The organism is Aquimarina discodermiae, assembly GCF_040786235.1.
Taxonomy (GTDB): domain Bacteria; phylum Bacteroidota; class Bacteroidia; order Flavobacteriales; family Flavobacteriaceae; genus Aquimarina.
Map to the genome: position 1 here is coordinate 8,347 of NZ_JBFMKP010000016.1, position 57,671 is coordinate 66,017.

The 57,671-nt window shown below is 33.9% G+C and carries 49 protein-coding genes (1 of these 49 running past the window's edge); 14 read left to right on the top strand and 35 right to left on the bottom strand.

Going from position 1 to position 57,671, the window contains the following annotated elements:
• A partial coding sequence (locus ABW636_RS11520) for an MTBMA_p00010-related P-loop-containing protein (protein WP_367590151.1) occupies nucleotides 1-1,515 on the bottom strand: 1,515 nt, incomplete at its 3' end.
• Nucleotides 1,516-1,668: 153 nt separating this feature from the next.
• Here ABW636_RS11520 and ABW636_RS11525 point away from each other — a divergent pair.
• Complete coding sequence (locus tag ABW636_RS11525; RefSeq protein ID WP_367590140.1) at nucleotides 1,669-2,001, top strand: helix-turn-helix domain-containing protein; 333 nt, start codon at nucleotides 1,669-1,671, stop codon at nucleotides 1,999-2,001.
• A 158-nt stretch (nucleotides 2,002-2,159) separates the two neighbouring features.
• Complete coding sequence (locus ABW636_RS11530) at nucleotides 2,160-2,498, top strand: thermonuclease family protein (RefSeq protein WP_367590152.1); 339 nt, start codon at nucleotides 2,160-2,162, stop codon at nucleotides 2,496-2,498.
• Between the two features lie 100 nt (nucleotides 2,499-2,598).
• Here ABW636_RS11530 and ABW636_RS11535 read toward each other — a convergent pair whose 3' ends face one another.
• The 7 genes from ABW636_RS11535 to ABW636_RS11565 form a co-directional block, all read right to left on the bottom strand.
• On the bottom strand, nucleotides 2,599-3,081 hold the full coding sequence (locus ABW636_RS11535; RefSeq protein ID WP_367590153.1) for a hypothetical protein: 483 nt from the start codon (nucleotides 3,079-3,081) through the stop codon (nucleotides 2,599-2,601).
• Entirely contained in the window at nucleotides 3,047-4,681 is a 1,635-nt protein-coding gene (locus tag ABW636_RS11540; RefSeq protein WP_367590154.1) for an RHS repeat domain-containing protein, read from the bottom strand. Before ABW636_RS11540 ends, ABW636_RS11535 begins: the two co-directional genes overlap by 35 nt.
• Nucleotides 4,682-5,614: 933 nt before the next feature.
• Nucleotides 5,615-6,145, bottom strand: a complete 531-nt coding sequence (locus tag ABW636_RS11545; RefSeq protein ID WP_367590155.1) for an ORF6N domain-containing protein — start codon at nucleotides 6,143-6,145, stop codon at nucleotides 5,615-5,617.
• Nucleotides 6,146-6,246: 101 nt separating this feature from the next.
• The gene (locus ABW636_RS11550) at nucleotides 6,247-6,435 is read right to left on the bottom strand and encodes a hypothetical protein (RefSeq protein ID WP_367590156.1); all 189 of its coding nucleotides are present in this window, start codon (nucleotides 6,433-6,435) and stop codon (nucleotides 6,247-6,249) included.
• A gap of 6 nt (nucleotides 6,436-6,441) precedes the next feature.
• Complete coding sequence (locus ABW636_RS11555; RefSeq protein ID WP_367590157.1) at nucleotides 6,442-7,341, bottom strand: tyrosine-type recombinase/integrase; 900 nt, start codon at nucleotides 7,339-7,341, stop codon at nucleotides 6,442-6,444.
• A complete protein-coding gene (locus ABW636_RS11560) occupies nucleotides 7,338-8,267 on the bottom strand; it encodes a tyrosine-type recombinase/integrase (protein ID WP_367590158.1) in 930 nt (309 codons plus the stop codon). The genes ABW636_RS11555 and ABW636_RS11560 overlap by 4 nt, the downstream gene beginning before the upstream one ends.
• A 107-nt stretch (nucleotides 8,268-8,374) precedes the next feature.
• The gene (locus ABW636_RS11565) at nucleotides 8,375-9,904 is read right to left on the bottom strand and encodes an MTBMA_p00010-related P-loop-containing protein (RefSeq protein ID WP_367590159.1); all 1,530 of its coding nucleotides are present in this window, start codon (nucleotides 9,902-9,904) and stop codon (nucleotides 8,375-8,377) included.
• Nucleotides 9,905-10,047: 143 nt separating this feature from the next.
• Here ABW636_RS11565 and ABW636_RS11570 point away from each other — a divergent pair, with 143 nt between their 5' ends.
• On the top strand, nucleotides 10,048-10,383 hold the full coding sequence (locus ABW636_RS11570; protein WP_367590161.1) for a helix-turn-helix domain-containing protein: 336 nt from the start codon (nucleotides 10,048-10,050) through the stop codon (nucleotides 10,381-10,383).
• A gap of 118 nt (nucleotides 10,384-10,501) precedes the next feature.
• Here ABW636_RS11570 and ABW636_RS11575 read toward each other — a convergent pair whose 3' ends face one another.
• From ABW636_RS11575 to ABW636_RS11605, 7 genes are all read right to left on the bottom strand, one after another.
• Nucleotides 10,502-11,245, bottom strand: coding sequence for a DUF3592 domain-containing protein (locus ABW636_RS11575; RefSeq protein ID WP_367590162.1), 744 nt, complete (start codon nucleotides 11,243-11,245; stop codon nucleotides 10,502-10,504).
• Between the two features lie 99 nt (nucleotides 11,246-11,344).
• Nucleotides 11,345-11,848 (bottom strand): PsbP-related protein, encoded by a 504-nt coding sequence (locus ABW636_RS11580; protein ID WP_367590163.1) that lies wholly within the window; start codon nucleotides 11,846-11,848, stop codon nucleotides 11,345-11,347.
• 431 nt (nucleotides 11,849-12,279) lie between these two features.
• A complete protein-coding gene (locus tag ABW636_RS11585) occupies nucleotides 12,280-17,049 on the bottom strand; it encodes a DUF6443 domain-containing protein (protein ID WP_367590164.1) in 4,770 nt (1,589 codons plus the stop codon).
• 17 nt (nucleotides 17,050-17,066) lie between these two features.
• Nucleotides 17,067-17,510, bottom strand: coding sequence for a hypothetical protein (locus ABW636_RS11590; protein WP_367590165.1), 444 nt, complete (start codon nucleotides 17,508-17,510; stop codon nucleotides 17,067-17,069).
• Between the two features lie 7 nt (nucleotides 17,511-17,517).
• Nucleotides 17,518-21,189, bottom strand: coding sequence for an RHS repeat protein (locus ABW636_RS11595; protein WP_367590166.1), 3,672 nt, complete (start codon nucleotides 21,187-21,189; stop codon nucleotides 17,518-17,520).
• A 1,062-nt stretch (nucleotides 21,190-22,251) separates the two neighbouring features.
• On the bottom strand, nucleotides 22,252-23,718 hold the full coding sequence (locus ABW636_RS11600; RefSeq protein ID WP_367590167.1) for a hypothetical protein: 1,467 nt from the start codon (nucleotides 23,716-23,718) through the stop codon (nucleotides 22,252-22,254).
• A 487-nt stretch (nucleotides 23,719-24,205) separates the two neighbouring features.
• Nucleotides 24,206-24,550, bottom strand: coding sequence for a hypothetical protein (locus tag ABW636_RS11605; protein ID WP_367590168.1), 345 nt, complete (start codon nucleotides 24,548-24,550; stop codon nucleotides 24,206-24,208).
• 99 nt (nucleotides 24,551-24,649) lie between these two features.
• Between ABW636_RS11605 and ABW636_RS11610 the strand changes: the two genes are divergently transcribed.
• The 4 genes from ABW636_RS11610 (at nucleotide 24,650) to ABW636_RS11625 (ending at nucleotide 28,353) form a co-directional block, all read left to right on the top strand.
• Nucleotides 24,650-26,023 (top strand): MATE family efflux transporter, encoded by a 1,374-nt coding sequence (locus tag ABW636_RS11610; protein WP_367590169.1) that lies wholly within the window; start codon nucleotides 24,650-24,652, stop codon nucleotides 26,021-26,023.
• A 229-nt stretch (nucleotides 26,024-26,252) separates the two neighbouring features.
• Nucleotides 26,253-27,341 (top strand): OmpA family protein, encoded by a 1,089-nt coding sequence (locus tag ABW636_RS11615; RefSeq protein WP_367590171.1) that lies wholly within the window; start codon nucleotides 26,253-26,255, stop codon nucleotides 27,339-27,341.
• 151 nt (nucleotides 27,342-27,492) lie between these two features.
• Nucleotides 27,493-27,723 (top strand): DUF8828 family protein, encoded by a 231-nt coding sequence (locus ABW636_RS11620; RefSeq protein ID WP_367590172.1) that lies wholly within the window; start codon nucleotides 27,493-27,495, stop codon nucleotides 27,721-27,723.
• A gap of 51 nt (nucleotides 27,724-27,774) precedes the next feature.
• The gene (locus ABW636_RS11625; RefSeq protein WP_367590173.1) at nucleotides 27,775-28,353 is read left to right on the top strand and encodes a phosphatase PAP2 family protein; all 579 of its coding nucleotides are present in this window, start codon (nucleotides 27,775-27,777) and stop codon (nucleotides 28,351-28,353) included.
• 10 nt (nucleotides 28,354-28,363) lie between these two features.
• On the opposite strand, the gene ABW636_RS11630 is transcribed toward ABW636_RS11625, so the two are convergent.
• Both ABW636_RS11630 and ABW636_RS11635 read right to left on the bottom strand, forming a co-directional pair.
• Nucleotides 28,364-30,613 (bottom strand): transglycosylase domain-containing protein, encoded by a 2,250-nt coding sequence (locus tag ABW636_RS11630; RefSeq protein WP_367590174.1) that lies wholly within the window; start codon nucleotides 30,611-30,613, stop codon nucleotides 28,364-28,366.
• A 63-nt stretch (nucleotides 30,614-30,676) separates the two neighbouring features.
• A complete protein-coding gene (locus ABW636_RS11635) occupies nucleotides 30,677-32,176 on the bottom strand; it encodes a BCCT family transporter (protein WP_367590175.1) in 1,500 nt (499 codons plus the stop codon).
• Between the two features lie 429 nt (nucleotides 32,177-32,605).
• On the opposite strand from ABW636_RS11635, the gene ABW636_RS11640 reads away from it, so the two are divergent.
• From ABW636_RS11640 to ABW636_RS11655, 4 genes are all read left to right on the top strand, one after another.
• On the top strand, nucleotides 32,606-32,899 hold the full coding sequence (locus tag ABW636_RS11640; protein WP_367590176.1) for a hypothetical protein: 294 nt from the start codon (nucleotides 32,606-32,608) through the stop codon (nucleotides 32,897-32,899).
• 210 nt (nucleotides 32,900-33,109) lie between these two features.
• On the top strand, nucleotides 33,110-33,772 hold the full coding sequence (locus ABW636_RS11645; RefSeq protein ID WP_367590177.1) for a hypothetical protein: 663 nt from the start codon (nucleotides 33,110-33,112) through the stop codon (nucleotides 33,770-33,772).
• Between the two features lie 56 nt (nucleotides 33,773-33,828).
• Nucleotides 33,829-34,311, top strand: coding sequence for a MarR family winged helix-turn-helix transcriptional regulator (locus ABW636_RS11650; protein WP_367590179.1), 483 nt, complete (start codon nucleotides 33,829-33,831; stop codon nucleotides 34,309-34,311).
• Between the two features lie 5 nt (nucleotides 34,312-34,316).
• Nucleotides 34,317-34,793 carry an OsmC family protein gene (locus ABW636_RS11655; RefSeq protein WP_367590180.1) on the top strand — a complete coding sequence of 159 codons (477 nt, stop codon included), beginning with the start codon at nucleotides 34,317-34,319 and terminating at the stop codon, nucleotides 34,791-34,793.
• A gap of 117 nt (nucleotides 34,794-34,910) precedes the next feature.
• On the opposite strand, the gene ABW636_RS11660 is transcribed toward ABW636_RS11655, so the two are convergent.
• Nucleotides 34,911-35,714 carry a hypothetical protein gene (locus tag ABW636_RS11660; RefSeq protein ID WP_367590181.1) on the bottom strand — a complete coding sequence of 268 codons (804 nt, stop codon included), beginning with the start codon at nucleotides 35,712-35,714 and terminating at the stop codon, nucleotides 34,911-34,913.
• A gap of 516 nt (nucleotides 35,715-36,230) precedes the next feature.
• On the opposite strand from ABW636_RS11660, the gene ABW636_RS11665 reads away from it, so the two are divergent.
• Entirely contained in the window at nucleotides 36,231-36,740 is a 510-nt protein-coding gene (locus ABW636_RS11665) for a DinB family protein (RefSeq protein WP_367590182.1), read from the top strand.
• A 31-nt stretch (nucleotides 36,741-36,771) separates the two neighbouring features.
• On the opposite strand, the gene ABW636_RS11670 is transcribed toward ABW636_RS11665, so the two are convergent.
• The 17 genes from ABW636_RS11670 to ABW636_RS11750 form a co-directional block, all read right to left on the bottom strand.
• Nucleotides 36,772-37,020 carry a DUF6095 family protein gene (locus ABW636_RS11670; protein ID WP_367590183.1) on the bottom strand — a complete coding sequence of 83 codons (249 nt, stop codon included), beginning with the start codon at nucleotides 37,018-37,020 and terminating at the stop codon, nucleotides 36,772-36,774.
• Entirely contained in the window at nucleotides 37,010-37,822 is an 813-nt protein-coding gene (gene murQ / locus ABW636_RS11675; RefSeq protein ID WP_367590184.1) for an N-acetylmuramic acid 6-phosphate etherase, read from the bottom strand. Before murQ ends, ABW636_RS11670 begins: the two co-directional genes overlap by 11 nt.
• Nucleotides 37,823-37,885: 63 nt before the next feature.
• Complete coding sequence (locus ABW636_RS11680; RefSeq protein WP_367590185.1) at nucleotides 37,886-38,704, bottom strand: DUF4249 family protein; 819 nt, start codon at nucleotides 38,702-38,704, stop codon at nucleotides 37,886-37,888.
• 3 nt (nucleotides 38,705-38,707) lie between these two features.
• Nucleotides 38,708-41,095, bottom strand: coding sequence for a TonB-dependent receptor (locus ABW636_RS11685; protein WP_445012687.1), 2,388 nt, complete (start codon nucleotides 41,093-41,095; stop codon nucleotides 38,708-38,710).
• 321 nt (nucleotides 41,096-41,416) lie between these two features.
• The gene (locus ABW636_RS11690) at nucleotides 41,417-42,247 is read right to left on the bottom strand and encodes a DUF4249 domain-containing protein (protein WP_367590186.1); all 831 of its coding nucleotides are present in this window, start codon (nucleotides 42,245-42,247) and stop codon (nucleotides 41,417-41,419) included.
• 94 nt (nucleotides 42,248-42,341) lie between these two features.
• Nucleotides 42,342-44,711, bottom strand: coding sequence for a TonB-dependent receptor (locus ABW636_RS11695; RefSeq protein ID WP_367590187.1), 2,370 nt, complete (start codon nucleotides 44,709-44,711; stop codon nucleotides 42,342-42,344).
• Between the two features lie 170 nt (nucleotides 44,712-44,881).
• The gene (locus ABW636_RS11700) at nucleotides 44,882-45,073 is read right to left on the bottom strand and encodes a hypothetical protein (RefSeq protein WP_367590188.1); all 192 of its coding nucleotides are present in this window, start codon (nucleotides 45,071-45,073) and stop codon (nucleotides 44,882-44,884) included.
• On the bottom strand, nucleotides 45,066-45,758 hold the full coding sequence (locus ABW636_RS11705) for a hypothetical protein (protein WP_367590189.1): 693 nt from the start codon (nucleotides 45,756-45,758) through the stop codon (nucleotides 45,066-45,068). Before ABW636_RS11705 ends, ABW636_RS11700 begins: the two co-directional genes overlap by 8 nt.
• A 126-nt stretch (nucleotides 45,759-45,884) precedes the next feature.
• Entirely contained in the window at nucleotides 45,885-46,976 is a 1,092-nt protein-coding gene (locus ABW636_RS11710) for a hypothetical protein (protein WP_367590190.1), read from the bottom strand.
• Complete coding sequence (locus ABW636_RS11715) at nucleotides 46,957-47,496, bottom strand: hypothetical protein (protein WP_367590191.1); 540 nt, start codon at nucleotides 47,494-47,496, stop codon at nucleotides 46,957-46,959. The genes ABW636_RS11710 and ABW636_RS11715 overlap by 20 nt, the downstream gene beginning before the upstream one ends.
• Before the next feature lie 4 nt (nucleotides 47,497-47,500).
• Nucleotides 47,501-48,040 carry an RNA polymerase sigma factor gene (locus ABW636_RS11720; protein ID WP_367590192.1) on the bottom strand — a complete coding sequence of 180 codons (540 nt, stop codon included), beginning with the start codon at nucleotides 48,038-48,040 and terminating at the stop codon, nucleotides 47,501-47,503.
• Between the two features lie 195 nt (nucleotides 48,041-48,235).
• The gene (locus ABW636_RS11725) at nucleotides 48,236-50,461 is read right to left on the bottom strand and encodes an NADP-dependent isocitrate dehydrogenase (RefSeq protein ID WP_367590193.1); all 2,226 of its coding nucleotides are present in this window, start codon (nucleotides 50,459-50,461) and stop codon (nucleotides 48,236-48,238) included.
• A 950-nt stretch (nucleotides 50,462-51,411) separates the two neighbouring features.
• A complete protein-coding gene (gene rplS, locus ABW636_RS11730; RefSeq protein ID WP_367590194.1) occupies nucleotides 51,412-51,762 on the bottom strand; it encodes a 50S ribosomal protein L19 in 351 nt (116 codons plus the stop codon).
• Nucleotides 51,763-51,932: 170 nt separating this feature from the next.
• The gene (gene trmD, locus ABW636_RS11735) at nucleotides 51,933-52,610 is read right to left on the bottom strand and encodes a tRNA (guanosine(37)-N1)-methyltransferase TrmD (protein ID WP_367590195.1); all 678 of its coding nucleotides are present in this window, start codon (nucleotides 52,608-52,610) and stop codon (nucleotides 51,933-51,935) included.
• Nucleotides 52,611-52,679: 69 nt separating this feature from the next.
• The gene (locus tag ABW636_RS11740) at nucleotides 52,680-53,297 is read right to left on the bottom strand and encodes a tRNA (guanine-N1)-methyltransferase (protein WP_367590196.1); all 618 of its coding nucleotides are present in this window, start codon (nucleotides 53,295-53,297) and stop codon (nucleotides 52,680-52,682) included.
• A gap of 395 nt (nucleotides 53,298-53,692) precedes the next feature.
• On the bottom strand, nucleotides 53,693-55,141 hold the full coding sequence (locus tag ABW636_RS11745; RefSeq protein ID WP_367590197.1) for a glyceraldehyde-3-phosphate dehydrogenase: 1,449 nt from the start codon (nucleotides 55,139-55,141) through the stop codon (nucleotides 53,693-53,695).
• A 142-nt stretch (nucleotides 55,142-55,283) separates the two neighbouring features.
• The gene (locus tag ABW636_RS11750; protein ID WP_367590198.1) at nucleotides 55,284-56,711 is read right to left on the bottom strand and encodes a trypsin-like peptidase domain-containing protein; all 1,428 of its coding nucleotides are present in this window, start codon (nucleotides 56,709-56,711) and stop codon (nucleotides 55,284-55,286) included.
• Between the two features lie 168 nt (nucleotides 56,712-56,879).
• Here ABW636_RS11750 and dapF point away from each other — a divergent pair, with 168 nt between their 5' ends.
• Complete coding sequence (gene dapF / locus ABW636_RS11755; RefSeq protein WP_367590199.1) at nucleotides 56,880-57,665, top strand: diaminopimelate epimerase; 786 nt, start codon at nucleotides 56,880-56,882, stop codon at nucleotides 57,663-57,665.
• Nucleotides 57,659-57,671: the beginning of a GNAT family N-acetyltransferase gene (locus tag ABW636_RS11760; protein ID WP_367590200.1), read on the top strand. 515 nt of this gene lie beyond the right edge of the window; 13 of the gene's 528 nt are visible here — the first part of the coding sequence; it begins with the start codon at nucleotides 57,659-57,661; its stop codon lies beyond the right edge, outside the window. Before dapF ends, ABW636_RS11760 begins: the two co-directional genes overlap by 7 nt.

The window sequence follows — 57,671 nt, forward strand, 5'->3', positions numbered from 1 at the left end:
CTTTCTCATACTAACCGAGTTTCGATCATAACTGTTATTGTCAATACTAGCTTTGAGCCAATCATACTCTTTCATGTCGGTAATTTCAAAACAGTAACTCTTGGTTTTTTTACGTTTTACTCTTTTTATATATCCTTCTTCTTGTAACTGTTTGTGATAACCACGTAAGGTGCTTTCTTTGATGTTTAGGTTCTTACGGATTTCTGCATTACTAAAAGTACTCTGTACATGCTCTTTTAAATAAGTTTTCAGTCTTTCTAGGTGATTTCTGGCTGCTCCGGTAATACGATCACTTTTACGCAGTAATACTTCTTTTATAATTTCATTAGCTTCTTTGATATCTTCTAAGGTAGTTTCTATATACATTTCACCAGTTTCTTTATCGGTATGTTTTTTACGTTGCCATTGTTTGTAAAAGGTGATCGCTTCTATAAACTGCAAGTAATGTGCATTGGTTCTTCGTGGTTTAAAAACTGATACGGGTAAGGTAAGATGTTCTGCATAAGGATTCCTTACCGATATCGTATTTAAAGAACGTTGTACAGATCGTAAGAACCGTGCCGATTCAAACTCCTCTTTTACATTTCGTTTGCCTGCCGATAGTAAACGTTGGTATTCCATGATCTTTTGATCTTGTTCTTCGCTTTCATCAATATATAGTAAAAAGCTACGGTTACTATTATCTTCGTATACACTTTCTTGCGTAGTACAACCTGCTACACTTACAGGCCCTTCTACAGTAAGGTGTATCGTTTTGGTTGTTCCTTTACGATCTTTATGAACTACGGTTTTAGTGATTCTCTTTTTAGATTGCAGTTCACGTAATGGATAGAGAACACTTTCTGCACCGTCCAGATCTTCTATAAGTATCAGTTTGTTACGTAATTCTGTTCTATTGAAGTAGTAAAAAGCGTTTGCAGATAGTACCGTGATCTCGATTTTATCTTCATCGGGGATGAGTTCTGCTACTTTGCTCTGTAAATGTGTTTTACCAACTCCCGAACTTCCTAAACTGATACAATGTAAAGGATTGTTTGTCTTTCTACTGGTAAAGATCAGATACATTAACAGTCTGTTTACTTCTTCACCTATCACACCCGATTTACCGATCAGTTCATTAGTTTTACTTAATAGGTCTTTAGACTTTAAAAACTTGATAGCGGTTTGTTCTTCATCTGCAGAGATTTCTTCGATTGGGATTTGATTAGCTTCCTTTTCTCTTTCTAGTTCTTCGATACGATACTTTTCTAAAGCGGTAGTTAGCTCTTGCAGGGTTTTTCTAGTAATACTTGTGCCGATCTCGATACGTTCTGCGATCTTTCTAACAAATTTCTCGACCATATTGTCATTATACAGATCGATACTGTGACGTAGTACATAGATACTTTTAGGTTTCTGAACACTCATCGTTACTCGCATACGTTCTAGATTGTTGAGCTTAATACCTCCTAAAATGTGGATTTCTAAGTATGCATTCACGTAACTATAGTTGTGTGGGTTGTGGGTTTTTAGCATTGTTGATAATTTTTAAAGATGTAACTATTAGATACAAATATATCTTTTATTTACATTTGTAACAAAACTATCAGATACTTATTTCTCTTTTAATTACGTATTTTTGATGTAAAACGTTACTATTGTTGCTTTTTGTAACATTTAAATAGATGTATGGATACAGGTAAAATCATAGAAGAACTTCGTAAAGAACATAATTTATCGCAAACAGACTTAGCCAATAAAACTAATGTGTCTCGTGTGATGATTGGTAAATACGAGCGTAACGAAGCAATACCTTCTATTGAAGCTGCTAAGAGTATTGCAGATGCTTTTGGTGTATCTCTGGATTATTTAGTAGGTGAGGGAGTAAATGCTTCTTTTGATAAAAAAACGGTTCAACGTTTACAAGATATACAAGACTTAGATGATGATACACAAAGTATGTTATTTAGATTAATCGATACTATCATTAGAGATACTAAAGCTAAAAAAGCATATTCATAAAGTATAACATTTCCACTACATTTTTATACACAAAAATGTAGTTTTATTTTTTAATAATCTCATTATCATTTTGTTGCATGAGTTTTTTGATGCTTTTTTGAACCCTTTTTTTGATCAAATTACATTTTTATATGTAAAAATGTAGTACTTTTAAAGCTATGTATACATATAAAGCAACGATAGTAAGGTGGATCGACGGTGACACACTACAAGTAGAGATCGATTTAGGGTTTTATGTACAGACCCTACAAAAGATACGACTGGCTCGTATTGATGCCCCAGAGATGAATAATAGTGTAGCTTATAGAGAACGACAAGCAAAGCATGCCAGAGCAGTAGCAAAAAAGTTCTGCCCAGAAGGAGCTACCGTAACTATTACTACTACCAAACAAAACAAAGACCAGTATGCACGCTATATAGCAGAAGTAACTTATAACGATACTAATATGTCTAATTATCTAATCGATAAGGGGGTAGCTAAACTATGGAAAGGATAATAGTATAAAACAACAAACCCACAACAGTACTGCTGCGGGCTTATCTTTTATGGCTTACTCATACCGCTACGAAGTTGTAAACTTCGCAGAGTAGGAAAAATTATTGTGCTTTTACAATACCATCAATTATTGATTTTTTTGTTTTTCCATATTTACTTTCTAAAACGACTCTTACCTTTATCCTATTTCGTTCTTTATTAAGTTTCTTACTTAATTTGAACAACCCCCTAGAATGTTTTAATTCTACAGGGTTATATAATTTTAATGGATTATAGCTAATACTATCTATTTCTGTAAATTGTAGATTATTTATGCCATAACCAACAACAAAAAGATTAGATTCATACACACTACCAATTTTATTAGACTCATTATGAATTGGTAATTCATGTATTGCAATACTATCAAAAATATACTTGTTTTTAAACTCGCCTATAATTGTAGATAAAGAATCATTCTTAGCATTAAGCATAGTAATTTTATTTTCTAAGGAACGTAACTTTGACTTATCTGTACAGCTAATTATAAACAATGTTAATATAGATACTTTAATTATTGTCTTGTAATCGCTCAATTTCTTCATTTTGATTTTGGATTGATTTTGCTGCATTATTATTAAATGATTGTACTTGACTTTTGTTTATTGTTACCGTAGAATCTTTTTCACTAGATATAACAAATGTGCCATCTTCACGATTAATTACTGTATCAATTCCTCCTGCAAATGTAGCTGTTACAGTAGTGTCAGGCTCTGTGTTGTTTGAGTTAATGGAAGCTCTTGCTTCTTTAGTGATTTTATGAACCTGTTCCGTTCGTTTAACAATTTTCTTTCCGTCTTTTATTCCTCTTTTAGTCTCTGAGGCTAAATTTGGTTTTGCTTTTTTAGTTGCTTTTGTCCTACCATCACCCTTAGGCTTGTTTTTAGCACCAGGAGCTTTTGCAAATTTTGTCATATTATTTAAAATCGGATCTGCATCAATCATTTCAACATCTTTTGCTTGTTCTCGTGTAGCTTTTCTTATCATATTTTGATCGCCTGAAGAACTATTACTACCATCAGAAATCATAAGTCCACCTCCTTCAAAATCATCTTCAACGGTAAAAAAATCACTTACTGCTTCTGCTGCATCATTTATGGCTGTAGCTACTGCGCTTGCTATTCCTTCCCCAATTCCAGAAATTGGGTTCCAACCTCCAAAAGGTTTCATACCATCGGGATCAATAAAATATATTGGGTTGTCAAACGCATAATTATAAGGAGAGTGCCTACGCATTTGTTCTGCCAGTGGGTCAAGGTTCATCCAACGACCTAATGCAGGATCGTAGTTTCTGGCTGTGATATCTATCCAACCAAGACCCAACTCGTTTTGTTCTTCTTTTCCTCCAAACCCTCTTAACTGTGCTGTAGAGTTACCTAATGAAGAGACATTACCATTATACCCCTTATGAGTCAACCCAAAGGGATAATAATTTTTCTCGCTAATTATTTCAGTATTCGGGTCTATTGTCCCGTTGTTATCGGCATCTGTATAGGATAGCCTTACATTTTGAAGATGGTCTTTAAATTGGTATACGTATTGGTACCCGCCATTTTCCGGTGTTACATACCCCTCAGACGTACCAAAATACTCTAGATTTCCATTCTTATAAATATACCCACCCGCATACTCTGTGGTAGTTGCATTTCCGCTCTCAGTAGCTACTTTCTTAAGCTTAGCCCCTGTAGCATCGTACACATAATTTATCGTTCCATTATTAGCACCTGCAACGCTTACTGTTGTTGGCAGGTTCATATGGTTGTATAAAATACTGGTTATGCCTTTATTACGGTCGATGGTTAAGTTTCCATTGGCATCATACTCAAAATCATCGTTGGTATTTGTCCCGTCTTTAAACCCATAGGTTTTGTTTCCGATATCTGCAACTTTTAGTAGTTTGTTCCCAGTATCATAGGTATAGGACAGGATATCCATATTTCCAAACGAGCTAGCAGCATCGTTAAGGTGTCCTTGTCTATCTAATGACAGGATATTTCCTGCTTTATCATAAGTAATTCCCGATACATTGTACTTATCGTCATTACTAGTAGCACTTAAAATCCGGTTAAGGGCATCATAGGTATAGTTAACGCATTTTTTTTCTTTGTGAACCCTTTTTCTGGTAGTACCCTTGCTAAAAAGCAAAAAATAAGAACGTTCTAACTGTCATCTATCCATCTGCTAGGCTAAAATAGTAATTTACTTCTAAAGCCAGCCGCATCACCAAAGCTATATTTACATAACTGGTAGTTATACCCGCTCTTCCTTACGTCAGGGGCTATAACGCAATTATATAAAATAGCCACACACGGGCTGCTACCATTGAAGATTTGACTTCTAACAGGCTATTTTTAAGGGCAATATTATAATATCATAGCAGTAGTATCGTGTCGTAGACGTGATCCTAATCGTTGTGGGATCATTCAATCGCCATTAAGGCTAGTATTTTAATAAAAAACGGAAGTTCAGCCGCATTAGCAGGCGCATTCCGTCTTTTATTAAAATAGTTTATCGTTTCGAGTAAGCGATTATGATTAAAGCTGAAGAGCGCAACGGCTGTTGCAGCTGATCTTCAGCTTTAATCATAATCATAGCCATCTGGCGATTGAAGATAAGCTGCATGCGTGCAAAACTAAAGGCGTAGCCGAAGCGTAGAGGAGCAGCCGACACACAAAAGGGAACGTAGTGGTTTTGTGTGCCAGACGATTTTTATGTGTTCCGATTTATTAAAATAGATACTTCCACATAAATAATCGGCTAGGCTGCGACCAAGCGGCGGAGCCCATGAAGCAGCGGTTTTGCTTAATTAAACTCACGCCGTAGGCAACCTTATTGTTGTTAAGCAAAAAGAGAGCTGCGGGTGATAGAGGAACAGAGCAAGGCTATTTGTTTGTAGTGGAGACTACCGACCGAAGGTGAGGAAGTTGTAACGGTATGGAACAAGTGCTTTTTCTGCATTTGTGGAATAACAAAAAATAGCTTGTGGCGTGACGAAGGAACACCTTTGTACAGTTTATAACAAAAGCCCTTTTCGGGCTGGTGTTATAATAGTAAATCGGAGCATAGCGACTCACTTGGCTATTTCTTGTAACCTATTTTCTTTCTATCATTCTGCTCAGGAGTATCTAACTTTTTATTGAGTTCATCGAGATAATCAAAGACTAATTCTATGTTCTTACTGTGATTGGTAAGCTTCTTTTTAATTTCTTCGATTTCTAATTTTACACTTAGATTATCGGTTAGCATTTCTCGCATTTTTACATAAGTTTCTATAATTTGTATACTTACATCGATTGCTTTATCACTATTTATCACATTTGCCAACATCATTGTTCCGTGTTCTGTAAATGCATATGGTAAAGATGGCGAGAACTTTAGTTTTTGGAGGTGGTCGCAATTTGCGACTACCTGATCTTTTTCAGCTTTAGTCAACTGGAACATAAAGTTTAAAGGAAAACGTTTTATGTTTCTTTTTACTTGCTCATTAAGCCTTTTAGTTTCAACCCCATAAAGCTCTGCTAAATCTCTATCTATGATTACTTTTTGATCTCTTATTATAAGTATTTTACTCATAATAACTTCTTTAGGAACTATTGCTTTTTCACTCATTTTATGCACTTATTTCGTTAGTAAAATTACTGTTTTTAAGCTTGATATTCCAAATTGGAACATCAAGTTCAACTCCTTAATTTTATAATTTCTTTCAGTTCTCATTCTTGATGTATAGACTGTAGTATTTTAGATATCCAGTACACACTATCTTTTACACTTCTATTAGTGGTACAATCATCGTCTAACTGACTTAGTAAGTTTAAGTTTTCTAATAATGTATGTTGCATATAGCGTAATTCTGCTATATCAGTAATGGTCATTTTTATATAGATTTCTTGTGGCTTCATAGTTGATTAGTTTATAGGATGGAACTTAGCAATCGTGTTTTGTAATTCTTCAAGGTCTTGTTGCTGATATCGCTCGGTGGTACTTATGCGCTTATGACCTGCCATATACTGTACTTCTCGAAGATTATATCTTGATAACCATACTACAATCACACTCGATCGTATACTATGGGCATTACTTACCTTTTGATTGATTGTGCGTAGCTTTTTGATAATAGTTTCTACAATACCTACCAGTTTACCCGTCTTGGCAAAGACAAGTGCTTCGGTATGGGTTTTCATTCTGCGTAGCAGTTCTGGGCGTACCTCATTGATGTACTCCATCATTGGTATGATTTGCCAGGGCTTTAATTCTAGTGTACGATTATTACCCAACTTGCCATGAGGTATGTATACTTTGCCTTTTTGTAAGTCTAAGTGTTCTAGTGTTATACGTTGCAAGTCTGTTGTAGATAACCCTTGATAGACCAGTAAACCTATAATCACTTTATTGCGTTTGGCAACCAAAGTAACTTTGCTATTACTATGCTGTGGTGTTTCATAACTATAATACAGATCTTCCAGTTCGTCCTCAGATAATAGATTACTTAGTACACGTACTTTAGGGATTCCTTTAACCACTACATCATTAAAAGGGTTTTGTGTATGTGCACCGATATGGATTAAGTAATTAAAGTACTTGCGTACCCCGTTAAGTAACGTATTGATATTTTTAGGTTTTGTTTGCTTCCTTTTTAAATAGGCTACATAACCTAAAGCTGCTTTATAATCAAAAGTAGGAAGGTGATAGTGCCCTTTACTTGCCCAGCGTAAAAAACGATCGGTACTATACCCATAACTCTTGATACTGGATTCGGTGTATCCTTCTTTTTCTAAATATTCGATGTAACTAATTGATGTTTTCATTCGGTAATATATTTTAAAAGATGTGTATAGATTTGTGTGGTTTCCAGACTGCTATGTCCTAAAAATTGTCGGATCTGGTCGATCTCTGCGCCTTGTTGTAATAAATGGGTAGCAATACTATGGCGTAGTGTATGGGGGGTAATCCTTTTTTCTATTAAATCTTCATTACTTGTGGCTTTGATTAATTTGCGTATTCGGATTCTAAAGGTTTGACCTTGTAATCGCATTCCTGATTTGCCTGTAAACAAAGCCTCGTGGGTATTTGCGTTGTAAAAACATGGTCGCCATTCATAAATGTAATCTTCCAGTATATTCAGGTTGTATGAGTTAATAGGGATATATCGCTCTTTGTAATTCTTACCCTTGCGTACATAGACCAACTTTTTATCAAAAAGGATATCTTTTATATCCAGGTGTACAGCCTCATTAATACGCAACCCACAACTATACAAAACCACAAGCATTGCTTTATCACGGTGCCGTATTCTATCTAATGCATTACTATATGCTGTTACATCAAAGAGCTGTTTAATCTCTGCTAGTGTTAAGATGTCTTTACCTACATCATAATGATGGGTAGCTTCTGATTTTAGATATATAGGTTGTGGGGTAGCATTATGTTTTTTTAAGTAAGTATTGAACTTACGTAAGGCTTGTTGGTGTTGGTTAAGACTGGATTTGCTTAACGCTCCTATATTTTTCTTGTTAGGGCGTTCGCTTAATTGATCGTAATATTGTTTTATAAGTTGTGGAGTAACAATATCTAACCTTTTAATGTCTTTCGATTCTAAGTAACACAAGTACTCTAAAACATATTGAGGATAGTTGTTTACAGCACTCTTACTATACCCTAATATATCTAACCATTCCTTAAAATTGGTCAATAGGGTTCTATAGCTAGCATTTTGTAGCTTACTTTTTTTCATACGGTATGTGTTTTTTAGGATTCTTAAGCGAAGTACAGATAAGTAACTGTATTTCTTCGGATTATCCTCGCAAGTAGAGCAGTTGCGAGTTGATTGCGGTTCGCGGGTTATTTTGCCACTAACCCTAGTTCTATTTGTTGCAAGCAACCTTTTAAGGCATTGTCGATACTGGCTTTGAGCCAATCATATTCTTTCATATCGGTAATTTCAAAACAATAACTCTTGGTTTTCTTTTTCTTCACTCTTTTGATATACCCTTCTTCCTGTAATTGTTTGTGATAACCACGTAAGGTGCTTTCTTTGATATTTAGGTTTTTACGTATCTCTGCATTACTAAAAGTAGTTTGTTCACTATCTTTTAAATACGCCTTGAGGCGTTCCAGATGATTTCTAGCTGCACCGGTAATACGATCACTTTTACGGAGTAGTACTTCTTTTATAATTTCATTAGCTTCTTTGATATCTTCTAAGGTAGTTTCTATATACATTTCACCAGTTTCCTTATCGATATGTTTTTTACGTTGCCATTGTTTGTAAAAAGTAATCGCTTCTATAAACTGCAAGTAATGTGCATTGGTTCTTCTAGGTTTAAAAACTGACACGGGTAAAGTAAGATGTTCTGCATACGGATTACGAACAGATATTGTATTTAAAGAACGTTGTACAGAACGTAAGAATCGTGCCGATTCAAACTCTTCTTTTACATTTCGCTTGCCTGCCGATAGTAAACGTTGATATTCCATAATCTTTTTGTCTTGTTCTTCGCTTTCATCGATGTACAGTAAAAAGCTACGATTGCTATTATCTTCGTATACACTTTCCTGAGTAGTACAACCTGCTACAGATACAGGGCCTTCTACGGTTAGGTGTATAGTTTTGGTTGTTCCTCTACGATCTTTATGAACTACTGTTTTAGTAATCCTCTTTTTAGATTGTAGTTCACGTAATGGATAGAGTACAGATTCTGCACCGTCTAGATCCTCGATTAAGATCAGTTTGTTACGCAGTTCTGTACGATTGAAGTAGTAAAAAGCATTAGCAGATAATACGGTGATTTCTATTTTATCTTCATCGGGGATGAGTTCTGCTACTTTACTTTGTAAATGGGTCTTACCAACTCCTGAACTACCCAGACTGATACAATGCAAAGGATTGTTAGTTTTTCTACTGGTAAAGATCAGATACATTAACAGTCTGTTTACTTCTTCACCTATCACACCAGATTTACCGATCAGCTCATTGGTTTTACTTAATAGGTTCTTAGATTTTAAAAACTTAATCGCCGTTTGTTCTTCATCTGCAGAGATTTCTTCGATAGGGATTTGATTGGCTTCCTTTTCTCGTTCCAGTTCTTCGATACGGTACTTTTCTAAAGCTGTAGTTAGCTCTTGCAAGGTTTTACGGGTAATACTCGTGCCGATCTCGATACGTTCTGCAATCTTTCTAACAAATTTCTCGACCATATTATCATTGTATAAATCGATACTATGGCGTAATACATTAACACTTTTAGGTTTCTGTATGCTCATCGTTACTCGCATACGTTCTAGATTGTTGAGCTTAATACCTCCTAAAATGTGGATTTCTAAGTATGCATTTACATAACTATAGTTGTGTGGGTTGTGGGTTTTTAGCATTGTTTAAAAATATTTAATTGTCAAATGTTCTTGACAAATGTACAATATTCTTTTCAATTAGATGTCAATCAAACATTTCTTATGTCAAAATATTTTGACTAAATTTGCTATTAATCATTATAAACACTTGATTTTAGGCAACTATGTTGGACATTGGAAGTAAGATTATTAGTTTAAGAAAGAAGCAAAACCTATCACAAAGTGACTTGGCTAAAAGGGTAGATGTTTCCAGAACTATTATTGGTAATTATGAACGTAATGAAAATGCTCCTTCTGTAGATATTCTATTAAAGATTGCTAAGGTATTCGATGTATCTGTCGATTATCTTGTAGGAGAAGGGCAGCTTTCTACTTATGATAAAGATGTTTTAAAACGTATTGAAGATATTGAGCAACTTGATGAAGATACGAAAAGTAAACTCTTCTTTCTGATTGATAATGTAATCCAAAACTTTAAAACCAAAAAAGCTTTTTCTTAAGCCAATAAAAAAACCACCTCATTACAAGGTGGCTCTTATCTTTATTTTACCACTGCAAAGTCAAAAGACATACGCAGAGCATTCTAAATTTTATTTAATCACTCTTCGATGAACGGATTTACAAGTCGGCATTATCGGGATTTTTCCATTTCATTTTTTTTGCAATATGTTCAGGCCATATAGTTGACTCCGAAGGTGCTTTAGGAGAAACTAGTATGTTAATTTTATCGCCTTTTGCTATTTTATTTATTTCAGATAAATCTGTACTTCTGGATTTTCCATAATATGAACTACCATAGGTATCTTTATACTTATAAGTCACAGTCACAGAATGTCCAAATTTAGTAGACATTAATCCTATATTATCAGATATTGACAAAACTACCCCAGAAGTTAATATCCCTTTTTTATATAAAAATAATTCTTTAGTTGTTTTTATTATTAATATGATTAAAAAAGGTAAACCAATTAAAGGGAAAATAATAAATACTAAACCAATTAAATAAGTCGGGAATGTATATGGTGGAAATCCAACAACAACAGAACCCTTTTCAGAATACATTACTTCAATTTCTTGCCCCTTACTAAGTTTTTTAACTTCATTCGGAGCAAAAGTCTGATACGAATCTATTTTTGTTTCCTTTTCTTTAAGGAATGTATATGTAATTATTGTTGGATGTTCATTATTTATACTTACATCATAAACAGTTTCAAAATTTTTTAAAACACCTTTTGTTTGGAACCCTTCTTTTAATAATACTTCGTAATTAATACTAGTAGAATTTTTATTAATATTTGATGTTAAAATAAGGAACGGAATTAAAAGAAATAGCAATGGAATAGTAAATAATAATCCAAACATTGACAATATAGGTCTTTTCTTTATTAAAGAATATAATACTGAAAAATTAACTTTTCTTGAAACCATATTATTACCTAAACCTTAAAAACATAATTTTTACTAATCTACTTTAAAACTAAGCATGGTGTTTTCCATTTGTGATTTATAATTATCAAATTCCTCTGATTCACAAGAAAAGGTCAACATAAATAATTTATTGTCCACAATCAAACTATGCTGAATGAAGCTTAGTTGAATACCATTCTGTTTTAATGTAAATTCTATTCTATGTGTTTCCCTACCATTATTAGAAATAACTTCACTACTTATTAATTCTGCCGCTTTTTTGATTTCATCTTCACAATAAGGGATATAGTCTTTAAAACTAATATTCACATCTTGTACAACTAAATTTATACTTTCTATAAAGCTATCTTGTTCAGAAGATTTTTCAGTACTCAAAATAAATTCAGCACCATCTACTTTCTCTTCTAATTTTAAATTAGAAGGATAGGTAATAGAATATTTTTCTGTTTTAAATTCTTTTCCTTTTTTATTTTCATTTGTTTGACAGCTTAATAATGTTAATATAAAAAAAGCTATAATGTATGATTTTCTATTCATTTTCATTGATTGCTATATTCATGATACCACGAAAGTAAACTATATGTCTGATAAACAAAAACTAAAGCATACACTAATTTATATCTAAAAAAATCAAAAAAATTAATTAGAAAATCTTTAATGAAAGAATGATTACTGCCTATTTTTTCAAAATCTATTAGAATTAAAGAAATAATAAATTTTATGACAAAATGTATAATTATTATACCTACACTCAATTGTATAAGGCCATAAAAATAATTGTTAGATATAAATATTCTGTTTAAATAGAAAAATTGAATAAACAAGAATATAATTAATAAAATAGTTACACAAATAATTAATCTTGCGTTTAATTCAATGCTTTTTGTTAAAAATATATGGATCAAAAAGTTAACCCCAACAAAAAATAATAAATATAGTATTAGCATATTATCAGTTTATGTAAAAATCTATTTTAATTTACCAGATGAAACAGAAAAACCATATTTATATCCAACTCCTAAACCTACATTAACACTTGCACTTAGTTTAGCAACACCATTAACTACAGAAGCTTCTGCTCCACCACCAATGTGTGCACTAGCAAAAGAACCCCCTCTGGTTATTCCTATTTTATATCCACCAACTATTGGTAAAGCCTCAGGAATTGTGATAGATGTTGATACTTCTCCTTTAGCCACAAAAGCTCCTATACTTGCTTTTACAGCGGCTCCTTCTTTTCCTCCATTTATTTCTGGCGAATATACCCCGAAAGCCCCTGAAGCTTCTGCTTTAAACAAACTAGCCTTTCCTTTAGTTTCAGTAATTCCATCTGCTTTTGAACTAAACTCTGCTTCTACGCCAAAAACTGAAGCATTTCCAGACGTCATATTTCCCTCACTTGTATTTTCATAGCCAGCACTAAATCCTGAAATACTACCACTAGTCTTTGTATCTTGTGTTTTGATTTCACCTTCTGCTTTAAAACCATTAAACCTTTCTCCTCCTTCAGTAGTTTCAACATGAGCGCCTTGGGCTTCTCCTGTCACAATAGTTCCTATTATTACTTCATCTAATTCATTAACAACATTATCCCCAACTGCTACACTTGGGCCTTTATAAACTTCCTCTGGTTCTTCACCATTTCCAAAAGGTTTCATACCATCTGGATCAATAAAATAAATTGGATTGTCAAAAGCATAGTTGTAAGGTGAGTGTCTTCGCATTTGTTCTGCTAATGGGTCAAGGTTCATCCATCTACCGATTGCAGGGTCATAGTTCCTGGCTGTGATATCTATCCAACCTAAACCAAGTTCGTTTTGTTCTTCTTTTCCTCCAAAACCTCTTAACTGAGCAGTACTATTACCATGAGAACTTATAGCTTCATTATAACCTCGCATTTTAAGTCCAAAGGGATAGTAATGTTTTTCTTGTATAATTTCATCATTGGTTATGGTTCCGTCGTTATTAGCATCTGTGTAAGAGAGTCTTACATTTTGGAGATGATCTTTAAACTGATATACATATTTGTATCCACCATTTTCTGGGGTTACATATCCTTCTGCTGTAGAAAAATATTCAAGGTTTCCATTCTTATAGATATATCCACCATCTGTATATTCTGTTATAGTTGAGTTTCCGCTTTCAGTAGCTACTTTCTTAAGTTTAGCCCCTGTAGCATCATATACATAGTTTATCGTACCGTTATTAGCCCCGCTTACGGTTACTATTGTTGGTAAGTTAAGATGGTTGTATAAGATACTGGTAATCCTTTTATTACGGTCGATGGTTAAGTTGCCATTTTCATCATAAACAAAGTCATCACCATTTTTGTTACCATCCTTAAACCCAAAAGTATTAGTGGTATTGTCAGTTACTTTTAATAGTTTATTACTAACCTCATTGTGACTATAGTTATAGACCAACTTATCCATATCCCCAAAGGCGCTAGCAGCATCGTTAAGGTGTCCTTTTCTGTCTAATGACAGGATATTTCCTGCCTTATCATAAGTCACATTGCTTAGATTATAATTACCATCGTTACTGATTGCTTCGGTAATTCGGTTTAAGGCATCATAGTTGTATTTGTACCAACGGTTGGTATAATCATTAGCGGTTTGCCAAAGTGTTTCACTTATATTACCGTTATACAAGGCTTGTGCTCCTTTTTGTGGGGTGTTATAGCTAATAGCAAAAGAAAACAGATCATTGCCCATATCATTAACATCATTAATCCCTGTTAACCATCCTCTCACATTGTAATTATAGCTTACCGTTTGTAAGCTCTCGACTGCACCCTGGGTAGCAGTACCGCCTACTTTTTTACCTTCTAATTGCCCTAGCGAATCATAGTTATTAGATACAATCAACTCTTCATCACTATTATTGATAGTTTGGGTTTGGGTCAATACCCTACCCATATGGTCATAGGTAAATTTGTCGATGGTTACTATCGCTGTGCTACTATCTTTGGTATGTGTGGTTTTGGTTTCTTGCACCTTGCCTGTAAAATCTAATTTACTTTCTATCGTATCGGTAGTGCTAAGATAGTCATTTTTGGTAGCTACATAGATAGGTCTTCCTTTTTTATCATAATAGGTAACAGTCGTAATCCAATCATTAGTTTCCAATACTTTTATTTGACTACCTGTTGCTAGGGATTGAGTATGATTAGAAATAGATTCCCCATATACTATTGTTGGGTTAGCCAATACTGCATTGGGTGTAGCCCCTAAAAAGTCATAGTTATCATAATAATTGATGGTCAGTACTTCTACATTTTGTGTATTGGGGTAGCCATCATTAGTATAATATATAATCGCCCCACCAATGTTAGTGGCATTACTTTTAGTTACCCATAGCTCTTCTATAAAATCATTAGCTTCTTGTTGTAATTGCAAACGGGTTTTACTTGAGATTGTCATTTTACCCGTATAGGCGACCCTGCCTAAAGCATCGTATTTGGTAAACAACCATAGGTTGTTTTGTTTTAACAAAGCATCTTGGGTAAGCACTGGTTGATCCAGTTTATTATATACAATATACTCCCATCCTTTACCCGGGATTTTCTTTTCGACCAAACGGTTTCTTTGATCGTATTTGTACTGGTAACATAATTCGGCAAGCTCGGTATTAGAGATGCCGTTTGTTGTATCTACCTTGGGCGGGATTACGAATGAGAGGTTGCCATAATCGTCATAAATATAATAGGTATCATGGGCACCCCCTCCGCCTTCGGCACCTTCCCCTGAAGAGGTGGGGGAACTGTTGTATGTGCGTTTTAAAATAATCTGTCCTTGGGTGTTTTTAAACTCTTCGGTACTATGGTCTTTACCATTGGTATGATTTTCATCATAGGTAACGGTTTTATAGAGTTGTCCTGCGTCATAAAAACCAGTACCTGCAGTAAGGGTTGGTCTTTCCATATCATCATCGGTAAAACTTAGTTCGAACAAACGTACTTCATTGGCAATATTCGTTTCATAAGCAAATTCGATTTCATGGCCACTCCCTAGTTTCCAGTCTTTACCGGGTGCTGCTTGTTTCAAGACTCTGTTAAGAGGAGAATTCTCATAGTCATTTTCTGAGTAGGCATTTACCTCTGCAGTACTTATTCCTATAAAATCATCGGGGTAGGTATTTTTATAATAGGTGTTGATATCGTTATAAATATCCCCTGTTTTATAACTCCCTGGAGTAGTACCCGATTCGAATGAGAGGTAGTTTTTTGTTTGTCTACCGATATTGTCATATACCACAGGAGTCACTATATCTTTTTCGTTAGGCGACGCTTTGATGGCGTTTTGTTGTATGGGTCTTCCTAAGCCATCAAAATAGGTGATATTTTCTATCACATCGTTATTAAACTCGATTTGATTAGAAGAAGTCATGGCTTTTTGATAAAGCCTGGTAAATACATAATTGTTGTTTGTAGATAGATCTAACTCGTATACACCAGATGTACAACCAGAATATCTTCCAAATTCATCAGGACATATATCTGTGTTATTAGTTACATACCCTGTAGGTTGTTCACAAGCTGTTGTGCTATTATTAGGATCTCCAAAACCATCTTTATCACCATCTTTATACCAGGTAGGTGGGGGTTGTATACTATAAGCAACGCTTCTGGCAGTTCCCCAACATCCTGTAGTATTGTCCTTGGCCCGTAGATAATATACACTACCACTGTTTCTGGTGACGGTGATATCAGAATTAGCAGTACTGGTCCCCATATTACTACTTTGCCAGTACCAGGTAACCCCACTAGGCGGTGTACTTCTGGTAAGTACACTTTCTTCGCATCGGTCCGCTACTGTAGGAGCATCGGGCATTGCTGGCGGTGCTATGATGGTATAGTTCACTGCTCTTGCAGTTCCCCAACATCCTGTGGTATTATTTCTTGCCCTTAGGTAATGTACACGTTCCTGAGATATGGGTCCGGATCGTAAGGTCATAGAGGCATTTAGATTAACCATACCAGTCTCGGTACCAGAAGCCTCACTTTGCCAGTACCATTTAACTCCGCTGGGGGGAGTAGCACGGGTAAGCACAGTGGTCCCACAGCTGACACTAATATCAGGAACTGGTGGGATTGCAGGTATTTGGTTTACCTGTACATATACCGAGCTCGACTCGTTACTCCAGTTTCCTTTATTGTCCCTAGCTCTAAGGTAGTAGGTACCAGACCCTTCGTTGACAATAAAGGAGCTCCTACTACCTTTGGACCTACTGGTACCATTACTGTTTTTTCCCTGCCAGTACCAGGTCACATCGGTGGGTGGGCTACCCGCACGGTATAGCCTGGTCTCGGTACAACCTATATTGCCTACGGTGGGAGTAGGAGGTGCCGGAAGTATCACCCCAAGAAATGTTCTTGAGGTTTTCCAACCATATTCACTCTGATAGCTTACTTCGATCATCGTATGTCCGACTTTATTCCACGTAATATCAACAGAGGTGCTACTACTGGGGTTACTACCACTGAGGTAACGGATTCTTCCTGCTGATGCTTTCCAAACGATATAATTTGAAGGACTGGGTAAGCTAATAGAATAACGATGAGTAGAATGTAGGTCTACACCCTGAGGACCATAGATACGCTGTGCGGTCACTTCTGCTCCCATCAAAAGGATAAGCCCCATGATGATAGCTACGAAAAGGGGTTGTATACCCGATGTACTAATTTTTATACTGTTCATACCAGAATTACTTTTTATCTGCTTTGTTTTCTTTTTCATCTTCATACGATTCATCATTACGGTTTTCTTTTTAGGTATAAACTACGGAAGAGAGCTTGCTCTCCTTCTTCTCCTTCCTGACGCATGATCAAAAAGGGAGCATTTTGCGATAGGCTATAAAGATGATGTATACCATTACTAGCATCTATAAGTGTTAACAAACCATTGGATAGCGACCAGGTTCCTGTTCGTATGGTACCATTAGTATGAGCCATGCTATAACTACCATCATTCGAAAACGTAAAGCGAAGCCCGATATAAAAAGTTGATACTTCTGCTTTTACAGAGGCATCCATTTCCTGATATTGAGTAGATCCACTACTGGCTGCAGCGGCAGTGGTTGCGGGATAGTCTACCTCCCAAGTGCCTAATAGTGCGTTTGAGGTAGCTTGCTGGGCAAAACTGGCGGTAGTTGTTAAAAAGAACCATCCCAATATTGTTATATATAGTATATTTTTCATTTGTTCTCTAGTTGTTTTTGTACTGGTACTTGTTTTCTGAAACCAGGTTTCCATCGGCATCTTTTACAAATTGTAAGCGGTTAAATCCGTCATAATGGTAGGTGGTTTTATACCCTCTTGGATCGGTCATACTGGTGATTCCTATTAAGGGGTCATAGGTATAAGTCGATACCAAAGCATCGGACATTAAAGGCAAGTCTCGTAAGCTATTGATCATAGCTAAGTCGCTTTCATCAAGGTTTTCTACCTCTTGTTTTGTGGCTAATCCAAGTGCCTGACGTATCTTTTCATAATCGGCATTTTCTATTTTTGCTATTGGATATTGATCATCATACCCCCAGATATAACTAATGATAGGTCCAGGTTCTTTACTTACCTCTAGAGGGCTTTCATAACGATCATAATTATGGTAGGTAATACGTTTTACAAAACGGTCTAGGTCTATTGTAGAACCTGGTACATTCTGTTGAGGGGTGTTACGAACATCTCCCTTTGCAGTATAGACATATTCGGGAAGCACCGCGTTACCTGTAAACCTATTGTAGGTGGTAAAGGTCGAAGACATCATTTTTGAATCTTTGAACTCTTCTGTTACGACCACCTCTTCTATCTTGTTCTGACCGACTAGATGGGAGTAATACCCATAGGAACTGGCATAAGACGAACCGGGATAGTAGAATTTGGTTTGGTAATGCACCTGGTTTGCTCCTTCAGCCAGGTAGGTGTTTTGTGTACTTATCTTATAATTAGAAGGATCATATTCATAGGTCTGACGCGTTTCTACAATAGATGGAATAGGGGATTCTTTATAAAAATAATCTTTGGTACGGGTTTCGCGCATTAAATACCTATTGTAATAATTGTAATACTTTTTATAATAAACAGAAGCGTTTTTTGCATATGCTGGGCCATAATTACAGTTACTTAAGAATTCTGATCCTGAAGCAAAACTCGGCATATTACCGTAATTTGAACTTTTTGATATATAACTATCGTAAATCTTATAAAACTGTAACCAACTACAAGTTTTGCCATAATCGCTAAAAAGCCAGAAAGCTTGTGGTATTTCTATTGGATCATGATAGGTATTGGTGACTTCTTTAAGAATACGATTGGTATTATCATACACCTTTTGCTTTACCAAAGCACCATGTAGGTGCGATTTGTCTTTTAAAGGAAGAAAAGGTTTACTCTGGTAATAGCCCTCATGGTAGGTAGGAAAATCAGTAGGGCTGGTATATTCATATACAGTACGTCCGTTGTTTTGTTCGGTAACACTTACCTTTCGATACCCTACGTAATTATTCTTGGTCATCGAAACACTTACGCTATTCAAATATTCTTTTACATCAAAAATAGGGGTTACTTTATAAGGTGCTGTAACCATTGTATTTCCTGTATTAGGATTACTTGTAGCTACCCAGGGGTATAGTTCTATTCCTGCCGTTGCCTGAAAACCTAGTATTTGAAATAGCGCATAAGGTATACTCTCTTCGTAGGCTCTAATATTGGTTAGAAAACCATCGATGTTTCCTGTAGAGGTATATACTCCTTGCCCGGGTATTCCTCTGGTATCTATTTCAGACTGGGTATACGCATAGGTATACTGTCTTTTGACACTATTATCGGTATCTCTAAAAGTCACCGATTTAATACGTAATCCTCCTCCTGGTATGGCACGATTATAATTTTCTTTAAACGTTTTATATCTTACCATTACTTTAGCCCTAAAATCTGGTCCATCAGCAGAATATAGATTCATATTTGTGTAGTATAGCTTATATAGGCCCGGAGTTAATCGTACTTTTATCTCCCTACCAGGTTCAAATGGATTGTTAATGGTTTTCTCGAGTATGGCATCTCCTCCAGGTTGCTGATTCATTTTATGTAAGTGTACAACGGCATTTTCTAAACCACTGGCAGTTAAGGGATCACCTATATTTCCATTTTGGAGTCTAATCTGAAGAAACACCTCGTGCTCATGAGTAACGGTAAAATATTGTTTGTCGTCTAGTATGACATCCTCCCCATGAGGGTCAAAAAATACTTCTTTATGTCCTGGATCGTTATTATCGGGATTAAGGTTTTTGAATTCTTCTTCAGTAAAATCCCGGAATCCCATCGATGAAAATTCGTTAGACTCAAACTCAAACTCTTTTTTACCTCCTGTAGGATAGGATATAGACGTTAAACAACCAGTACTTACATGGTCTTTATCCGCGCTTTTTTCGGCAGCATAGATGCTTAATTGATTGGGGATATATTCTTTGTAATACCCCCATAGATCTTTGTATTTATAGCTATCACCCCCTCTGGTCATTGGAAAAGGTATTTTTTCTTTATCTCTATAGGTAAGGTCATAGGTGAAAGAATTCGAATCTTCTTTAAAATATTCTATAAGTTTGTCTAAGAACAATAATTTATTAGAGGTAGTTTCATAAACCAGATCAAAACGTTTAAAAATACGGTTGTTGGTGTCAAAGATTTTTAGTTCTTCTAATACCCTACCACTATTCTTATATTCGGGATGATTATAGTTCCCTAAAACAAATTCAACCTTAGCACCATCCTTAAATACGATAGTGCTTACTTTTTGTGCTACTACTGATATAGAAGATTGACTAATAGTACGTCGTGGTTTGATCACAGAGGAATTATAACTATGAAAATGTGCGTTTGTTTGATCGTTATTATTGATCCCTAAAAATTTCTGTGTAACAACACTAGAATTCCTATCCGAAAGTCTGGCTTCTACAAACGAATCAGGAGCATCAAACGCCTCGGTAACCTGCTGATACGTATAAGTGGCTAATAGTTGATTGGCACTATTACGTATCTCCTTTACCTTCCAGGCAGAAACATGGTTTTTGGGTCGGTTATCAGACTCAGAAGTTTCTCCACTCTGCAAAATGCTTAAGGAAGAGGTTTTTGTAGTACTTACTTCTGTAACATTCATCAAATACGATATCCCTTGGGTATCGGTAACCGTAAATGAGGTAATATGATACGTACTCGAGTTATAATGAGGAACTACTCTAAGGTTATTGTCATTGCTTAACATTTTTACCTCTAATGCTCCGTTAGTATTTTTAATGATTATAAAACGAGCATGCTTGCCAAAAAGACTCAATTGGTACAAGTCGGGTTCTTTGTCATAATCCCCGTGAAGGGCATGAGAACCACTGCCTCTACCGGTAGCATTCCAAAGAAAACGATTTAGTGCTTCATTATTAGCATTACCAGCTGGATTATCAAAGTCCAGTTCAAAAAAACCATTGTGATAAATCCCTGCCTCATCGGGGGTAGATGGGAGGTGATCAAGTTTTGCCTCATCTCTAATATGTCTTACGGTTCTTGAAATGACCGCTTCTCCATCTAATGCCCAGCCGGTACCTACCCAACCCGAACGCTCATCGATACGAAGCCCCATAGTGTTATACCGAAGTGAAATGGGAATGGTAAGACCAGAGCCTACATTTTTGTTATAAATAGGTAACTGAATATCGGGTTGCCCAGAATAATAGTCTATAGGCACTTCTTCAAAGTGCATTAAACTGGCAACTGTAGGTGAGGGAGGGATAATTTTGGGTAGCCCTTCTCCCTGCACTGTCGAGGTATATTGCCCATATCCAAAACCTACCGTCAGCATCATAAAGGCACTTATTACTAATTTTCTCATAAAAACAATGTTTAACTTACTAATTTTTAATTTTCCCGGCCGCAAATATAAGTCGCATTTCTTTGCAAAATGTACTGACTCTATTGTAAAAAAATAGTTTTTGTTCAATGACATTAAACCATCGATAAACAACTTAAAATGTGACACTTTTCATAAAAAAATGATTATTCACAATATTTATTTGGCATCAAGCTTTCATTCATGTTTTTAGCTTCTTTTAAACCTTATTGTTCATTTTCTTTGTACGCCCAAAGAAAAACGAACCAAAAGAAAAGGCACTTTTTTCAAGGTGCTTTTAAATTCTGTTTAAAACCGAATTTGTTTGGCTAAAATCTTTCCAAGGTTTCAAGATTTTTTAACCCCAAGCAAATTCTACGCTGGTGAAAAAATATTTTCAAAGCGCAGCTTTGGAACGCTTATACAAACTAAGAAAGCATTGATTTTAAATTAAAATTGATCAATCATTATTATTAATTATAATTTCTTAGACAAGAGTACAAAAAGACAGTATCAAATTCTGATACTCTGATTTTTTTTTAAAATAATCTTATCTCACCTTAGGTATTTATGTCACAACTTATTAAGATGTTACCTTTGTTTAATGTTTTTTTGTTTTTTTTCTTTTTAGCTGTTTGTTGACCATTGATAGTAAATAGGTTTTTAAAAGCATCCGCTCTATTCCACCTCACAGCTTGCCCATAGTGTACTAGGGCATTTTCGAAGGAAGAGAGTGTAAATGCCTCTTTGGAAGAGGTATTCTCTAGCCAACTTTATTATGTGTATTTGTACACATACGCTTAATTACTTTTTGTTAAGCCGTCTAAAGGCCGTTATCATAAAGCTTATTGGCTGTTGGTAGATGGGTATTGGTGTTTTGTGCTTATACGGTAGTACTATACCTAGAAAAATTGGAAGACCAAAATCATTATAGTAAATCATTTATGGTGTATAGAGGTTGCTGAGAAGAAATAGAAGAGTTTAAAGAGACAAAATACCATAAAAGAATAAGCCCAGAACTTATTCTTAAAGTTCTGGGCTTATGAATCGCAGCTATAACCTTATTTATTTGCTTTGTTGTTTGTTTTGTTGTGACCTTTCTCTAACCAGTTGGATATGTTTTAGTTTGGTTTCAGTTTTACTTAATCCATTTAAACTATCTAAATAGCCATTATAAACATGACTAAGGTTAAGAGGAGAATTCTGCTTACCATGTGATGTACTGTGACATAAGAAACAATTTACAAGATCACCAACTTTGGTAGTATAAATACCGTCAGAATGAAAGCCTACCTGTACATAGGTTTCCATAGTGATATTATAGGCAGCAACAGAACCTCTGGCAAGGGCAGTAGTATCTGCATTGTGCAATCCACCAGATGATACCGATAACGAATCTAATAGTGCAGCTTGTGCTTTGGTACCTACATATCCTGCAGTATCAATCCAGATAGAACCGTTATAAAAATAATTGTTCCAGATACCTGATAACTGCTCTTTAACACTTTTGTTAATGATACGAATATTATTAAAGTTTTGCGAACCGTTTTGGCTTGATTTCATAAAAACCTGTACATTTTTATTATCAATGCTTTTGATCTCTACAGGAGTACCATATTTATATACAGAAAAAATATTTGTGTAAATACCATTTCCTGAGGTAATATTCTTGACTGTGGCAGTATCCTCTTTGTTAAAGAATGGATAATTTGTAGTACTGGTAATTGGTGCATCGCTAGTAGGAGTGGCTTTGCTCCAATCGTAGTCAGGAGCAAGGCTTTCATGTTCGAAAGTTGCCCAGATAAATTCTGGGTGGTTTTCGACGACACCCACTACATGGATTCCCAGAAGGGCTACTTTGGTTTTTACACCGTTTATCTCGCCATCGGTTACAAAATAGGAAGAAGCATCTGGCAATGCTTTAACATCTATCCAGGATGTTTTAAGCTCTAACGCACCAATGGGATAGGTGATATCTTTTACAGCATCTGGATTTTCTTTTGCTATAGGAGCATATTTGATCATTGCATCGTATAGCAAATCATTCATGAAAATAGCATAATATACCGTTGTAGATGGTGGAGTACCACTAGCAAACTTTGGTGTTTTTAAGATGTCAGAAGCACCACTGGCTTGGGCAGTATCGGTTAAGACGATTCCGTTTTTTCGTTCTAACTTCTGACCATGAGATGTGACTTGCTTTAGATCATTTAAGAACATAGGCTGTCCTTTGGTTTCATTAGTGAGCCAAAGGAATTTTTGCCATGACCATTGATGAAAATCGCAGTTGGTTACCGTCTCATTATTGGCAAATACACTGGTAGGTCCTTCATCAGGAGCCGGAGTTTTACGCGTACCATCTACGATGGTAAACCAGTCAGCAGGAGCGATACAATTAGGGTCTTTAATTTTTTGATATTCTTCCTTTTTTTCTGCTTTCTTATCCTCTTTTTCTTGTAATTTCGAATCATTCTTGCAGGCACATACGATTAGTAATGCTATCAAAAATGATAGTAGTTTAGTTTGTTTCATGTTACAATTATTTGGTTAATTACTTGATCACATTTTAAAAGCAGTAGTTTAAAAAGCAGAGAATCCTATCAATAGAATATAATAAAACAACTTCCTCTAAAATAAATTTTAAAAATTACATTGATAATCAAAAAGGGGTAGTAAATACCTGCTAGGCATTTATTTGAATTTTTTGTAAACTTAAGATATCTATATCTTATAATAAAATTACAATAATAATTAGCGAATGTAAAGGATGTGCCAACTAAGATGATGTAATTTAGAAACGTTTTAAAAAAGGAATATATATTGCCTATTCATTTTCATTAATTAGTAAATAATTATCCGTTTTGTGTACTAATGATATTTTTTATGTCATTCTGAATTTATTTCAGAACCTTATTTTACTCATAAGTAATTATTTATGACAAGAACCTGAAACAAGTTCAGCTAGACAATGATGAATTATGATACATTCTGGACATTCAAAATTTGTAATATTCATATGCTAACAACCAAGGTTTCCCCCACAAAAGAAAGCCATATAGATAATTGTTAAAATACCAACAAGAATATTGAGAATGGGTACACTTGCAAAAATGATAGCGATCAGATATTTTTTTTTAGTAAATAGAATCCAGGCAATGATACTACCAATTATAGTGGTTATAGGATAAGTAATCAGGCTAATAGCTAGAGTAACAGTAGGAATACTATTTTCTGACCCGGGACTGTCAAATAACATTGGTGACATCATTATCATGGGGAGAGCAGGTAAGATAAGAAAACCAAAAACAGCACTAGCAATGATCAAATATATACGAATGTTGTTCTTTTTTGAGTGTTGCTGCATAGAAGTTTCTTTTATTTTTATATAAATAACGTTAAATATACGATAAGAATAATTTAGTTTACAAGGGTTCTAATACCTTTGCAGATTCAAAATTATCAAATGCTACAACAATACACCAAAGAGTTTAGGTATAACCTCAAATTGGCAGCACCCGTTATGTTGGGTATGCTGGGGCATACCTTTGTGGGGCTTATTGATAATATTATGGTGGGGCAGTTGGGTACTGCAGAGTTGGCAGCAGTCTCTTTGGGAAATAGTTTTATGTTTATTGCGATGTCTTTGGGGATTGGTTTTTCTACAGCAATTACTCCGCTAATTGCAGAGTCTGATGCCGAGAAAAATTTTGAAAGAGGAAAATCTGTTTTCAAGCATGGATTGTTTTTATGTACGACATTGGGAGTAGTTCTTTTTCTAATGATTTTGATGGCCAAGCCTTTTATGTATTTAATGAAACAACCCATAGAAGTGGTAGAGCTAGCTATACCTTATTTGGATTTGGTCGCGTTTTCGTTAATCCCTCTAATTAGTTTTCAGGCATTAAAGCAGTTTTCAGACGGTTTGTCGATGACCAAATATCCTATGTATGCGACCTTGGTAGCCAATCTGGTCAATATATTCCTTAATTATGTATTGATTTTTGGAAAATTTGGTTTTCCGCAAATGGGAATCATAGGAGCAGCAATAGGAACATTGGTATCCAGATTAGTAATGGTTGTGTTTTTATGGGTATTCCTAAAAAATAAAGAGAAATCCAAAAGGTATGTTACTCATATCAGATTTTGGGTTTTAAAAAGTAAAATGATACGCAATATTATTGCACTTGGGTTTCCTTCATCTTTACAAATGTTTTTTGAGGTAGCTATTTTTACCGCAGCCATATGGTTGTCTGGAGTACTAGGTAAAAACCCGCAGGCAGCAAATCAAATAGCCTTAAATCTGGCTTCTATGACATTTATGGTAGCTATGGGATTGAGTGTTGCAGCGATGGTTAGAGTTGGAAACCAAAAGGGATTGCAGCATTTTAAGGATTTGAGAAGAATTGCTATTTCGATATTTATACTCACCTTTATTATAGAAGTTGTTTTTGCGATATTTTTTGTCTTGTTTAATGAGTTGTTACCAAAATTATACCTTGATGTAAAAGATGTTGAAAACCTGGCCGACAATACAGAAGTGATTGTTATTGCAGCAAAATTATTGATCGTAGCGGCATTGTTTCAGATATCTGACGGGATACAAGTTACTGTTTTGGGGGCACTAAGAGGACTTCAGGATGTTAAGATACCTACCATTATTACATTTATAGCCTATTGGATTGTGGGGTTTCCAATAAGTTATTATCTGGGATTACATACCTCATTTAAGAGTTCTGGCATTTGGATTGGTTTACTGGCGGGTCTTACAGTTTCTGCACTATTATTGTACTATAGGTTTAATGTATTAACTAAGAGGTTGATACTTAAAAAAGAGTAAGGCTTAAAAATGGTATAATATGTGTATTACATGATTGTATCAGGTTGATTTTGAATTAAAAAAGAATTGAAATGCCTATTGTATTTTTGTGTTTAATCAAAAGAAAAAGGAAATTTTATCAAAGTAAATTCAAATTATAAATGATATAAAATACCATTTATGTAGTTCATACGTTTATTGGGTATTAACGAATAATTAACTATCTTTCAAAAAAAACAGAATACAAAAAATGAGAGTCCCAAATTCTAAATTTTGTCTGCTGCTTGCGTTTGTAGCAATATTGATAAGTCAAAGTATTAAAGGTCAGAACTTTGCTCATAGTAAAGCCCAAAATCTTATTCCCAATCCCAGTTTTGAAATAACCAACGTTGCTATTTCACGTATGGAGATGGAGATGCAAAACTTTGGAATTATTAAAAATTGGAAAGCTTCGACAAATTCTCCAGATGCATATCATCCCAAATTAGAGGATATTAGGTTTATACATAAATCACCAAATTTTTTAAAGCAGTTTGGTGCTCAAGAGCCTAGAACAGGTGAAGGAAAAGTCGGAATGTATATAGCAGGTGGTCCTTATAAGGAAGGAGTTACTGCCAAGCTTAAAAAACCTCTTGCTAAAGGTAAATACTACTATTTTCATATGTATGTTTCTTTGGGAGAAGGGATTTCTAATTCGTGTACCTCTTCTATTGGATCTTATTTTACAGCCAGAGTACCTAAAATAACAGAAACATCGAAACTACCATTACATATCCAATCTTCTAAAATGATATGTGATACAAAAAAATGGACTAAGATTTGTGGGGTATATAAAGCAAAAGGAACCGAGAAATATATCTCTTTGGGATATTTTGCAGATAGCCCAAAAGGTAAATCGGTAAAAGGTGGAGGTTTTGATACTGCCTATTATTTTGTAGATGATGTTTTATTAATGGAAATGAGAGACCCAAAAAATTTGGTTGCAGGGCAAGTTTGTAATATGGCACTCAAGTTTTCGCCAATAGAATTTTTAATAGGAGAAAGTGAAGCTTACAAAGAGATTCAAAAAGCATTGGATTCTTATATCCAATATGTTACTATTTTTAAAGTAAGTTCTGTAAAAATTATTGGACATGCCGACGATGCGGGCTCTACATTCGAAAATGAAATTATGTCTGCCATGAGAGCTGTTAATGTTAAAAATTATATGGTAGAAAAAGGAGTGGACGAATCTTTGATAGAAATCGTTGCTGCGGGTAATACTGCACCTATCGTTACAGAAGAGCGTACCGACCTTGATCCTGAATCAAATAACAGAGTAGAAATAAAAATAGAATAGAAAGCACATCTTTTTTCTGTTTGCACATTGAACTGGTTTAAATTTTTTTCAATTGATCAAAAAATCATCATTTTTCGAATGAATCAAAAAAGTTTAAACCAGTTCGTAAAAAGATAGTACCTTTGAAACTTTGTAATATTAAGTATTCGTGATGGACTTTCCTAAATTCTTATTGGGTGATAATACAGATTATCCAAACGCCATTTTTGTAATTCATACAGAGTTTCCCAGATGTATAATTAACCTGGAAAATGATGAAATAGAGTGGCTTGAAGAGTTTGATAAAAATGACGAGAAAGAATTGCTGGATGAGACAGAAAACCTTCTTAAGGCTGCCGGTGATTTTTATGATAGAGAAATAGAACGTTACGAAGGTTCTTAAATTTTTAAAAAATAAAGAGTATTTATTACTAAAATAAATAGTGACCTGTTTATGGAAGAGCTTATACAATTAGACAAAGATCTTTTTTTATATCTTAATAATTTAGGAATACCGATGTGGGACAGTTTTTGGTTATTTATGACCGAAAAATTTTATCAAATCCCCTTATATGCTGTACTATTATTTTTCTTCTATAAGTATTTCGGAATTAGAGGAACCATTATAACGTTAGTAGTGGTTGCACTATTAATTACCGCTACAGATCAGCTATCAAACCTGTTTAAAAACGTATTATTTATGCGTCCTAGGCCTTGTAGAGCAGAAGGGGTTTCTGAGTTTACCAGATTTATAGCAAAAAACTGTGGTAGACATGGTTACTTCTCTGGTCATGCTGCCAGTTCTATGGCTTTGGCTTTTTTTACAGGACTTACCTTACGCAGGCACCTAAAATATATTTTTCCGTTTATGGTGGTATGGTCTATTGTTGTGAGCTATAGTAGAATTTATATAGGGGTGCATTACCCTGGTGATATAATCACAGGAATGGTAATTGGTATTTTGTTGGGATTTGGAGCTTATAAATTACATACTTTTCTTGTACAAAAGTATGGACAGAAAGTAAATGCCTAGCACCTAGTTTTTATTGACCGGTTTTAAATTTTTTCTTTTTCTTCCTTTTACCAAAAAGCCTTTTAAAAAAATTATCTCTTTTTTCGGGCTTGCATTGTAGGTCTTTTATCACCTGTTCGTCACTCGTCTCGAATAAACTTTTGGTAATAGGATCAAAGTCTTTACGCAAATTCATTTTTTGATATAGTTTGGCAAAAATAGGTAAAGCAGTATTAGCCCCTTGACCCAGAGAGGTTGTCTTAAAACCAATATTATAATTGTCGTTACCTACCCAGGTAACGGTAATAAGTTTTGGAGTAATCCCAATAAACCAACCATCTTTATTGTCTTGTGTGGTTCCTGTTTTTCCTGCTATATCATTGGTAAGGCGATATTGGGTTCTAATTCTTGATGCGGTACCGTGATTTATGGTAGATTTCATCATTTCTAAAAGAACTTGCCTGGTATAGGTGCTATAAGCAGATTCGATATTTGTAGTATCAGATTTAAAAGAGGCGATAAGGTTTCCGTTTTTATCTTCAATACTATTGATATAATAAGGAGCTACGGGTTTGCCTTCATTTACATAACTTGCATAAGCTCCTGCAAGCTCTTTTACCTTAATACCATCGGTGCCAAGTGCCATTGCCGGGTCTTCTGACAGAGTAGCGGTAATCCCTAGTTTTTTTACCTGATCGACCACTTTTGGAATTCCAGTTTCATTCAAAACTTTTACCGCAATGGTATTTACAGACGTACTTAATGCTTTTTCTAATGTATAATTGAGAAAGGGATCTTCTTTGGCAACAGCATTTTTGGGAGTCCAGTTTTCTAAATTGGTATAGGTTACTGGTTTTGTAGAAAAATAAGAACAAGGTTTCATTCCATTTTCTATGGCAGTAGTATACACAAATGGTTTAAATGTCGACCCTACTTGCCGTTCACTTTGTGATACATGATCGTATTTAAAATAACGGTAATCAATCCCTCCTAGATACGCCTGTACCGCTCCAGTGCCTGGGTCTATCGCTATCATCCCAGCATTTAGAAATTTTAAATAATGTTGCAGACTATCTATTGATGACATTGTTTTTGTACGGTTACCGTGCCATTCAAATACTTCAATTTCTTTTTTTGCAGCAAGAGAGTCTTCTATTTGCGCTACAGAAAGTCCTAATTTTATACATTTTTTGTAAACGTCTAAGTTTTGTAAGGCATTTTTGATGAGCTCTTTGTTGTTTTTCCAGGGAGGAGTATCTCCAAAAGAATCTTCATAATCTTTTTGCAAGACCTGCATGTGTTCTTGCATTGCTTCTTCGGCGAGCATTTGCATAGTGCGATCTAAGGTAGTATGTACTACCAGACCATCATTGTAAATATCATAGGAGCTACCATCTGGTTTTTTGTGTTTTTCTAAGAGATGGGTTAATTGTTTTTTTACTTCTTCTCTGAAATAAGGAGCCAATCCAAGATCATGATTAAAATGTTGATAGTCTAGTATGATGGGTGCACTCATTGTTTGATTTGCACGATCTGCACTGCAATATTCGTATTTTACCATTTGCTGTAGTACAACATCTCTTCGTAACTGGCTTCTTTCTGGGAAAAGCCTTGGGTTAAAACTATGATTTGCTTTTAAGGTTCCTATTAAAGTGGTAGCTTCTGATAATGTTAATCTGGTAGTAGGCTTATTAAAAAATTTTTGTGCAGCACTTTCTATTCCATAGGTGTTGTCGGGAAAAGGAACGGTATTAAAGTATAGTGTAAGAATCTCTTTTTTACTATAAATATCTTCAATCCTTCTGGCAATAAAAGATTCTTTTAATTTATTAATAACCGTGCTTAAAAATGGATGTTTTTTTCTTTTATATAGATTTTTGGCTAATTGTAAAGTAATCGTACTTCCTCCTCCAGAAGACTTATTGCCTAATAGGATCGTTTTAAAAAAAACGCGAAGAAGGCTGGTATTATCAACCCCGTTGTGATTATAAAATCGTACATCTTCGGTTGCAATAAGTGCATCGATGAGGTGTTGTGGCAAGTCTCCAAAAGTAACAGGCTGTCGGTCATAGATAAAATACTTTCCTATTAGATGTCCGTTTTTATCTAAAACCTGCGTAGCTTCGGCTTGTTTTAAAGAACTTAATGCTTCTTTGTTAGGTAATTTTCCCCAAAACCCAAAATAAATACTTGTGTAAAAGCAAATCCCCAATAATAGTTGGCTACCAATAATAATTAATAACCATTTTAACCACTTTTTTTTCGCAATTATTTTTATCATATATATATTATCGACATACATAACGTCGAAAATACCATAATATTTGGCGATGGTATTTTCTTATCACTTTCTAACATCACGAATAAACAAGAAAATCATAACTACCATTAATAGTGAAAATGGTAAAGAAGTTATGATAAGTAGTTTTTGAATTGCAATGAGTACATTAATATCTGTTTTTACGTTTCCCAGTAATATGATACCGATAGAAAAAACCGTAAGTATAATGCTCCAGAGCAGGCGATGCTTTTTTGAGGGTTCTTGTTTCCCATTGTCAGTAAACATACTTAATACAAAGATGGCAGAGTCTAATGAGGTGACCAAAAAACTGCTTAAGAGTAAGATGGTGAGTACATTTATAAATCCATGAAGGGGGTAGTTTTTAAAGAAAACAAAGATCGAATTAAATACATTGTCAAACTGCCCTTGATAGGTGCCCAGACTATCGATAATATCAAAAGCAGATTGTCCAAAGGTGGTGAACCAAAAAAATGTGCCAAGCGAGGGGATGAGCAGTACGCCTAGTATAATCTCTCTAAAGGTACGACCTTGTGATATGCGCGCAATAAAAATTCCTGTAAAAGGAGCCCAGGCTAACCAAAAAGCCCAATAATAATAAGTCCAGTCGGTTAAGAATTTTTCTCCTGGATTATAATTTCCGTACGCTAAACTAAGCGGAATAAAATCAAGAATGTAATGATATAGTGAAACAAAAAATTGTGATAAAACCGATACGATATCACTTTGAAGCAATACAAAAAATAAAAGAGCAATTGTTATATAAATATTCCATTTAGAAATAATCTTGATTCCTTTGTTAACTCCTTTATAAACAGAAATAAAAGCGAAAACTGAAATAAAAATAAGCACAATAATAACACCATAAACGCCTAGGTTTTTTTGAAATATATGGTTTAATCCACCTTCTATCTGAGTAGTACCAAGTCCTATAGCCGCTACAAGACCAAAAACAGTGGTAAGTACCGCTAGAATATCAATACTACCAAAAATAAATTCTTTACTTTTTGTTGAAACGATTAAGCGATCTAAAGATGAGAAAGCACTACTAGACAATACTTTTTTGGACTGTACGAACATATAATAACCAATAGTAATTGCAAAAACGGCATAAAAAGCCCAGGCAGTAAAACCCCATTGATAAAAAGTATACTCTAATGCAATTGTTTCTGCACCTGTACGGTTGTCTATAGGAGGGTTGTATCTCATAAAAACAGGCTCTTGCACAGCTCGTAACAGGATGCCTGATCCCATACCGGCACTATATAGCATAGATATCCAGGCTAATCTAGAAAATCTGGGGCGATCTGTTACTTTACCAAGACGTCTTTTACCCCAAGGTGAAATTGCAAGAAATATTAATAGGATAACACATATCAAACCTAACCATAGATAGAAACGACCAAATCGTTTTCTGATAATCACAGAGAAAGACTCGATTTCATGATAGGTTTCCAGCGTAAAAAAGTATAAAAAAAAGGAAAAGACGATCAGTATTCCCAATGAAACATATAATAAACTATTTTTTTTAAAATCAAGTTTCATCTGTGGTGCTATATTTTGATATAAATAACTTTTATAAAAGTCTAAAAAAGTTTTGAAACAGGCCTATGTTTATTTAAAAACCTTTTTTATGAATTAACCAGTTTAAAAAAATGTTATGTAAATGTTAGCGTATCATATCTAAGTAAATAGGTAGAATGATTGTAAATTTATTTGCATCTTACATTTTAAAATACGAACTTAATACCAACGATACGATGCCGTTTGATATAAGTATACAAATACCTTAATTTGAATATAATTATATCATATATTGGTGTTATGTGTTGTTTCTGCACCAGTATAGAGAAAAACTATTTGAGGTATTTTGAATAGTAATACTTCAAAATTTATTATAAAGAATGGTACAACGTTGTTCACCATTTTTATTCACTTATATATAATACAGATAACTAACTTAAACCTACAACCATGAAAAGAGTAATTGTTGATTATAAAAAGCTTAATAAAGACATTCTGAATCTTTTGGTAGAAAAATTCCCAGACGGGTATGCCGATCAAGATATCATAACTTTTAGGAATCAGTATAATGAAACTATTGAAGCTGTAGAAGTACGAACAGAAGAAACAATCTATTTGGTAAAGATTAGTAAACGACTTGCAGATACGATGCAAAGTTTTGAAGATGAAGATTCAACAAAATCAAGTGAGACAATACCCGAAACAGTAGACAAACAAGGTGTAGAAGAGGTAGAGGATAAATAATATCTGGTTCTTGTTTGAAGTAATTATTGTTGTAAATTTTTTAGCCTGTAATTAAATCGAGGTAGTTTAAGTCAAAACAAATACGAATGAATAAATCTATATTGCTATGAGCAGGATACATTTGTTTGAACTTGAAGATCAAAAGTGGTTTCCTACTTTTTTACGAAATTATGGAACAGTTTTTTGCAATTTCTTTCTAATAAAAGTAAGATGTTTAAGCCGGTAATTCCTATTCTTGAAAAAGCGCTGATAAAAAGCAATACTCATCAAATTATTGATTTAGGTTCTGGAGGAGGAGGGTTGTTGTGGATAAATTCTGAATTAAAGAAAAGAATCCCGGATCTAAAAATAATACTGACTGATTATTACCCAAATATTTCGGCGTTTAAATTTATCAAGGCGCAATCGAACAATTTTGAGTACATAGAAAAATCAATAGATGCTAGAAATGTTCCAACTAAATTAAAAGGATTAAGAACACAATTTTTATCATTTCATCATTTCAGGAAATCTGATGCACAACTTATTTTGCGAAATGCGTTTATTTCGAATGCTTCTATTGCTATTTTTGAAGCACAAGAGCGTAGTGTAAAAAGTATGTTGGCCATGATATTTTCTCCGTTAACCGTTCTTTTAGTAACACCATTTATAAAACCTTTTAAGATAGGAAGAATTGTTTTTACCTATATAATACCAATTGTTCCTTTGTTTGTGTTGTGGGATGGAATTGTTTCTTGTTTACGAACATACTCTGTAAAAGAAATGAAGGAATTAATCAAAAGTATAGATGATGATAGTTATGATTGGGAGGTAGATAGGATGGCGTCGGGACCAGGAGTAATACTTTATTTGTTAGGATCTAAAAAGAAGTAGATATATTTTTTTGCAATTTACGCAGTTAACTGCGTAAATTTATTATTTTTGTATTTATGAATAAAGATTTGGTTAAAAATTTAGGTTTTAGAACATTGGGGACAAGGTTGAAACGAATTGCAGATAAAATGTCTCATAGCGCAAGGGATATGTATAAAAAACTGGGAATGGATATAGAACCTAACTGGTATTTGGTACTCACGCTTGTAAAAGAAAACGATGCGGTTTCTATAGTCGAAATAGCCAGGTATTTAGGTTTTGCACATCAATCCATTGTTTCTATGACCAATAAAATGATAAAAAGAGGATATTTATTAAGCAGCAAAGATGAGAATGACCTAAGAAGAACAGTAGTACGTTTGACTCCTAAATCGGAAGAAATTTTACCAGAGATAGAGAAGATATGGAATTATGGAGAAGAAGTAATTGCAGAATTACTTGACAACAATCAAGAGTTATTAAAACATTTGGATGTAATGGAGCATCGGTTGAACGAATCATCATTTGGAGAGAGAATTTTAGACAAATTACAAAAATAAGTACTATGGCAAAATTGCATAACTATGAAGTAAAAATAGAATGGACAGGAAACGAGGGGCAGGGAACTTCTGATTATAAAGCATATAATCGTAATCATACGATTATGGGGAAGGAAAAATATAGTAAAATTAAGGCTTCTTCAGACCCTTCTTTTTTAGGAAATAAGGAACGGTATAATCCAGAAGATTTGTTTGTCTCATCATTATCTGCTTGCCACATGCTTTGGTATCTACATTTATGTACCGTAAACAAAATAGTAGTAACAGATTATAAGGATAATGCTACAGGAGTAATGGAAGAAAGTAAGACGGGTAGTGGAAGATTTATTAATGTGACTTTAAACCCTGTGGTACATATTACAAATGAAAACTTGAAAGAAAAGGCAATACAATTACATAAAGAGGCTAATAAAATGTGTTTTGTTGCTAATTCTTGCAATTTTGAAATTGATCATGTTCCTACCATAAAAGTAGTCGTATAAAAATAACTAATTAACTTCTGTAGTTATACTATAAAAAAAAGACACCTTCTACATAGAAGGTGTCATATTAAAAACTTTATTTTGGGGCTACAAAATAAAATTTAAGCATTTATATTTTTAATTTTCTATATCGTTAAAACTAGCGAACTGTTGCATAGCAGTTTTTGTTAATTCTTTTGCTCTATTTACATAGAAATTTTTGGTGTCATCTAACGATTCGTTTTTTAGCTCTTTTTCGCTTCTTACATAGTCAGCAGGTACTCCAAATTCTGATTTATTGTTAAGTACTACGCTTAGTTCTTGTAATGCATTTTGTAATTTATCAAGTGCTTGCTCAGCTTTTAGTTTAACTTCTGATTGCTTTTTTAATTCTTCGGCTCTTCTGGCTTCAAATTCAGCCTTCATTCTGTTTTGTTCTGCTATTTGCTGTTCTAATTTTTGTTGTTCGATTTCTAATTGACGACGTTTTTCTTCTAATTCTTTTTGTTTATCGGCAACTTCTTGAGTAGCATCTGCTAAATCACTTTCTTCAGAAGAATCAGAGTAATTTCCTGCAACTGCCTGGCACGTAGTTAGTTGTTCTAATACTTTAGCTCCTAGTTCTTTAGCTCTTTTTGCGAAATATCTACTTCGTTCGTATGTATCTTGCTCTAATGAACTTTCCATATCAACTCTCGCCTGATATGCCGTTTCATTCGCTTCGGTACAATTACATTGATCAGATAAGGTTTCAACTTTTTCAAAAGCTTCTATAGCTTTATCTGCATATTCCTGAGTGTGATACACATTGTTTGCTCCGTGTGCTTTTTTACTATGTGAGTATGCATAACTAGCAGCTGTTATAGCATCTGAATAGACATCCTGAGCATTAATTTTTGGAATAGAACATAGAAAAACTATGATAATTACAATCTTCTTCATTCTTATGGGGCTTTTAGATAACAAAACAATAATACAATATTTTATGGATAACTTCCAAAGAAAAATGTCATTAATCGATGAAATACGCACTTTATCTTATTTTTTTACGGGTTAACCTTAAGGATAGTGATCGATATCCTACTTGATTTAATAAGAGATAGATAGCTATCAAATTTTTTTCTACGATTTTCTAGTGTCTTATCTTTTAAAGACATAAAAAATTCGTACAAAACAATTGTATTGTCGTTTTAACAGTATATTACTTACGGTATATACCTGTTTATATTATAATGAGTAGAAGTTTACTATATGAATTTTTATGCTATGATTGAGTGTAACTTATTGATAGTGTGCGGTGTATGTTTTTCAATAGTTGTTGGGTTATAAATGGTTGTGTTTACAATATTATAGAACGATTAATATGTGTAAATATTTTTTGAACGTTAAAAAAAAATATTTGTAATTTAACTTGGAAATTTTTGTTAGTTAATTATATATCTTTCGTCTTTATATTTTATGAAAAAACTTATAATATCATCTATTAATCATAATTTAAGTAGTGCAATTACATTGCTTAAATCTATTGATTCCCATGTCTATTGTGATACTTCTGTAGAGCCCTATTGTTCAAGTATTGGTGATCATATTAGGCATACACTTGATTTTTTTGATTGCATTATTGATGGGTTAGATTCTAATAATATAGATTTAACCGCCCGTAAACGAGATCAAGTATTATCTACCAATAAAGATTCGGCAATCAACTATATGTATGAACTTCAGGAAACATTATTGTCTTATAGTACTGTAAATACAGATTATTTGTTACATGTTACCGATCATATGGGAAAAGGAAAGGTTACTGTTAATTATACATTAGAGAGTATTCTTACTCATGCAAATAGTCATGCAGTACACCATTATGCTACCATAGGGTATATTCTTTGTCAATTAGGAATTGAGGTTAAGATACCTGGGTTTGGTTACAACCCAACAACACCTATTAATAAAAGAGAAGGTATTTAAAGCAGGAGTTTATCATAAAATCATAACCATTTTAGTTCTGTGGTTTGTTTTTTTTTCCAAAGATAGCTTCCATAATAGTTTTGATTCCTTTAAACGCCATATAAATAGCGAATACAGCTCCTAATAACCCAAGAATCAATATGGGTATATACAATGAATGGTCTTGGTTTTTAAAGGATGAATGTATAACTACCGGGCTAATAAACATAAAAATGAGTGCAATTGCCATGCGTTGCACTCCCTTACCTAATACTTCTTTGTCGGTTCTTCTAGGCTCCATAATTATTAATTGCATTACGTACGTTGCCGTGTTGTTCTAATAATTTTTTGGCAGTTACTTCATCAATAGTAAGCTCTTCCATAAGCATTTTTACTGCACGCCCTACTAATTTGGTATTACTTAGTTGCATATCGACCATTTTATTACCTTTTACATGACCCAGTTGTATCATGGTAGCTGTAGAAATCATATTAAGGACAAGTTTTTGAGCAGTTCCGGCTTTCATTCGGGAGCTACCCGTCACAAACTCTGGTCCAACGGTAACTACAATCGGAAATTTTGCAGTTAATGCTAAAGGACTACCATCATTGCAGGTAATACATCCGGTAAGGATGTCATTTTCGTTACATATCTGTAATGCGTGAACCACGTATGGCGTCGTTCCCGAAGCGGCAATACCTATTACAACATCTTTTTTAGATATTTGATAGGATTGAAGGTCTTTCCAACCTTGGTCTGTACTATCTTCTGCATGCTCTACCGATTTTCTAATTGCTTTATCTCCTCCCGCAATTAATCCAATAACAAGATTAGGAGATACCCCAAATGTAGGAGGGCATTCACTGGCATCCACAATGCCTAATCTACCACTTGTTCCTGCACCCATATAGAAAAGTCGCCCACCATCTTTAAGTTTTTGAACTATTTGAGTTATTAAAGCTTCTATAGCCGGGATGGATTTTTCTACCGCTTCGGGTACAGTTTTATCTTCTGCGTTAATATTCGAAAGCAATTCACCGACATTCATTTTTTCTAAATGGTCATATTTTGATGATTGCTCTGTTGTTTTAATAAATGACATGTTCAAAAATACTTTTTAAAGTGGTTAAGCTTTTATAATTCTTAATAAAATGTTGCTAAAAGACTATTTTTCAATGCTAAAATCGAATTTGCTTGCTTCAGAAATCGTAAAATACCCCAGCGCATAATTATCTGGACTTGTTTTGTTAATTATATTTCCTCTTAATACTGCTGGGGGTGCCTGAAAAGGATTTCCACCACCCTGATCACTTTGTTCAATTAGTAAGGTTGCGTAATCGAAATATTGCTCATCAATACCGATAATTTTTATAGTTATCTCTTGATTACTAACCATTTGATCATAGAAGTATGAGAACCCAAAGGTTTTTCCTTGATAGAACCTATCTTCACTGGTAATAAATAGATTGAAATCGAAATCAAAAAGATAAAAATCATCTCTTGTTGCATCATCTGTATATGTTATGATTATTTCTGTTTCATCTCCATCAAAAAGTGTTGCATCTCCTTGTTGCACGTCATCTATAGGAACGGTAGGGATAAGTGTTGCATCTGCCACATAGGTTTCGTCTTTATATTCTACTGTTAATTGGTAAGGAGTATCAAATTCTGGTAAGAACTCTTCTTCAGACGGAATAAAAAAACCTTGTTCCTCTGATTCTATAAAGTTGATAATGGTATTATCGTTCATATTGGTTAGGAAAACCGTAGCATCACTAACAGCGGGGACATCTGTATTAAAAAATGGAGCAGATAAAGTAAGTTTTACACCACCCTCCATAGTGGCAGGAGTTTCATTTCTGAAATACTCGAAAGTAGCGTCTATAACCAACCTGGCCTCACCATTAGGAACTTCTACATCAATAACATCTTCACAACCAATGGTTGTAATGAGTATGGCTAAAATAAAAGTTAATTTCTTCATTTTTTAAAACTTAAAATTATAGGTTACCGCTGGTATGATTCCAAAAATAGATGTTCGTATGGCTTCGTTTACATACGTGTCAGAATTTCTTGTAAACGCAATTGATGCTGCGTTTCTACGATTGTATAAATTATAAATACTAAATACCCATTCTCCTTTCCATTTTCTATTTTTATTTTTTTTCGACATCAATGTTGCAGACACATCAATTCTATGGTAGGAGGGTAGTCGCTCATCATTTCTAGAACCATCGTACAAAGGAACGGCTAATCCACGATACTCAAATTGTCCAGTTGGATAATTGGTAGGTTGTCCTGTCTGAAATACGAAATTGGCTCCAAATTTCCATCGGTCATTCAATTTATACGTTCCGTTAAAGGATATGTCATGGGTTTTATCATAAGGTGTACGATACCATTCATTATTATTAATGCCAGTTTCTTGTGGAGTTCTCCCGGTGGTTTTCTGTTCTGATTTTGATAAGGTATAGCCCAACCATCCTTTTAATTTACCTTCATTTTTTCGTAACAAAAATTCGGCACCATACGCTCTTGCCTCTCCATTTAAGATATCTTGTTCTATTGCATTGTTAGCAATTAAATTGGCTCCGTCGATATAGTCAATTCTATTTTGAATTTCTTTGAAAAAAGTTTCTACCTCGATAGAATACATATTGTTTTTTGTATTTCTATAGTACCCCAAAGCAAATTGATTAAGTAATTGTGGCTTTATATACTTTCCGCTAGGGGCCCATACATCTAATGGGGTAGGAGAACTCGTATTTGATAACAAATGTAGATATTGCGCCATTCGATTATAACTTGCCTTTATAGAGCTATACTCATTAAGAGTGTAAGCTAGAGCAACTCTAGGTTCTAGATTGGTAAATGTTTTGATTGATTCGCTTCGGCTATATTTTTTTACTTGTATGGGCTCTGCTGCTTCATAAATCTGAAACTCTTCATTAAACAATAAAGGGTTGTCATTTTCATAAATATTTAGTTCGTCTTGCCCCAACCTAATAAAATTACTGGCTCTAATACCATATTGTAAGGTTAGATTTTTTGAAATCGTATGTTTTATATCAATATAAGCAGCAAGCTCGTTTGCATATTTATCGATCAGTTTTTCTCTAATAATACCCGAATCTTCCCGGTTTGGTTTTATTTCACCGGGGTTAAACCTGTAGTAGATATTATTAACACCATAATTAAGTTGAAATGCATCACTTAAATAATGATTGAAATCATATTTGAGGTTGAAATTTCTTATGCCAGAATCCCACTCAAATCCAACGAAATCGAGTTCTAGGCCATAAAAATAATCAGAATAGATTAATGACAAATTAGAAAAAAGCTGATCAGAAAATAAGTGATTCCACCTTAGGTTTAAAACCGTATTTCCATAAGTGTTTTCAAAAATTTGATCAATACTGAATATATCTCTACCAAAATATCCAGAAAGGTATATACTATTGTTTTTATTAATCTTATAATTCAGTTTCGAATTAAGGTCGTAGAAATAGGCAATATTATTATTATCAAAAAGAGGTAAAAAAAGATGTGCATAAGAGGCTCTTCCTGCTACCAGAAATGCACCTTTATCTTTTTTAATAGGGCCTTCTGCCTGTAATCTACTGGCAACAGCTCCTAATCCACCTGTGAATTTAAATTTTTTACTATTACCTTCCTTTTGGTAAATATCAAGAACCGAGGATAGACGACCTCCGTATTTTGCAGGAATCCCTCCTTTGTATAACTTAATATCTTTGATGGCATCTGGATTAAAAACAGAAAAAAAGCCAAATAAATGCGATGAATTAAAGATGATAGCTTCGTCAAGTAAGATAAGATTTTGATCTGCTGCGCCTCCTCTTACATTAAAACCCGATGCCCCTTCACCACCATTGGTTATACCAGGCAAAAGTATAAGAGATTTGATAACATCTGCTTCGCCTAGAACAACTGGTATTTGTTTGATGGTTCCGGCAGTAAGCTTGTTAACACTCATCTGCGGAGTTTTAATATTTAAGCCTTCAGTTTTTTGTGTGATAATGACTTCTTCCAGACTTTCTGAAGACTCTTTAAGTTGAAAATTTATCTTTTTATCTTCAGAGAGATTAATTTCTTGTTCAATATCGGTAAATCCCATATAACTTATCAGAAGCTTATAAACCCCCTTAGGTAATGTTATAGAATAAAAACCATATTCATTGGTAACAACACCTTTTTCGATTTCAGGAAATATTACCGTAACGCCTATAAGAGTTTCATTACTCGATAGTTCAGATATTACACCGCTTAGTGTATATTTTTCTTGGCATTGTATCGATGAATGCATGCATAAAAAGAAAAATAGCCAAATAGTAGTGTGCTTTTTTTGATACAACATGTTTTTTATCAAAATGTGGGGGATTTTTTGTTTTCTTTTTTTTTGCAAATTAATCATTTAAGACTCATGTCTATGTTATTTTTTGCTTGTTTTTAAATAATTAGTCTTTTGGATCGGGAAGGGTTTTATAGAAAATATACCTAACGGTTATAGATGAATACAATTTACAGAGTAATTTGAGAGTGTATTCTACATATAAAATATTATTAAAAAAGCCGATAAAATCTAATTTATCGGCTTTTTTGTGGGAAAGGTAACATTGTTTATTTAATCAGAATTTTACCAAATATTTACAGTAAAATTCTTCTGGTAATTGATACGTTATTTCGAGGAATACGTAAAACTCGTTTGTACCATTTGACTTAGTCTAAAATAACCAAATGCGTAATTTTCTGGAGTGGTAATATTTCTACAATTACCTCGTAATGGAGCAGGGGTAGTACTAAAAGGCCCGCCATCACTTTCTGCCTGATCTGTTAATAAACCGATATAGTTGTAATATCTTTCTGAAATGCCTAATAGTTGTATGTTTACTGTATCTTCTAATAGCGGCCCATCATCTTCAATTTCCTCATTGATAGTGTATTCAAAATCCATCAAATTTCCATTAGTAAATTCATCGGCATTATAAAATAACTCTGGTAATACTTCTTTTTGTTCTTTAAATTTTCCAAAATAAAAGTTTTCTTCATCTTCAGGGTCATTAAATTCTACTGTAATATTAAGATCAACATCATCAATTTCTTGTGAAACACTTTCGATATCGGCTACAGGTTTCAATGTTTCCTGCGCAATATACCTTTCGTTATTATAAATAATCTCTAATGTATAAGATTGATTAACAATAGGAATAAAATTAGTGCTTGTATATTCTCCATTATTTTGATCTGCAAATATAAACTCGGTACTGTTTGAGTCATTAGTTACTTTTACACTGGCACCGGTTACAATTTTGTTACTATTTTTGTCAAAGTATGCCGTAGATGTTGATAGCTTTATGGTTTGCTCATTTCCTTGAGTTCCTTTTTCCCAATCTAATGAAGCCTCGACTACTAGTCTTGGTGCAGCTTCGGGAACTTCTACATCAACCACATCGGTACATGATGTAAGAGCTATGGTTGCGATTAGTAATATTTTTATATATGTTTTCATCTGTATGTTTTTTATTTTTTATTTTTTTCAGATAAAATCCCCATTAATCAGTATAGTAAATATATTTTTAATGGTTATCGATTATTTTACTGGTTTAAAATTTAAAGTTATAAGTTATAGAGGGTACGATACCAAAAATTGCAGTTCTTGTTGCTTCATTGGCTCCCGTTTCCAGATTTTGTCCAAAAGATATCGAAGCTGCATTTCTACGGTTATAAGCATTGTATACACTAAAAACCCATTCTCCTTTCCATCTTCTATCTGGTTTTTTATTAGGGCTATAGGTCGCCGATATATCCAATCTATGATATTCTGGAAGTCTGTTTGAATTTCGCTCAGAATAGCTAGCAATAGACAAGTCTTCATATTGGTATTGCCCATTAGGGTAGGTAACCGGTCTACCTGTCTGAAATACCAAATTAGAGCTAAGTGTCCATTTGTCGCTAAGTTTATATATACCCGTTATAGAAAGATCGTGTGTTCTGTCATGTGGGGTATTGTACCATTTGCCCTCATTGATTCCAGGACCTGCAACATTTTCTCCCAAAGTTCTTTGCTCTGATTTGGATACTGTATATGCTATCCATCCTGTAAAATCTCCTTTGTTTTTACGTAATAAAAACTCTAACCCATAAGCTCTGGATTCGCCATTTAATATTTCGGTTTCGATATTATTTTGACCTATTAAATCAGATCCGTCGATATAATCAATTCTATTCTCTATAGTTTTATAGTAAGCTTCTACTTCTAAAGAATAATTATTGTCTTTAAAATTCTTAAAATACCCTAGTGCATATTGATCTGATAATTGTGGTTTTATGAATTTGCCACTTGGGGTCCAAACATCTAATGGTGTTACTGATACGGTGTTTGATAATAAATGTATGTATTGTGCAGTTCGCGAATACCCTGCCTTTATCGATGAAGATTCATTTAATAAAAGCGATAATCCTAACCGAGGTTCAAAATTGTTATAACTTTTTATAGTCTCACTTTTTTTATAATCGGTTTCACCTATGGCTGTTCCTTCTTCATAAATACCTAACTCTTCATTATAGACTACGGGTTGATCATTAGCATAGTTAGTTAGTTTTTGGCCTCCTAATCTAGAGAAAAAGCTATGACGTAATCCATATTGTGCTGTTAAGTTTTCAGATATTTTATGCTCTGCATTGATGTATAATCCAGTTTCAAAAGCTCTTTTTTCGTCAAGTTTTCTTGGATTAATAGGAGAAGTTGGAGAGGTAGGGGTGATTTCACCAGGATGAAAATCGTACGATATGATGTTTCCTCCAAAATCAAGTTTTAGGTTATTACCAACATAATATTTAAGATCATATTTTACATTGTAATTTTCTATTGATGAGTCCCAGTCAAATTGAACAGAATTGATAGACAATAGATAATCATATTTACTATATATCAAGGATAAGTTAGAGAATAGTTTATCATTAAAAATGTGATTCCATCTTAAGTTACCAGAAGCATTTCCGTAACTACTCTTAAAACTGTTGAGATTAAAGATGTCTCGGCCAAAATACCCAGAAAGATATAGTTTATTGTTTTCGCTAACCTTGTAATTGGTTTTTAGGTTTAGGTCATAAAAATTAACCTTAGTGTCTTTTAGATTTTTGGATGCGGCCGTAAATAGGTGAGCATATGAGCCTCTACCAGCTAATAAAAAGGATCCATTTTTATTAAATGTAGGTCCTTCTATAGCCAGTCTACTTGATATCACCCCGATACCACCTGTAAGCCCAATTCTTTTGTTGTTTCCGTCTTTTTGTCGTACATCCAATACCGAAGAAACTCTACCTCCAAACTTTGCAGGAATTCCTCCTTTATAAAGCTTTACATCTTTGATTGCATCTGCATTAAAAACAGAAAAGAATCCTAATAAATGCGAGGTATTATAAATAATAGCTTCGTCTAGTAATACCAGGTTTTGATCTACAGCACCACCTCTTACGTTAAAACCACTACTTCCTTCACCAGTATTAGTTACCCCTGGTAAAGTTTGAATTGATTTTACCACATCTACTTCTCCCAGTACAACAGGTATTTTTTTGATGGTCTCAGATTTTAGTTTAGCGACACTCATTTCGGGTTTTTTAATACTTACTCTTTCGCTTTCCTCTGCGGTAATTACCACTTCGTCTAGTTGTTCAGAAGATTCGCCCAGTTCAAAGTTTAGTTTTTGATCACCATTTAAAGTAACTTTTTGAATGATGTCATTATACCCCATATATGAGACTACTAATGAGTATTCGCCTTGTGGGGCTGTAAGAGAGTAAAAACCATATTCGTTGGTAATTACTCCAATAGTAGTACTTTGCAGGTATACTGAAGCACCGAATAAAGTTTCTCCGTTACTCGCATCGTTTATTGTTCCACTAATCGTAAATTTTTCCTGAGCGGATAAAAGTGATGTGAAAAATAGAAGAGCAAAAATTGTTTTTTTCATTTGTTTATTGCTAGAAGGTTTAAAATTAAATTGGTTGTTAAAATGTTTGACTTTTTACGAATCGATAAAAAAGGGCAATAAAATACCAGTCCAAAGCTTTTTAAGCTTCGATTTTATCAATTGAAAACAAAATGTTGATTTAAAAAATTAAGCCAGAATATCCCTTGAAACTAAGGAGTCTGGTGGTAATGTTCTGTTAATGATTTCCATTGAAAAGGAATAGGCTGCCATTCGTTTTTAATGGTTGTGCTTATTGCATTTATTGCTTTGAGCGAATCGGTTTTGACATACACCTGATTGTTTTTTGTAAATACGTACACAACGTTCAGGTTTTTTTTGCGGGTTGTTTTTAATTTACTCATTATCTGGAATGTTTTTTTTGTATCGATTTCTACCAAGGTTGAAAATACCAATTTTTATTCCGGCATTAAAAGTGTATCCGTTAATTCGGTTCACTGTACCGGGGTGTAAATTAAACTTGCTAGAAAACCGGTATTTTACCCCGGCTTCTATTTGAAAATATCTTGAAACATTGAATAAAAGATTAACTCCAGGTTCTACTACAAATATTTTGTCCCATTCTTTTACATAGGTTTCTTTTTCTAATGCGTTGTCTTTTTTTAAGCTCTCTATATAACCAACAGAACCGCCACCAATAAGCACCGGAAATGATAGGTTAACGATATATTTTTTAAAAAAAATAGGTTCGAGATGTGCGCCCACATATCCTCCTATCAAATCCCCATCGATATCATCTTCATCAAATGATGTGTCATCCAGGGCATTTTGATTCGAATAAAAATAAGTAGCTATAACACCTAACTCGAATTGTTGATTGGCAACATAGGCAAGTTTTAGACTAGAGGTTAGGGTACTTTTGTTTTCAATTTTTCCATACCCTAGATTTAAGCCTAAATATACACCATGAACTATATTTCTACGATCGTTAAATTCTATATATTCAGTGTTTTTGGACTCCTGAGCTACGCTACTATAGATACCGGTAATTACTATAAGTAGCAGTATAATTTTTTTTGGGTGTTCCATTGTTTTGGTTATTGTATTGCGCACACAGGGAAAAAGAGTATGGGCATGATCTTTTTTTGGTAACTACCTGTTGAACGATTTTATTTTTTGATTTGACTGATGTATTTATTTGATATTTTCGGTTTGTTATTCTTTTAAAACTATTATTCCTTTTTTGCCAATAATCTGAAATTTTCCAGATGTACTATGTTGCCCATAAGTGGCACTAATGTTTCTAATTCTTTTTCGTTTATCTATAATATTGGTTTTTATATTAGTAAAAGATTTTGGTATTCTTAATAATCCTTGTTCTAGTGAGGCTGTAAAATCTATAGTAAGCCCATGTACGTTTATATTTAACTCTGATGATTCCTGATCTATAATAATAGATGGTGCCTTGTTGTTGATATTGGATACCCACATATCTGCTACTTCCAGGTTAAGGTTGATATTTTCTTGTAACGTATCTAAATTTAGTTTACTAAACATTAGTTCTCCTTGCATACTTCCAACTTCTCCGATAGTAATTTGATCTTTACTCGAATGTATTTCAAGAGACTGTGCTTTTTCAATTTGTGTTACAGTCCCACTACTATTAATTTTTAGGTCATTAGATTTTTCAATGTCAACTTCACCATTTTTGATTCGGATATGCCCATAAGTAATTCCTTTGGTTTTTAATTTTCCAAATCTCATCTCTACATTTGCACTACTAATGTCTTTATTGATCCACATATCACCGTGCTGTATATTGGCTTTTACTTTACCTTTCCAGCCACTTATAATAATATCGCCAAACTTATTAGTGATATTAATACCTGCATTAAACGGTATATGAATGGTATAATCGATTTGAATATTACTTTTATCAAAGTCAAAAGGGTTTGCTTTGTTAAAGAATTTGGTTAACATGCTGTTACTTTTTTCTTCAATAATAGAAATGATACTTATAAAGTCATCTGTAACCGTAAATTTTGGCTTAATTCTTTGTAACAGCTCGTCTGCATCTTCTTTTTTCTTTTTGGTAACATGTATATCTATATTGATTTGTATTGTTTTTTGATCCCATCCATTAATAATAATATTTCCGTACTTATTTTCGATATGTAATTCTCCTGCATTGGTGAGTGGATAGGTATTCTCAATGTTTTTAGATACTCTTTCTTGTGCATACATAATATGCAAAGAAAGTAGCGTCGTAAGCATTACTATGATATGTTTATAAGATGTAACCTTCATTGATATCTGTATTTTTAGAATCATTGATCTGTTTTAATAAATTTTCGATCAGCTCTATTCGCTTTTTATAATTATTTACTATGGCCTCTAAAATGTATTCGTTATCTAGGTTTTTTGCCATTTCTAGTTTTAAGGTATTGTATTCTTCATCTAATTCATCCATGAATGACAAGAACTCTTTTTTGCTTTCGGGTTGTAATTTTGAATTATTTTTCACCAATTGTACCTGAAACGATACTAGGTTTGAGTAGTAGGAGTCAATATCCTGTAATTCTTGATGTACAACACTATTGTTTTTATGATAGTTGTATTTTGAGGTTAAAAAGCTCTGCATGACAGAAAAAACTCCTAATAAAATTAGTACTGTTGCTGCTATTTTAAGTAAATGAGATTGCCATAAGCGAATAGTTGGTTTGGTGTCTAACTGCGACTCAATGACGTTCCACATTTTTGATTTGTCTGCTCTGTGATCGTCAAACAGATGCTTATTTTCTTTAATATATTTTTCAAAATCATCCATTGTATTATAGGGTATTTACAATTTCAATTAGTTTTTTCTTTGCTCTATGGTATTGCGATTTCGATGTCGAAGAGGTAATACCTAATATTTCTGCTATCTCTATATGATCATATCCTTCAATCAAATAAAGATTGATAATTTGGCGATATCCCTGAGGTAGTACATTAATTCCTTTTTTGATCTTACTAATATCCATAGGAAGTACTACTTCAGTTGTTTCTTCACTTATACGGTACTCATGTTGGTCTAATGGACTTACAGGTATTTTTTTTTGTTTTAAATGGTTGATACTTTTATTAATTACAATTCTTTTTAACCAAGATCCAAATGTGCTTTCGTACCTAAAAGATTTTAAATTTTTGAAAGCATCAACAAAACTATCTTGAACAACATCTTCTGCATCTTCTTTTATGCCTAACATTCGCATGCTTACATTGTACATAGCATCTACATAGAGCTCGTACAATTGATATTGCGAATTTCTATCACCAGACTTGCTTTTTTCTACAATGTCTTTGTGCGTATAAAGAATATTGGTCTTCAATTAATTTTGATTGATTGTAAATTTCTTTAAAGGTACTTTCTTTATGTTTGGTATTATTGACAAATGAAAAATTAAAGGGTTGCATTTGAGTTAAAAAAAATGAACATTTTTTTTAATTAGATTTAGACCAAACAGCAAAAATCCTGTAAACCATAGGGTTTACAGGATTTTTAGAGGTTTATTTTATTAAACAAATTATGCTTCTATTATAGTATTTAGAGTTTTACTAGGTCGCATAGCTGTTGATACTTTACTTTCATCTGGCCAATAATAACCATCTATATTAACCAATGAGCCTTGGGCCGCGTTTAACTCATTAATAATTTTTGTTTCGTTATGATTAAGTTGTTGCGCTATTTCGGCAAATTCTTTTTGCAAATCTTTATTTTCACTTTGCTCTGCAAGTGCTTGTGCCCAATACAAAGCCAGATAAAAATGACTACCTCTATTGTCTAACTCATTAACTTTACGTGAGGGTGACTTTTTGTTGTCAAGAAAAGCTATGGTGGCTTGATCCAGAGCCTCTGCGATTATTAATGCATTTTTATTTTGATTTACTTCGCCAAGATGTTCTAAAGAAACTGCTAATGCCAAAAATTCTCCTAAAGAGTCCCATCGTAAATGCCCTTCTTTAATGAATTGTTGTACATGTTTTGGAGCAGAACCTCCTGCACCAGTCTCAAATAAACCGCCTCCATTCATTAACGGTACGATAGATAACATTTTTGCACTGGTTCCTAATTCTAGAATAGGGAATAGGTCTGTATTATAATCTCTTAATACATTTCCGGTTACAGAAATAGTATCTTTACCATCTTTGATTCTTTCTAAAGAAAAGCGAGTAGCTTCTACAGGAGACATAATTCTAATGTCAAGTCCTTCGAGATCGTATTCTGGAAGATACGTGTTTACTTTTTTGATTAATTCTATATCATGAGCTCTCTTATTGTTTAACCAGAAAATAGCAGGTGTATTGGTGGCTCTAGCTCTACTAACCGCAAGTTTTACCCAATCTTTAATCGGAGCATCTTTGGTTTGACACATTCTCCAGATATCGCCTTCTTCTACAGTGTGCTCTAACAGAACATTTCCAGATTCATCAACTACACGAACAGAGCCATTTCCTTTAATTTCGAACGTTTTATCATGAGACCCATATTCTTCAGCCTTTTTGGCCATAAGCCCTACGTTAGGAACGGTACCCATGGTAGTAGGGTCAAAAGCACCGTGTTTTTTACAGAAATCGATAGTTTCCTGGTATATTCCGGCATAACTGCTATCAGGAATAACAGCTTTGGTATCTTGTGTGTTACCCTGTGCATCCCACATTTGTCCAGAATTACGAATCATTGCAGGCATTGAAGCATCTATAATTATATCACTAGGAACGTGTAGATTGGTAATTCCTTTGTCAGAATTAACCATCGCTAATTTAGGTTGCTGTTTGATACATGTTTCTATATCTTGCTCTATTTCTTTTCTTTTATTGTCGGGTAATTTTTTTATTTTATTGACAAGGTCTCCAAACCCATTATTTACTTCAACACCTATTTCTTCAAAGGTTGTTCCATGTTTTTCAAATACATCTTTAAAGAATACCTCTACTGCATGACCAAAGATAATAGGGTCTGATACTTTCATCATGGTTGCTTTCATGTGTAACGAAAACAATACATTTTTTTCTTTTGCATCTGAAATTTGCTCTGTAAGAAATTTGATGAGCGCTTTTTTGTTCATTACAGAGGCATCGATAACTTCTCCTTCAAGAACAGGGGTTTCTTTTTTTAGGATGGTTGATGTTCCGTTATTGTCAATAAACTCGATTTTGACATTTCCTGATGTGGATAAAGTTGTAGATTTTTCATTGGTGCAAAAATCTCCTTCAGACATCGTAGCAACATGAGTTTTAGAGTCTGCACTCCAGGTACCCATTGTATGTGGGTTTTTCTTAGCATATTGTTTTACGGGCTTAGGAGCTCTCCTGTCAGAGTTTCCTTCTCTTAGAACGGGGTTAACGGCGCTACCTTTTATTTTGTTATAGCGAAGTTTTGTTTCTTTTTCCTGATCATTTTCGGGCTCCTCTGGGTAGTTAGGAATATCAAAACCTTGTTCTTGTAATTCTTTTATAGCCGCTTTTAATTGAGGAACAGAAGCGCTAATGTTTGGAAGTTTGATAATATTGGCTTCAGGTTTTTGTGCTAATTCACCTAGTTCTGCCAAAGCATCCGCTTGTTTTTGACTATTGGTTAGCTTTTCTGGAAAACTAGATAAAATTCTGGCAGCAAGAGATATATCTTTTACTTCGATAATAATGTTTGCGGCTTTGGTGAATTTTTTTACAATAGGTAAGAAAGAGTAAGTGGCTAAAGCTGGTGCTTCATCCGTTTTTGTATACACAATTTTTGAGTTATCAACTCCCATATTTTTTGAGTTTTTTATTTGGGGCTTATAAGGCTTTGGTATGCAGTAGTGCCCTAATTCGTTATTAATTTTAACAATAAGTAAACGGTTGTATACTTTGTCGTTTTATAAACAATACTAGTGAATATTTTGAGTGTTTGCTTTAAAGAATAACACCGCTGTCTATCACGCAAATTGCTATGAGCGAATATACAAATCTAGTTAGCTATATGCAACCTGTATAGTGTTAGTTTTGAGAACTCCACATGGAATTATGGTTTCCGGAAAATTAGGGTTAAAAAAATATGAGATGCTAAAAAAAAGATGGGTTTGCTGTTGTGTTTTTGAAAACAAAAAAGCCATATCAACAATACATTGTATTTTGATATGGCTTCATTAGAAATAGTTTTAATGTCAGCTGTTTTACCCGCCGTTAAATAAAAACTTTCGTTATTTATACCAATAAATTTATTTCTAATTTTGAGTAGTATTAATGGTCAAATAAAAATTTGCGCATGTAATTACTACTCGTTCGACTATAAATTGATGTTTGTACCGAATTTAGTTATAAATTCCTTGGATTTCATCAACAAGTCTAATGCCATTTATAATTAAAAAAGTGTCAAAACTTAATTTTTTCTTTCGAATTTCATTTTGAAATTATTTTACGATAAGTCCCATAAACTGATTTCAAGGATGTACTCAAAAAAATAACTTTCGTTTCATATTTATTTTAATGATAAATTGGTCTTCAATATGTTCAAAGAACATTAGTTTAGATTACATGAAAAAAGAATCCTTGTGTCATCTTCAATGTAACTATAGTATAAATATAAAGAAAATTTAAATCAAAATTTGTTAATGTTATGTTATTAGTTTTCAATAGGTTGTAAACCGACGTTGTTAACTTTTGTTTATAAAAAAAGATCGCATAATGCGATCTTTTTTTACTTGTATAAAGAAATAATGAATTAGTTTCTTCTTTCTTTAATACGTGCTTTTTTACCAGTAAGTTCTCTGAAGTAGAATATACGAGCTCTACGAACTTTACCTCTCTTATTCACTTCGATTTTTTGAAGTGCTGGTAGGTTTACTGGGAAAATACGTTCTACACCAACAGTACCAGACATTTTTCTGATAGTAAATGTTTCTGTGCTACCAGAACCTCTTCGTTGTATAACAACTCCTCTAAAGTACTGAGTACGTGTTTTATTTCCTTCCTTAATTTCGTAGTATACTGTAATAGTATCACCTGCTGCAAATTCAGCAAATTCTTTTTTTGTTACAAATTCGTCTTGTACAAATTTTACTAAATCTTCCATTTTACGATATAGTTTCTTGATTTTTGTTAAATCAACATTCACGATTTTCGTCAGAGGTTAATCTAATCAGCGTGCAAAAATAATAAAATTATATAAATAAAAAGATTTCTTATTTAATTATTTTATTTGGCAGCTATAGTGGTAACCTTTTTAAAAGGAACCTTTTAACTTTATTCTTTTAACAAATCTGGTCTACGCTCTTTTGTTCTCTGGTAAGCTTGTTCTTCTCGCCATGTTTCAATTTTTGGAAAATTACCAGATGTTAATATTTCAGGAACTTTCCAGCCTTTATAATCGGCAGGTCTTGTGTAAATAGGAGGAGCTAATAAATCGTCCTGAAAAGAATCTGTAAGTGCAGATGTTTCATTTCCTAAGACGCCAGGTATGAGTCTAATAATAGCATCACAAAGAATTAATGCTCCTAACTCTCCACCAGATAGAACATAGTCTCCAACAGAAATCTCTTTGGTTATAAAATGATCCCGAACACGTTGATCTACTCCTTTATAATGACCACATAAAATAATTAAGTTTCCCTGCAAAGATAATTGATTGGCAATTCCTTGAGTCAAAGTTTCTCCATCTGGTGTCATATATATAACGTCATCATAATCCCGTTCAGACTTTAATTTTGAAATACATTTGTCTATAGGTTCGATCATCATAACCATACCTGCACCACCTCCAAATTGATAATCATCTACCTGTTTGTAGTTATTGCTAGTGTAGTCTCTAAGGTTATGAAGGTGTACCTCTACCAATCCCTTGTCGATAGATCGTTTCATAATAGAGGCTTCAAAAGGACTTTTAAGGATATCAGGAACTACAGTTATAATGTCTATACGCATCAGTAATCTATTACATTTCTACAAAGTGCAAAGATGCAAAAGAATATGCTAAAAATCTAGTAAACCCAATTACTTAGCTCCAGCTTTACGTTGCTTGTTTATTTCGTCCTGTAATTTACGCATTACTTTTTGTTCACGCTCTAAAGCTCTACGTCTATGGTCCTCGAACTCTGTTTCGGTTTCTGATAGTGCTTTTTGAGCTTGTAACGTTACTGCGTTACTGTTTTTGAACTTGAAAATAAAGAAACCAAGCAGCGCCAAAAGCACTCCTATAATTCCCCAGATGATAGTATTGTAACTAGCCTTTGTCAACGCAGCTCCCAAAAAACTGATACTGTCTTTTTCTTTGGTTACAGAAGCAAGATCCTGATTGGTTTTGGCAAGTGATTCTTCTAATCCCGATATGGTGGTCTTTAGCTCATTTATTTTAAGGTGGTTCGTATTTAATCTTGATTCTAACGTTTTTAAGGTATCGCTCAAGTTTGTTCTAAACTGCTCTAACCAAACACGTTTTACAACCTTATACTCCTGATAATTTCCTGATTTTTTGACCACAATATCAAATTGCTTTTCAATCTCATCTTTCTTAAGAACATCAGAAACATTGATGGTTTCTTCCTGCGCATAAGTGATTTGAAAAAAGGATATAAGCAATGAGATAACTAATAGATATTGCGATAATTTCATGTGATATTCTTGTTTTGTTGAATAGATATATACTCTAACTCCAAAGCCAAGGTAGTAAAGATAATACAATACCTATTAGAGTAGAGTGTTTTTACGTTTATTAATTTCTTCTGTAACGGTAATAAATGTACGATATTGTTGATGATTACAAAGTTTTTTTTGAAAGAATTTAAAAGAAAGTTGTTTTTATAATATGAGATTGATTTTTTGTTAGAAATTTAGTTACAGAAATTAATACTTTTAAAGTGTATTTTGAAAATGAACTAGTTAAACTTTTTTCAATTCGCTATAAAAATATAATTTTTGGCATGATTCAAAAAAGTTTAAAACAGTTCAATAAAAAAGCTGTTGTTTATTATAAACAACAGCTTTTTTTATAGGATAGAGAGGTTTTTCTAGTAATAAGTAAACCTTCTTACTTTTGCAATATATTTTGCCAGTCTAATTACCTGGTGACTATATCCATATTCATTATCATACCATACATATAAAACAGCATTGTCGCCTTTTGCATCTACAATAGTAGCATTGCTATCGTATATTGAAGGTGCAGAAGAACCAACAATATCACTAGATACTAATTCATTATCTAGAGAGTATTTGATTTGTTCAACAAGATCTCCTTCAAGCGCATACTTTTTAAGTATAGCATTCATACTTTCTTTAGAAGCCTTTTTCTCTAAGTTTAATTTCAAAATAGCTAAAGAACCATTAGGAACCGGTACACGTATAGCATTTGATGTTAGTTTCCCTTCAAAACTAGGTAAAGCCTTAGAAACAGCTTTTCCTGCACCTGTTTCTGTAATTACCATATTAAGGGCAGCTGCACGACCTCTTCTGTATTTATTATGCATATTGTCTACCAAGTTTTGGTCATTGGTATATGCGTGTATAGTTTCTAAATGCCCGTTATTAACACCAAAACTTTCGTCTACCGCATGTAAAATGGGAGTGATAGCGTTGGTAGTACAAGAAGCTGCAGAAAAAATATCCACTTTATCAGGGTCATGCTCTTTATGATTTACCCCATGTACAATGTTTGGTATCCCTTTTCCTGGTGCAGTAAGTAATACTTTACTAATTCCTTTTCCTGCAAGATGTCTCGTTAATGCTTCTTTATCTCTAAAAGCTCCTGTGTTATCGATCAATAAGGCATCACTAATCCCGTAAGCTGTGTAGTCTATTTCTTCTGGGCTATTAGCACTAATGACTTTTACAGTAGTACCATTTATTATAAGAGCACTATTTTCTATGTTGGTCTCTACAGTACCATGAAAATCCCCATGTACAGAATCGCTACGTAGTAAAGAAGCTCTTTTTTCAAGTACTTCTTGCGTAACCGCTCCTCTGGTAACAATAGCTCTTAGTCTTAGCTGACTCCCTTTTCCGGTAATGGTCATTAATTCTCTTGCTACCAAGCGACCTATTCTGCCAAATCCATAAAGCACAACGTTTTTTGGCGAAATGGGCTTTACTTTTACAGCATCTTTAAGTTTGCTTTGCACAAAACGATTAATAGAACCATATTCGTCACTAGCTAAATGGTATTCATAGGTAAGTTTACCAATGTCCAGCTTTGCAGGTGGCAAATTCATCAACTTGATTGCCTGTGCAATTTCTACAGAATCAAAAATTGAAATTGGTTTTTGAACAAACTCACCAGCATACTCATGCAGATTGATAATTTCACTTACATTTTTGTCAATCAATTGATTGCGAAAAAGTACCAATTCGATAGAATTGTCATACCATAAATCGCTTACTGTCTTTATAAAGGCTACAGTTGCGCGACGTCGATCTGCCTGAAAGGCTAGTTCTTTTTCATAAACTTCGTTAGAGCTCATAATATGTTGTGTTTTACAGTCTTGTAATTTCGTGCAAAAGTATATATTTCAAACGTTTTCGTAAAACCTTTTGTGAAAAAAAATCCCATCACTATGTTAAAGTGATGGGAGATACCTTTTTGTAAAGGGTTTTTGTTCTTATTTATTCAAAAACAAACTCTCTTTTTTGCTTGTTTCTATCGACCAAAGTGATGCTAATATCTTCATCCTTGTATTTTTTTTCAATAATATTTTTTACTTCAAGGACACTTTTTACTTTTTTACCATCTATTTCGCTAATAATAAGTCCTTTTAAGTTATACCGCTGCATTCTAGCACTAAGCGCTTTGCTAATGGCTACTCCATGATCTAACCCAAATTGTTCAAGGTATTCTTTGCTAACGTTAGCAACTTCTACGCCAACATCATCTAAGTCATATCTCTGAATTTCATACTTAGATAGCTTTACGGGTATAGTTAACTCTTTTCTTTTACGTATAACAGTTATATTAATAATGTCATTAGGTCTTTTACTGCTCACATAACCGGTTAAATCTGCAAATTTTCTGATAGGAAGTTGATCTACTTTCTTGATAACATCTCCAGCAAGCAATCCGGCTTTTTTCGCACCACTATCTTCTGCTACCGAGCTAATCAGGACTCCTTGAGAAACATTAATATCATATTTTTCCATGGTTTTAGAATTAATGGGTTCTCCCGAAATTCCGATAATTCCTCGTTGCACTGCACCAAACTCTATAATATCATCTATGATTTTTTTTGCATTATTAGAAGGTACTGCAAATGCATATCCTACATAACTTCCCGTTTGTGATGTAATCGCAGTGTTTATGCCGATCAGTTCGCCTCTAGTATTTACTAAAGCACCACCACTATTTCCTGGATTGATAGCTGCATCTGTTTGAATGAAAGATTGACTGTTGTTATCTGTTTCATCCAAATCTCTGGATTTGGCACTAATAATCCCAGCAGTTACCGTAGAGGTAAGGTTAAAAGGATTACCAACAGCTAATACCCATTCGCCAATTTTTGCATGGTTAGAATCACCAAATGGGATATAGGATAATTTTTCGTTAGCATCGATTTTAAGTAATGCAATATCAGATTCTGGTGCGGTACCTATGACTTCTGCTTTGTATGTTTTGTTATTGTTTAAAGTAATTTCCAGTTCAGATGCGCCATCTATTACGTGATTATTGGTAACGATGTACCCATCTTCTGTAATAATAACCCCAGAACCAGCTCCTTGAATTCTTCTTTCCTGTGCTCCTCCGTTTCTGAAAAAATCCATCAAATTTCGGGGAGTACGAGTAATTCCATATTGTTTTACGTGAACAACGGCATTCACTGTTTTTTCTGCAGCATATGTAAAGTCAATACTGCTAGCTGTCAATGCTGTATTTGTATTGGTAGCGGTATAGTTTGTGGGAATAAAATTAGGGGTAGGAGTGTTCTTGTTTTCATTTTGGTCAACAACCATTGGTGTTGTTTCAATGAACATTTTGTATGCGCCCAATGTAAACCCTCCTGCAAGGATCGCAACAACCATCAAACTCAAAAATTGTTTCATTTTCATTTCTTTTTTTGTTTAAAATAACTACTTATTATGTATAATAGACTGTATTTACTGTTTAAAATTACAATCTAGATAACTTTTTTTATACAATTTAACTTGCAATTAACAACGATTTTTTGATAACATTCTTTGTACCTTTGTCATTTAAATTACATAAGAATAATGACGCTTACTTTTTATAAATACCAAGGTACAGGTAATGATTTTGTAATCATTGATAATAGAGACAATAGTATCTCCAAAAATAATACCAAATTATTTGCAAGACTTTGTGACAGAAAATTTGGCATAGGTGCCGATGGATTAATGTTGTTGGAAAAGCCTTATAATGAAGGAGATGATTTTACGATGGTGTATTTTAATGCAGATGGAAATGAAAGTTCTATGTGTGGTAATGGCGGAAGATGTTTGGTTGCTTTTGCTGCATTTTTAGGCGTGATAAAAGATAAAGCAACGTTTACTGCAATAGATGGAAAACATCATGCAGAAATAAAAGATGGTTTGGTGTATTTACAAATGCAAGATGTATTTGATATAGAGAATCACACTACACATTTGTTTTTGGATACTGGATCTCCTCATCATGTAACCATGGTTAACGATTTAGAGAATTATGATGTAAGAGAAGAAGGTAAGAGAATTAGAAATGGAGCTCCATATTTTGAAGCAGGAAGCAATGTGAATTTTGTGGAAAAGAAAAATGGTAGTGCTTTTGCTGTACGAACCTATGAAAGAGGAGTAGAAGATGAGACCTTATCTTGTGGGACAGGTGTAACAGCTGTAGCATTGTCTATGCATGCAACCAAAAGAATTGATAAAGAAGAGGTAGATGTAGCTACTGAAGGTGGTGCGTTAAAAGTTACTTTCCAAAAAACTGAAAAAGGGTACGAAAATATTTATTTAATTGGTCCAGCAGAACAAGTTTTTAAAGGAGAAATTGAGTGGTAACTTTAA

Excerpts from the sequence above, each read along its gene's own strand:
- ABW636_RS11525 (WP_367590140.1), top strand. The coding sequence starts at position 1,669 with ATGGATACAGGTAAAATCATAGAAGAACTTCGTAAAGAACATAATTTA.
- ABW636_RS11530 (WP_367590152.1), top strand. The coding sequence starts at position 2,160 with ATGTATACATATAAAGCAACGATAGTAAGGTGGATCGACGGTGACACA.
- ABW636_RS11535 (WP_367590153.1), bottom strand. The coding sequence starts at position 3,081 with ATGAAGAAATTGAGCGATTACAAGACAATAATTAAAGTATCTATATTA.
- ABW636_RS11545 (WP_367590155.1), bottom strand. The coding sequence starts at position 6,145 with ATGAGTGAAAAAGCAATAGTTCCTAAAGAAGTTATTATGAGTAAAATA.
- ABW636_RS11550 (WP_367590156.1), bottom strand. The coding sequence starts at position 6,435 with ATGAAGCCACAAGAAATCTATATAAAAATGACCATTACTGATATAGCA.
- ABW636_RS11555 (WP_367590157.1), bottom strand. The coding sequence starts at position 7,341 with ATGAAAACATCAATTAGTTACATCGAATATTTAGAAAAAGAAGGATAC.
- ABW636_RS11560 (WP_367590158.1), bottom strand. The coding sequence starts at position 8,267 with ATGAAAAAAAGTAAGCTACAAAATGCTAGCTATAGAACCCTATTGACC.
- ABW636_RS11565 (WP_367590159.1), bottom strand. The coding sequence starts at position 9,904 with ATGCTAAAAACCCACAACCCACACAACTATAGTTATGTAAATGCATAC.
- ABW636_RS11570 (WP_367590161.1), top strand. The coding sequence starts at position 10,048 with ATGTTGGACATTGGAAGTAAGATTATTAGTTTAAGAAAGAAGCAAAAC.
- ABW636_RS11575 (WP_367590162.1), bottom strand. The coding sequence starts at position 11,245 with ATGTTTGGATTATTATTTACTATTCCATTGCTATTTCTTTTAATTCCG.
- ABW636_RS11580 (WP_367590163.1), bottom strand. The coding sequence starts at position 11,848 with ATGAATAGAAAATCATACATTATAGCTTTTTTTATATTAACATTATTA.
- ABW636_RS11585 (WP_367590164.1), bottom strand. The coding sequence starts at position 17,049 with ATGAAAAAGAAAACAAAGCAGATAAAAAGTAATTCTGGTATGAACAGT.
- ABW636_RS11590 (WP_367590165.1), bottom strand. The coding sequence starts at position 17,510 with ATGAAAAATATACTATATATAACAATATTGGGATGGTTCTTTTTAACA.
- ABW636_RS11595 (WP_367590166.1), bottom strand. The coding sequence starts at position 21,189 with ATGAGAAAATTAGTAATAAGTGCCTTTATGATGCTGACGGTAGGTTTT.
- ABW636_RS11600 (WP_367590167.1), bottom strand. The coding sequence starts at position 23,718 with ATGAAACAAACTAAACTACTATCATTTTTGATAGCATTACTAATCGTA.
- ABW636_RS11605 (WP_367590168.1), bottom strand. The coding sequence starts at position 24,550 with ATGCAGCAACACTCAAAAAAGAACAACATTCGTATATATTTGATCATT.
- ABW636_RS11610 (WP_367590169.1), top strand. The coding sequence starts at position 24,650 with ATGCTACAACAATACACCAAAGAGTTTAGGTATAACCTCAAATTGGCA.
- ABW636_RS11615 (WP_367590171.1), top strand. The coding sequence starts at position 26,253 with ATGAGAGTCCCAAATTCTAAATTTTGTCTGCTGCTTGCGTTTGTAGCA.
- ABW636_RS11620 (WP_367590172.1), top strand. The coding sequence starts at position 27,493 with ATGGACTTTCCTAAATTCTTATTGGGTGATAATACAGATTATCCAAAC.
- ABW636_RS11625 (WP_367590173.1), top strand. The coding sequence starts at position 27,775 with ATGGAAGAGCTTATACAATTAGACAAAGATCTTTTTTTATATCTTAAT.
- ABW636_RS11630 (WP_367590174.1), bottom strand. The coding sequence starts at position 30,613 with ATGATAAAAATAATTGCGAAAAAAAAGTGGTTAAAATGGTTATTAATT.
- ABW636_RS11635 (WP_367590175.1), bottom strand. The coding sequence starts at position 32,176 with ATGAAACTTGATTTTAAAAAAAATAGTTTATTATATGTTTCATTGGGA.
- ABW636_RS11640 (WP_367590176.1), top strand. The coding sequence starts at position 32,606 with ATGAAAAGAGTAATTGTTGATTATAAAAAGCTTAATAAAGACATTCTG.
- ABW636_RS11645 (WP_367590177.1), top strand. The coding sequence starts at position 33,110 with ATGTTTAAGCCGGTAATTCCTATTCTTGAAAAAGCGCTGATAAAAAGC.
- ABW636_RS11650 (WP_367590179.1), top strand. The coding sequence starts at position 33,829 with ATGAATAAAGATTTGGTTAAAAATTTAGGTTTTAGAACATTGGGGACA.
- ABW636_RS11655 (WP_367590180.1), top strand. The coding sequence starts at position 34,317 with ATGGCAAAATTGCATAACTATGAAGTAAAAATAGAATGGACAGGAAAC.
- ABW636_RS11660 (WP_367590181.1), bottom strand. The coding sequence starts at position 35,714 with ATGAAGAAGATTGTAATTATCATAGTTTTTCTATGTTCTATTCCAAAA.
- ABW636_RS11665 (WP_367590182.1), top strand. The coding sequence starts at position 36,231 with ATGAAAAAACTTATAATATCATCTATTAATCATAATTTAAGTAGTGCA.
- ABW636_RS11670 (WP_367590183.1), bottom strand. The coding sequence starts at position 37,020 with ATGGAGCCTAGAAGAACCGACAAAGAAGTATTAGGTAAGGGAGTGCAA.
- murQ (WP_367590184.1), bottom strand. The coding sequence starts at position 37,822 with ATGTCATTTATTAAAACAACAGAGCAATCATCAAAATATGACCATTTA.
- ABW636_RS11680 (WP_367590185.1), bottom strand. The coding sequence starts at position 38,704 with ATGAAGAAATTAACTTTTATTTTAGCCATACTCATTACAACCATTGGT.
- ABW636_RS11685 (WP_445012687.1), bottom strand. The coding sequence starts at position 41,095 with ATGTTGTATCAAAAAAAGCACACTACTATTTGGCTATTTTTCTTTTTA.
- ABW636_RS11690 (WP_367590186.1), bottom strand. The coding sequence starts at position 42,247 with ATGAAAACATATATAAAAATATTACTAATCGCAACCATAGCTCTTACA.
- ABW636_RS11695 (WP_367590187.1), bottom strand. The coding sequence starts at position 44,711 with ATGAAAAAAACAATTTTTGCTCTTCTATTTTTCACATCACTTTTATCC.
- ABW636_RS11700 (WP_367590188.1), bottom strand. The coding sequence starts at position 45,073 with ATGAGTAAATTAAAAACAACCCGCAAAAAAAACCTGAACGTTGTGTAC.
- ABW636_RS11705 (WP_367590189.1), bottom strand. The coding sequence starts at position 45,758 with ATGGAACACCCAAAAAAAATTATACTGCTACTTATAGTAATTACCGGT.
- ABW636_RS11710 (WP_367590190.1), bottom strand. The coding sequence starts at position 46,976 with ATGAAGGTTACATCTTATAAACATATCATAGTAATGCTTACGACGCTA.
- ABW636_RS11715 (WP_367590191.1), bottom strand. The coding sequence starts at position 47,496 with ATGGATGATTTTGAAAAATATATTAAAGAAAATAAGCATCTGTTTGAC.
- ABW636_RS11725 (WP_367590193.1), bottom strand. The coding sequence starts at position 50,461 with ATGGGAGTTGATAACTCAAAAATTGTGTATACAAAAACGGATGAAGCA.
- rplS (WP_367590194.1), bottom strand. The coding sequence starts at position 51,762 with ATGGAAGATTTAGTAAAATTTGTACAAGACGAATTTGTAACAAAAAAA.
- trmD (WP_367590195.1), bottom strand. The coding sequence starts at position 52,610 with ATGCGTATAGACATTATAACTGTAGTTCCTGATATCCTTAAAAGTCCT.
- ABW636_RS11740 (WP_367590196.1), bottom strand. The coding sequence starts at position 53,297 with ATGAAATTATCGCAATATCTATTAGTTATCTCATTGCTTATATCCTTT.
- ABW636_RS11745 (WP_367590197.1), bottom strand. The coding sequence starts at position 55,141 with ATGAGCTCTAACGAAGTTTATGAAAAAGAACTAGCCTTTCAGGCAGAT.
- ABW636_RS11750 (WP_367590198.1), bottom strand. The coding sequence starts at position 56,711 with ATGAAACAATTTTTGAGTTTGATGGTTGTTGCGATCCTTGCAGGAGGG.
- dapF (WP_367590199.1), top strand. The coding sequence starts at position 56,880 with ATGACGCTTACTTTTTATAAATACCAAGGTACAGGTAATGATTTTGTA.